The sequence below is a fragment of the Nocardia sp. NPDC005978 genome (assembly GCF_040614455.1).
In the GTDB taxonomy this organism is placed as follows: domain Bacteria; phylum Actinomycetota; class Actinomycetes; order Mycobacteriales; family Mycobacteriaceae; genus Nocardia.
Genome location: NZ_JBEXUS010000027.1, coordinates 1 through 57197, shown reverse-complemented (window position 1 = coordinate 57197; position 57197 = coordinate 1). Strand labels below are relative to the sequence as shown.

The 57197-nt window shown below is 67.4% G+C and carries 54 protein-coding genes and 1 tRNA gene (1 of these 55 running past the window's edge); 31 read left to right on the top strand and 24 right to left on the bottom strand.

The features are described from left to right. The 3 genes from ABZ319_RS15155 to ABZ319_RS15145 all read left to right on the top strand — a co-directional run. Window positions 1–748: the final stretch of a hypothetical protein gene (locus ABZ319_RS15155; protein ID WP_354986989.1), read on the top strand. 779 nt of this gene lie to the left of the window's left edge; only the last 748 of its 1527 coding nucleotides appear in the window; its start codon lies off the left edge, out of view; it ends in the stop codon at window positions 746–748. After that, the gene (locus ABZ319_RS15150; protein ID WP_354986988.1) at window positions 738–2081 is read left to right on the top strand and encodes an AAA domain-containing protein; all 1344 of its coding nucleotides are present in this window, start codon (window positions 738–740) and stop codon (window positions 2079–2081) included. The genes ABZ319_RS15155 and ABZ319_RS15150 overlap by 11 nt, the downstream gene beginning before the upstream one ends. A 152-nt stretch (window positions 2082–2233) precedes the next feature. Beyond that, window positions 2234–2548: a hypothetical protein gene (locus tag ABZ319_RS15145; RefSeq protein WP_354986987.1), complete on the top strand. Its 315-nt coding sequence runs from the start codon at window positions 2234–2236 to the stop codon at window positions 2546–2548. A 192-nt stretch (window positions 2549–2740) separates the two neighbouring features. On the opposite strand, the gene ABZ319_RS15140 is transcribed toward ABZ319_RS15145, so the two are convergent. The 4 genes from ABZ319_RS15140 to ABZ319_RS15125 form a co-directional block, all read right to left on the bottom strand. Then, entirely contained in the window at window positions 2741–3769 is a 1029-nt protein-coding gene (locus tag ABZ319_RS15140; protein WP_354986986.1) for a hypothetical protein, read from the bottom strand. 467 nt (window positions 3770–4236) lie between these two features. Then, window positions 4237–4863 (bottom strand): hypothetical protein, encoded by a 627-nt coding sequence (locus ABZ319_RS15135; RefSeq protein ID WP_354986985.1) that lies wholly within the window; start codon window positions 4861–4863, stop codon window positions 4237–4239. Then, window positions 4860–5690, bottom strand: a complete 831-nt coding sequence (locus ABZ319_RS15130) for an ImmA/IrrE family metallo-endopeptidase (protein ID WP_354986984.1) — start codon at window positions 5688–5690, stop codon at window positions 4860–4862. The genes ABZ319_RS15135 and ABZ319_RS15130 overlap by 4 nt, the downstream gene beginning before the upstream one ends. Further along, complete coding sequence (locus ABZ319_RS15125; RefSeq protein ID WP_354986983.1) at window positions 5687–6025, bottom strand: helix-turn-helix transcriptional regulator; 339 nt, start codon at window positions 6023–6025, stop codon at window positions 5687–5689. The genes ABZ319_RS15130 and ABZ319_RS15125 overlap by 4 nt, the downstream gene beginning before the upstream one ends. A gap of 1609 nt (window positions 6026–7634) precedes the next feature. On the opposite strand from ABZ319_RS15125, the gene ABZ319_RS15120 reads away from it, so the two are divergent. Further along, window positions 7635–8843 (top strand): lipase family protein, encoded by a 1209-nt coding sequence (locus tag ABZ319_RS15120; protein WP_354986982.1) that lies wholly within the window; start codon window positions 7635–7637, stop codon window positions 8841–8843. 15 nt (window positions 8844–8858) lie between these two features. Here the strand turns inward: ABZ319_RS15120 and ABZ319_RS15115 are convergent, their stop codons facing one another. Then, window positions 8859–9128 (bottom strand): hypothetical protein, encoded by a 270-nt coding sequence (locus tag ABZ319_RS15115; protein ID WP_354986981.1) that lies wholly within the window; start codon window positions 9126–9128, stop codon window positions 8859–8861. Window positions 9129–9495: 367 nt separating this feature from the next. Here ABZ319_RS15115 and ABZ319_RS15110 point away from each other — a divergent pair, with 367 nt between their 5' ends. Continuing rightward, on the top strand, window positions 9496–10473 hold the full coding sequence (locus tag ABZ319_RS15110; RefSeq protein WP_354986980.1) for a helix-turn-helix domain-containing protein: 978 nt from the start codon (window positions 9496–9498) through the stop codon (window positions 10471–10473). 112 nt (window positions 10474–10585) lie between these two features. Then, the gene (locus tag ABZ319_RS15105) at window positions 10586–11416 is read left to right on the top strand and encodes a hypothetical protein (protein ID WP_354986979.1); all 831 of its coding nucleotides are present in this window, start codon (window positions 10586–10588) and stop codon (window positions 11414–11416) included. 71 nt (window positions 11417–11487) lie between these two features. Here ABZ319_RS15105 and ABZ319_RS15100 read toward each other — a convergent pair whose 3' ends face one another. Together ABZ319_RS15100 and ABZ319_RS15095 are read right to left on the bottom strand one after the other, a co-directional pair. Next, entirely contained in the window at window positions 11488–11853 is a 366-nt protein-coding gene (locus ABZ319_RS15100) for a hypothetical protein (RefSeq protein WP_354986978.1), read from the bottom strand. A 113-nt stretch (window positions 11854–11966) separates the two neighbouring features. Then, entirely contained in the window at window positions 11967–12443 is a 477-nt protein-coding gene (locus ABZ319_RS15095) for a hypothetical protein (RefSeq protein WP_354986977.1), read from the bottom strand. 323 nt (window positions 12444–12766) lie between these two features. Between ABZ319_RS15095 and ABZ319_RS15090 the strand changes: the two genes are divergently transcribed. The 3 genes from ABZ319_RS15090 to ABZ319_RS15080 all read left to right on the top strand — a co-directional run bounded on the left by ABZ319_RS15090 (window position 12767) and on the right by ABZ319_RS15080 (window position 15522). Then, window positions 12767–13225, top strand: a complete 459-nt coding sequence (locus ABZ319_RS15090) for a helix-turn-helix domain-containing protein (RefSeq protein WP_354986976.1) — start codon at window positions 12767–12769, stop codon at window positions 13223–13225. A 163-nt stretch (window positions 13226–13388) separates the two neighbouring features. Then, window positions 13389–13784, top strand: coding sequence for a hypothetical protein (locus ABZ319_RS15085; protein ID WP_354986975.1), 396 nt, complete (start codon window positions 13389–13391; stop codon window positions 13782–13784). A 124-nt stretch (window positions 13785–13908) separates the two neighbouring features. Further along, on the top strand, window positions 13909–15522 hold the full coding sequence (locus ABZ319_RS15080) for an acyl-CoA synthetase (protein ID WP_354986974.1): 1614 nt from the start codon (window positions 13909–13911) through the stop codon (window positions 15520–15522). Between the two features lie 184 nt (window positions 15523–15706). On the opposite strand, the gene ABZ319_RS15075 is transcribed toward ABZ319_RS15080, so the two are convergent. From ABZ319_RS15075 to ABZ319_RS15045, 7 genes are all read right to left on the bottom strand, one after another. Beyond that, complete coding sequence (locus ABZ319_RS15075) at window positions 15707–16453, bottom strand: hypothetical protein (protein ID WP_354986973.1); 747 nt, start codon at window positions 16451–16453, stop codon at window positions 15707–15709. Between the two features lie 86 nt (window positions 16454–16539). Continuing rightward, on the bottom strand, window positions 16540–17763 hold the full coding sequence (locus ABZ319_RS15070; RefSeq protein ID WP_354986972.1) for a cytochrome P450: 1224 nt from the start codon (window positions 17761–17763) through the stop codon (window positions 16540–16542). Next, window positions 17760–19013, bottom strand: a complete 1254-nt coding sequence (locus ABZ319_RS15065) for a cytochrome P450 (protein ID WP_354986971.1) — start codon at window positions 19011–19013, stop codon at window positions 17760–17762. Before ABZ319_RS15065 ends, ABZ319_RS15070 begins: the two co-directional genes overlap by 4 nt. Then, window positions 19010–19567: an ATP/GTP-binding protein gene (locus ABZ319_RS15060; RefSeq protein ID WP_354987013.1), complete on the bottom strand. Its 558-nt coding sequence runs from the start codon at window positions 19565–19567 to the stop codon at window positions 19010–19012. The genes ABZ319_RS15065 and ABZ319_RS15060 overlap by 4 nt, the downstream gene beginning before the upstream one ends. 28 nt (window positions 19568–19595) lie before the next feature. After that, window positions 19596–19952, bottom strand: a complete 357-nt coding sequence (locus ABZ319_RS15055; protein ID WP_354986970.1) for a DUF742 domain-containing protein — start codon at window positions 19950–19952, stop codon at window positions 19596–19598. Further along, a complete protein-coding gene (locus tag ABZ319_RS15050; protein ID WP_354986969.1) occupies window positions 19949–20362 on the bottom strand; it encodes a roadblock/LC7 domain-containing protein in 414 nt (137 codons plus the stop codon). The genes ABZ319_RS15055 and ABZ319_RS15050 overlap by 4 nt, the downstream gene beginning before the upstream one ends. After that, complete coding sequence (locus tag ABZ319_RS15045; RefSeq protein ID WP_354986968.1) at window positions 20359–22170, bottom strand: ATP-binding protein; 1812 nt, start codon at window positions 22168–22170, stop codon at window positions 20359–20361. The genes ABZ319_RS15050 and ABZ319_RS15045 overlap by 4 nt, the downstream gene beginning before the upstream one ends. Window positions 22171–22987: 817 nt before the next feature. On the opposite strand from ABZ319_RS15045, the gene ABZ319_RS15040 reads away from it, so the two are divergent. The 10 genes from ABZ319_RS15040 (at window position 22988) to ABZ319_RS14995 (ending at window position 33844) form a co-directional block, all read left to right on the top strand. Next, on the top strand, window positions 22988–23749 hold the full coding sequence (locus tag ABZ319_RS15040; protein ID WP_354986967.1) for a hypothetical protein: 762 nt from the start codon (window positions 22988–22990) through the stop codon (window positions 23747–23749). Window positions 23750–23822: 73 nt separating this feature from the next. Further along, window positions 23823–25199 (top strand): MFS transporter, encoded by a 1377-nt coding sequence (locus ABZ319_RS15035; RefSeq protein ID WP_354986966.1) that lies wholly within the window; start codon window positions 23823–23825, stop codon window positions 25197–25199. Continuing rightward, on the top strand, window positions 25189–25605 hold the full coding sequence (locus ABZ319_RS15030; protein ID WP_354986965.1) for a MarR family transcriptional regulator: 417 nt from the start codon (window positions 25189–25191) through the stop codon (window positions 25603–25605). Before ABZ319_RS15035 ends, ABZ319_RS15030 begins: the two co-directional genes overlap by 11 nt. Before the next feature lie 37 nt (window positions 25606–25642). Next, window positions 25643–26434, top strand: a complete 792-nt coding sequence (locus ABZ319_RS15025; RefSeq protein ID WP_354986964.1) for an N-acetylmuramoyl-L-alanine amidase — start codon at window positions 25643–25645, stop codon at window positions 26432–26434. A gap of 497 nt (window positions 26435–26931) precedes the next feature. Then, window positions 26932–28746 carry an amino acid transporter gene (locus ABZ319_RS15020; protein WP_354987012.1) on the top strand — a complete coding sequence of 605 codons (1815 nt, stop codon included), beginning with the start codon at window positions 26932–26934 and terminating at the stop codon, window positions 28744–28746. 231 nt (window positions 28747–28977) lie between these two features. Beyond that, window positions 28978–29883 carry a metal-dependent hydrolase gene (locus ABZ319_RS15015; RefSeq protein ID WP_354986963.1) on the top strand — a complete coding sequence of 302 codons (906 nt, stop codon included), beginning with the start codon at window positions 28978–28980 and terminating at the stop codon, window positions 29881–29883. 2 nt (window positions 29884–29885) lie between these two features. After that, the gene (locus ABZ319_RS15010; protein ID WP_354987011.1) at window positions 29886–30989 is read left to right on the top strand and encodes a PDR/VanB family oxidoreductase; all 1104 of its coding nucleotides are present in this window, start codon (window positions 29886–29888) and stop codon (window positions 30987–30989) included. Window positions 30990–31022: 33 nt separating this feature from the next. Beyond that, window positions 31023–32789 carry an SDR family oxidoreductase gene (locus tag ABZ319_RS15005; RefSeq protein ID WP_354986962.1) on the top strand — a complete coding sequence of 589 codons (1767 nt, stop codon included), beginning with the start codon at window positions 31023–31025 and terminating at the stop codon, window positions 32787–32789. Between the two features lie 179 nt (window positions 32790–32968). Beyond that, window positions 32969–33319 carry a hypothetical protein gene (locus ABZ319_RS15000; protein ID WP_354986961.1) on the top strand — a complete coding sequence of 117 codons (351 nt, stop codon included), beginning with the start codon at window positions 32969–32971 and terminating at the stop codon, window positions 33317–33319. Window positions 33320–33568: 249 nt separating this feature from the next. Beyond that, entirely contained in the window at window positions 33569–33844 is a 276-nt protein-coding gene (locus ABZ319_RS14995) for a hypothetical protein (protein WP_354986960.1), read from the top strand. A 24-nt stretch (window positions 33845–33868) separates the two neighbouring features. Here the strand turns inward: ABZ319_RS14995 and ABZ319_RS14990 are convergent, their stop codons facing one another. From ABZ319_RS14990 to ABZ319_RS14980, 3 genes are all read right to left on the bottom strand, one after another. Then, complete coding sequence (locus tag ABZ319_RS14990) at window positions 33869–34375, bottom strand: hypothetical protein (protein ID WP_354986959.1); 507 nt, start codon at window positions 34373–34375, stop codon at window positions 33869–33871. Between the two features lie 3 nt (window positions 34376–34378). Further along, window positions 34379–35386, bottom strand: a complete 1008-nt coding sequence (locus ABZ319_RS14985) for a TerC/Alx family metal homeostasis membrane protein (protein WP_354986958.1) — start codon at window positions 35384–35386, stop codon at window positions 34379–34381. A gap of 195 nt (window positions 35387–35581) precedes the next feature. After that, window positions 35582–36010, bottom strand: coding sequence for a nitroreductase family deazaflavin-dependent oxidoreductase (locus ABZ319_RS14980; protein ID WP_354986957.1), 429 nt, complete (start codon window positions 36008–36010; stop codon window positions 35582–35584). A gap of 116 nt (window positions 36011–36126) precedes the next feature. Here ABZ319_RS14980 and ABZ319_RS14975 point away from each other — a divergent pair. Further along, window positions 36127–36200: transfer RNA gene (locus ABZ319_RS14975), tRNA-Ile, on the top strand. Between the two features lie 4 nt (window positions 36201–36204). Here ABZ319_RS14975 and cutA read toward each other — a convergent pair. Continuing rightward, the gene (gene cutA, locus ABZ319_RS14970; RefSeq protein ID WP_354986956.1) at window positions 36205–36534 is read right to left on the bottom strand and encodes a divalent-cation tolerance protein CutA; all 330 of its coding nucleotides are present in this window, start codon (window positions 36532–36534) and stop codon (window positions 36205–36207) included. Window positions 36535–36685: 151 nt separating this feature from the next. Here cutA and ABZ319_RS14965 point away from each other — a divergent pair, with 151 nt between their 5' ends. The 4 genes from ABZ319_RS14965 to ABZ319_RS14950 all read left to right on the top strand — a co-directional run bounded on the left by ABZ319_RS14965 (window position 36686) and on the right by ABZ319_RS14950 (window position 41846). Further along, window positions 36686–38956, top strand: a complete 2271-nt coding sequence (locus tag ABZ319_RS14965) for a molybdopterin cofactor-binding domain-containing protein (RefSeq protein WP_354986955.1) — start codon at window positions 36686–36688, stop codon at window positions 38954–38956. Window positions 38957–38971: 15 nt separating this feature from the next. Then, the gene (locus ABZ319_RS14960; protein WP_354986954.1) at window positions 38972–39427 is read left to right on the top strand and encodes a (2Fe-2S)-binding protein; all 456 of its coding nucleotides are present in this window, start codon (window positions 38972–38974) and stop codon (window positions 39425–39427) included. 241 nt (window positions 39428–39668) lie between these two features. After that, window positions 39669–40214 (top strand): RNA polymerase sigma factor, encoded by a 546-nt coding sequence (locus ABZ319_RS14955; RefSeq protein WP_354986953.1) that lies wholly within the window; start codon window positions 39669–39671, stop codon window positions 40212–40214. A 492-nt stretch (window positions 40215–40706) separates the two neighbouring features. Then, window positions 40707–41846, top strand: a complete 1140-nt coding sequence (locus tag ABZ319_RS14950; RefSeq protein WP_354986952.1) for a transcriptional regulator — start codon at window positions 40707–40709, stop codon at window positions 41844–41846. A 76-nt stretch (window positions 41847–41922) separates the two neighbouring features. Here the strand turns inward: ABZ319_RS14950 and ABZ319_RS14945 are convergent, their stop codons facing one another. Both ABZ319_RS14945 and ABZ319_RS14940 read right to left on the bottom strand, forming a co-directional pair. Then, window positions 41923–42882 carry a hypothetical protein gene (locus ABZ319_RS14945; protein ID WP_354986951.1) on the bottom strand — a complete coding sequence of 320 codons (960 nt, stop codon included), beginning with the start codon at window positions 42880–42882 and terminating at the stop codon, window positions 41923–41925. 149 nt (window positions 42883–43031) lie between these two features. Continuing rightward, window positions 43032–44507, bottom strand: a complete 1476-nt coding sequence (locus ABZ319_RS14940; RefSeq protein ID WP_354986950.1) for a DHA2 family efflux MFS transporter permease subunit — start codon at window positions 44505–44507, stop codon at window positions 43032–43034. 395 nt (window positions 44508–44902) lie between these two features. On the opposite strand from ABZ319_RS14940, the gene ABZ319_RS14935 reads away from it, so the two are divergent. From ABZ319_RS14935 to ABZ319_RS14910, 6 genes are read left to right on the top strand one after another with little or no spacing between them, the layout of a single operon-like run. Next, entirely contained in the window at window positions 44903–46591 is a 1689-nt protein-coding gene (locus ABZ319_RS14935; protein ID WP_354986949.1) for an acyl-CoA dehydrogenase, read from the top strand. Between the two features lie 2 nt (window positions 46592–46593). Further along, window positions 46594–47739, top strand: a complete 1146-nt coding sequence (locus tag ABZ319_RS14930; RefSeq protein ID WP_354986948.1) for an FAD-dependent monooxygenase — start codon at window positions 46594–46596, stop codon at window positions 47737–47739. Then, window positions 47736–48578 (top strand): thioesterase family protein, encoded by an 843-nt coding sequence (locus ABZ319_RS14925; RefSeq protein WP_354986947.1) that lies wholly within the window; start codon window positions 47736–47738, stop codon window positions 48576–48578. Before ABZ319_RS14930 ends, ABZ319_RS14925 begins: the two co-directional genes overlap by 4 nt. Window positions 48579–48621: 43 nt before the next feature. Beyond that, on the top strand, window positions 48622–49878 hold the full coding sequence (locus ABZ319_RS14920) for a cytochrome P450 (RefSeq protein WP_354986946.1): 1257 nt from the start codon (window positions 48622–48624) through the stop codon (window positions 49876–49878). Continuing rightward, entirely contained in the window at window positions 49875–51164 is a 1290-nt protein-coding gene (locus ABZ319_RS14915) for a hypothetical protein (RefSeq protein WP_354986945.1), read from the top strand. Before ABZ319_RS14920 ends, ABZ319_RS14915 begins: the two co-directional genes overlap by 4 nt. Then, window positions 51161–52822 carry a GH3 auxin-responsive promoter family protein gene (locus tag ABZ319_RS14910; RefSeq protein WP_354986944.1) on the top strand — a complete coding sequence of 554 codons (1662 nt, stop codon included), beginning with the start codon at window positions 51161–51163 and terminating at the stop codon, window positions 52820–52822. The genes ABZ319_RS14915 and ABZ319_RS14910 overlap by 4 nt, the downstream gene beginning before the upstream one ends. Here the strand turns inward: ABZ319_RS14910 and ABZ319_RS14905 are convergent. The 4 genes from ABZ319_RS14905 to ABZ319_RS14890 all read right to left on the bottom strand — a co-directional run bounded on the left by ABZ319_RS14905 (window position 52806) and on the right by ABZ319_RS14890 (window position 56691). Beyond that, window positions 52806–53216 carry a VOC family protein gene (locus ABZ319_RS14905; protein ID WP_354986943.1) on the bottom strand — a complete coding sequence of 137 codons (411 nt, stop codon included), beginning with the start codon at window positions 53214–53216 and terminating at the stop codon, window positions 52806–52808. The genes ABZ319_RS14910 and ABZ319_RS14905 overlap by 17 nt on opposite strands. A gap of 29 nt (window positions 53217–53245) precedes the next feature. Continuing rightward, window positions 53246–53665 carry a helix-turn-helix transcriptional regulator gene (locus ABZ319_RS14900; RefSeq protein ID WP_354986942.1) on the bottom strand — a complete coding sequence of 140 codons (420 nt, stop codon included), beginning with the start codon at window positions 53663–53665 and terminating at the stop codon, window positions 53246–53248. A gap of 37 nt (window positions 53666–53702) precedes the next feature. Then, window positions 53703–56111, bottom strand: a complete 2409-nt coding sequence (locus ABZ319_RS14895; protein WP_354986941.1) for an excinuclease ABC subunit UvrA — start codon at window positions 56109–56111, stop codon at window positions 53703–53705. 175 nt (window positions 56112–56286) lie between these two features. Then, a complete protein-coding gene (locus tag ABZ319_RS14890) occupies window positions 56287–56691 on the bottom strand; it encodes a PaaI family thioesterase (RefSeq protein ID WP_354986940.1) in 405 nt (134 codons plus the stop codon). Between the two features lie 125 nt (window positions 56692–56816). Here ABZ319_RS14890 and ABZ319_RS14885 point away from each other — a divergent pair. Next, window positions 56817–57197: helix-turn-helix domain-containing protein (locus tag ABZ319_RS14885; RefSeq protein ID WP_354986939.1), on the top strand; the 381-nt coding region annotated here is incomplete at its 3' end.

The window sequence follows — 57197 nt, the reverse complement described above, 5'->3', positions numbered from 1 at the left end:
CCAGGCCGAGCTGCGGGAACTGATCAACGAGCAGATCAAGCCGACCTGGCGGCTGATGTGGACCGCCATCTCGCTCCTCCGCGGTGTGCCCGAGGCACCGCGCGTAGCCAAGCGCTTTGACAGCGACTGCATGTCTTTCACCGGCTATTCCGACTACCAGGACTCCGGGTCCGCCTTGCCTCAACGCACCCGTGACAGCGCGATCGGCGCGGCGAAACGCCTGAACAGGCTCGAACGTGCACTGGAAAATCTCGAAGCCGACATGGCCTTCGACGATCCCTATGTTCTGGCCGATCGGCGCAGTAACGGAGAGGCATTTGCCGGAGTCGTGGTGGACGCCGAATCCGGCCGAGTCGTCACCACCGACAAGAGCAAGCGAGTGCCGCGCCCCCTCATCACCATTCGCACGCTCGACCCCACCCGGCTGGCCGACGACACCCGCCTGATCAGCCCCTCCATGCCCGCAGGGCACAAGGCGATGATCACCCGCACCGAACCTGACGGCGAAGCGAGTCTGGTCACGGTCGAAATCAACGGGGGTATGGGCCGTGCCCTGATCCCGAAGCCCGGAACAGTTCCCGAACTCGGCCAGGTGATTGCGTACTTACCCGACCCGGGCTGGCGTCCCACATCGGAGTTCCCGGAACCGGACCAGATGGTTTGGACACACAGCATCGACGAGAAGCCGGATCCCGACAGTTCGATACCCAACGAGGCCACCGCAGAGGAGTGGGGCGATGAAAACTGAGGATGACAGCGTCGATGCTGCTGTGGCGGCCGAGCAAGCCACCACGGCGATTCTGGCCGACCTCGCGACGCGCAACCACAAAGCCGTGGTCGTGGACTCCCCACCCGGAGCCGGCAAGAGCACGCTGGTGGTCCGCGTTGCCGGGCACCTCGTCGAGGGTGACGAGCGGCCGATCATCGTGGCCCAGACCAACAACCAGGTCGACGACCTCATCGCCCGCCTGGCCGCACAACACCCCGACGTTGCGATCGGCCGACTCAGCGCCACCACCTACGCCGCGCCACAAGCTGTGCGGGCGAATTCGACCGTCGCCACCGCTGTCGCCGACCTGAACGCGTGCCAGATCATCGTCGGCACCGCGGCCAAATGGGCTACTGTCCGCGACGGCAGCTTCGGGTGGGCGATCGTGGACGAGTCTTACCAAATGCGCTCGGACGCACTGCTTCAGATCGCGGAACGATTCGATCGCGGCCTGTTCGTAGGCGATCCGGGACAGTTGGACCCGTTCACCATCGTGGGAACCGAACGCTGGATCGGACTGCCCCACGACCCGACCCAGAACGGCGTCACCGTGATGCTGCAGCACAACCCGGACACCCCCGAGCACAGACTGCCCGTGTCCTGGCGCCTGCCACCCACCGCCGCCCCCACGATCGCCGAGGCGTTCTACCCATTTACCGGCGGTTTCACCGCCGGAATCGACACCGGCACACGTTCCTTGGATTTCTGCACCGCAGCCTTCGGCAACACCGATCTCGACGAAACCCTGGCCATGGCCCTCACTACCGGATGGGCGTTGCACGAACTGCCCCGCCGCCACGTTCCTCGCACCGACGCTCAAACCATCCAGACTGCTGCGAACCTGGCCGGCCGACTGCTGGACCGTGGCGCCGTCGCCACCTGCGAGCGCCACCGCAACGGCCGCTTGCTGGACGCCACCGACATCGCCATCGGCGTCGCACACCGAGACCAGGCCGACCTGGTCCGGGCCGCACTCTCCCGCACAGGCAACCCGAACGCCGCACGGGTAGTGGTCAACACCGCGAATCGGTTGCAGGGCCGCGAGTTCGAGGTCGTGATCGTGGTGCATCCTTTGTCCGGCCGCCGCGATGCCACTTCCTTTCACCTCGAGGCCGGTCGACTGTGCGTGCTCACCTCCCGCCACCGGCAGGCCTGCATCGTCGTTGCCCGCGAAGGAATCACCGACCTCCTCGACAGTCATCCCTCGACCGATCCGGTCCACCTGTCAGTGCCCGCGAAGTTCCCCGACGGCTGGGAGGCCAACCAAGTCGTGATGGCCAAACTCATCTCCGATCACCGCGTCGCCGCATGATCCCAGAAGACCAGGGCCAAGAGCGTTCTCAGAAACCGCGAGGGCAGATGGCGGACATACAAACTCATCGCCGGGCGCCACTGTCGGTGCTCTACGGCATACTCCTCGGTATATGCACGCCGACTTCGCCTCGGAGGCACACCATGTCAGCTGTGGGTGATCCTCAACGCCTGTCCGACAGTGAAATTCAGCAGATCGCCTCGGATTTAGCAAATGGACGACCGCGGGTGGTGTGGTTTACCACTGCGGCCGTCGGTATGGAAACGGGTCGTTCGGGAAAGGTGATCGCGATCGGCGATCCTGCGGAGGACGAGTTCCTTAGGGTACGGCCCACCGGCTCCAAGGACGTATTAGCCTTCTCACCCGCCGAGGTGACGCTGACCAAGCCACGCCAGCTCAGAAGGCGGGCCACAGGCAGACGGCCCATGCCGAGGCTCGACCCTTCCGGCCAGCACACACTGTGGTGAGATGGGCACTATCCCGCTAACTTCAGCGGCGCAGAATCGCTTCGCCGACTGCTTGCCGTAGCGTCAGCCTCCACCCGAGGAGTGCTCGCCGCGATGGTGCGCGGACATGGCATCGCTGTCCCGGCTGGCGCCGCCCGACCCTGGCCTTCGTATTCAGAAGAGGTAGGAGGTCCAGTATCCCGTGACCGACGTTCAAGGGGCGATCTCCATGATGTCGAGGAGATTGCCCGCGTCGGTTGCGGTGGCCGGTTGCAGGTAGTCGAGGTTGGCGGAGATGATCGCTGCCAGGGCGATCGGCCGCACTCCGAACTTGAGGCCTACGTGGATGATGCGGTCGACGCCGGCACCGATCAGCGGTGAGATCGTTTCCGAGATCGGATGCAGACTGTTGTCGTGGGTCTTGCCCGCGTGGACGATGAGATTGCGTTTGCGGTAGAACCGCACGAATTCCTTGTTCAAGATGCCCGCGACCTTGCGAACTTCGGTCTGACGGTCGGACAGGTACGGCTTCATTCGCTTGATGGCCAGGCGGTCGGTGTCGTTCGGCATCGTGATGGGGTCGCCCGAACACAGTTGCCGGGCAAAGCGTTTGGCCCTGGTCAGGTTGTCGGGGCACCCCAGTATCTCGTGGGCGAGGGCATCGGAATTGGCTTTTGCATACCGATTCGAGAGTGTGGTCAGTTCCGCGCGGGGGATACTCGTCGCCACGATCAGCGAGAAGCGTTGCGCGGCAACCACATCACGGTCGTCGTCGGGTCCCACGAGTAGTGATTCGATCGCGGACCAGCCGCTGGTGATGGCCAGGTGCGCACCGCCGGTGCGCACGGGCTGAATCAAGGCCATGGCGGTGGCGATGTAGTCGGGCATGTGCAGATCGGGCAGTTGTCCGAGCCGCTCGAACGACTCTGTTTTCAGCGCGCGGTTGGTCGCTTGGACCGCGAACGCGCTGCCCTTGTCCTTCGACCATATCCGCGGTGCCACCCGTATCGGATTCGCCCTCATGCCCACAACGAATTTCGTCTCCAGGTCCGTGATCCGCGCGCGGGCGCGATCAGCGGCGGACTTGATTTCCCGGGCCTCGACCTCCAGCAGGAACGCGCCCTGATTGCGGATCGATTCGGCATCGGGGGCGTGCTGCTTCTTCCACGCGACGGTGTCGGTCGGAGTGAGCCAGCCCGGTGTGTGTTCTGGACTGATCTGGAACGGTGGTGGGTTGATCACTGGCACAAGAACGTGAACATGCGCTCGGGTCTGGACAGCCGGTCTGCCCCCTCACTCAGGAAATCGCTGACCGAGTGGGTGTCGGAGCTGCGTTGCATGGCCCCCAGCCATCTATGGAGACTGCTCGGGTCGTAGCCGGAATCGACGATGTGCGCCGCGACCCGCCACGCCGCGCCTTCCACATCGATCGGTTTGTTGCGATCGAACTCGTCCGCCCAGTTCAGCAGATACTTCGGATATCTGCCGGGCCGAACACGCCCGCAGGTATCGACTTACTCGCTCTGTCAAAGATGAACTGGAACAATGCGCAGCTCGACGAACGCGACCCGCTCACCTTGCGCACCGCAGCCCGGGTCGGTTCCATCCTTCGGCACGTGCCAACTGACGGTCGAATCGCCACCCGTTACGCCTACTACATGTAGCGGCAGGCACTGCCGTCCCGCATCACGCTGCGGGCTTCCGCACCATCAGGTTCGCGAAATGTTCCAAAGGTCCGCAGAGAGCAACCGGGTGCTACCGATTGGAGATAATCCGTCATCACACCCGCACAGCCTGGCGTAGATCGTCCTCATCGTTGCCCGGTCGGGGATGTGCTCCGTGCCGGCCGCACGTTCGAGGATAGTGACCGTGTTGACGAGAAGGATTCGCCCGACTGGATGTCCTTGCGCGCGAAGCCGATCGAGACGCTGCGCTTCGACGGTTGCCATCCTGGCACCGGATTGGTCATCGATGACGACTGTAACCTGCTGGCCCTGTTCGGCCACAGCGACGGCGTGCGCGACTACCAGCAGTTCGCCCAGGTCTTTCGCTTGCTTCTTTCGCTCGGTCCAAGGCATCTCGTTCTGGCGAACACAGACTGCTTCCAGAGTCTCGGACCACCCGTCGGAGAGCACTTCGATCCATCTCGGTGTCAGCTTGGACCAGACCAGCCCGACTCGTGTGAATCTGCTGTCGGTTCGTGACTTGCGCAGTACCTCATTCTCGACCGTCTCGGGTGTGCTGAGCTGTCCCAGAACAGACAGCAACAACCGTTCTTGGTTGATAGCAAGGAAGTTCAGCGCCGGTCCAGCATCGATGACAGGTTTGGCGCTCATTCAGCCTCGCTGTCGGCCAGATCGGCGTCGAGCTCATCGAGATCGATATCGACCTGTGGCAGGTCGGCAGGATCGCTCCAGATCGGCTGTACCTCGGCGGGAATCAGACCGGCCTCGGTCAGTTCCGCTTTCGCTGTGGCGACGTCGAGTCCGCGAAGGGTCGCGATTGTCTGAACCGATACCGCGTTCTGGAGGTAGCCCTCGATCGCCCGCGCCAGCAATCGTTGCGGGGCCCGGCGACGATTCGATTCATCATGCAATGCCTGGTATTGATCGGCCCATCCAAATCGAGCCGCAAGGCGTGGCGTGGTTTCCGATCCCAGCCGCGCCTTGGCGTCTTTGTCGACGTATCCTGCCTGCTCAAGCGCAATGGCTGCGATCGTCGGCGAAACCAGGTAGCGCTGAACGACTTTCGACAACAAGACCAGCTCGTCGCGTTCCCGCTCGACCGTCATCAACTCGCGAACGCCGTCGAGAGGCAGCAGTAGGTGCCTCGCGAACGCGTTGGCGCGGCTCTCGGCTGGGCTGGCTGAATCGATCTGCGGTTCATCGGCCCAATCCCCGAAGACCACGTGTGCGAGTTCGTGTGCGAGGGTGCTGCGTTGGCGCATCGGATGAGGGGTCCGGGCCACGGCGATATACACCGTGCCCCGGCCCTTGTGTCGCATGGTCATCCCGTGCTGTTCGGGTCCGGTCTCGAGCACCGCCACATCGGCACCGATGGTCTGTTCGATCAAGGCGACCAGATCCCCCAACGGCTGATAGCCGAGGTTGTGATCTTCCCGGAAACGCTCCGCTGCCGCCTTGCCCTCGGTCTCCGCGGTCATCCGATCGCCGCGATTCCCTGATCGGCCAAAAACTCCTCGAGCTCTAGGAATCGCATCATCTGTTCATACATCGAATCCATCGAGGCGCCATTGGCCGACCGCGCGGCGCACTGCACCTGGCCGACCACGCGGGACGTGCCGGTCAGTTCGGTCAACACGACACCGGTAGCTGCCGCGATTGCCACCAGTTCATTCATCTTCGCGGCGCGATCGCCCGAAATCGTGCGCGACAGCGTCGCCTGGGAAATCCCGGTTTCGGTGGCAAGGTCACGCTGACTCATCCCAGCAGCCCCGAGTGCCCTCTCGATCCGCTCGCCTACGGTCGTCGCAGCCATGTCCCCACCTCCTGAATCAGTTTTCCAATTATGATTCAGTATAGGGCTGGATCCGGACAGAAACAACGGAACAACCCCACGGATCACCGAATCGGCAGACGCGCTCCGTGGCGAAACCGCCGCTCACCTGGGGAGTCGCTGCGCACACCTTGGCTATGGCGGCTGAGCGGCCGCGCGGGTGTTGGGGGATCAACAGCAGAGTGCTTCATCGCGATGGGCTGTGCCGGCTGACCCGGCACATGCTGGGTTGGTTGGCGGGTACGTCTCACTGGGTGTAGACGTGCTGTGGTCGCTCCGGGGCCTGCCAGCTGGCCGTTCGTATGTCGCTCGGCTGCTACATCGACAAGGGCGGTAGCAGGATGTTCGGACTCGACTCTTCCCAAGATTTCGCCAAGAATTCGGGTCGCGACAGGGGATCTCCGGGTGTGAACCTGCAGGATGCATCGACAAGTCACCCGCTTCTACTCGACCCCTTAACCACACCTCCCCACCAATGCTTGCGCGTGACCAGTGCCTTGACCGGAGTTCGTTATCGGCAGGTTTCTGGTTCGAGTCCAGATGGGGGAGCCTGAAAACGCCCCTGACCGGGTCTTCCGGTCAGGGGCGTTTTGTTTGTGGAAATGGTGTGGCGCAGCCGATCCCGGGGCCTGGAATCGGGGCCGGAGTTCATGCCGGTGCGGTTCGGCATTCGATGGTCGCCGGGGGAGGGCGCTTATGCGCGGCTGGGCGCCGATCTCCCGCTGGGGGAACGCCCTTCGTGTGTTGCCGGGAGGGTGTTCCGGTCCGGGAACTCAGCAGGGCTTGGGCGGGCAGCCGTTCGTCGAGGAGCCGGACGCCGAGCCGGAAACGAGGCCGAGCAGCGAATCGAACAGACCGCCGGTAATGAATTCCACCATTGTTTTCTCCGATCGAAATGTGCAGATCAGTGCTGTTCACCAACCATTTGCGAGATCGAAGCTACTGGTCGGCCGGTGTCGTGGGCAACAAATTTCTCGGCGGCGGGTCCTATTTTATGATTAAGCGTCGATGGCCTCGTCTGCCTGGGGTTTTGTCCTTAATATCCGGATTTTTGGGCGGATTCGTACCGGGTGGGCTGTTTTATTCGGTCTACGGTTGTGGTCGACCGTGAGTTCGCTGGGCTCGTTCGTGGGTCCGATGAAACCTATGATGCTCGGTTGGTGAATCGGCGACGCGCTATCAATTCGTGATTATTCGGCGATCTGTTCGATATTTGTATCGGGCGTGTTCGTTCGGGTCGGGATTCTCGCCGATGGCAAATGGATTCATCGAGTCGAACTCCGTCCGCACCGAGCATGACAGCGAAACCAGCGATCGCACGAAGCACTTGCGTCCGCCGCGAACTTCGGTCGCAGTGGTTCGATCGTCCGGGGTTGCCGAAAGTGTTGAGTGACAAAGAGTTGATCGTGGTCTACCCGCGCCGCGCGCCGCTCACGTGACCGGTCTCCCGGCGCACCGCCGAGCCTTCGGAAGACATTCGCGCCGTGTCCAATCCGCCGAGACCCGCGCGGGTCGCATACATTGCTCCCGGTCGAATCCAATCCCGGCGCGGCACTGACACCCGCGCCGGGCAGTAGAGAGCGGAGGCGCGATGCGCACGGCGAACACGACGCGGGCGGTACGGCTGGCGGCCGCCGCCACCGCGGCCGCCCTGATGTTCCCGGCCGGGTCCGCGGCCGCCGAACCGGTGGAACCCGGGTTCTACGCTCCGGCAGCGGATCTGGTGGCCGGCGAGCACGGGACGGTGATCCAGGCGCGGCCGATCACCGGGGATCCGGCCGTCGCGGGCGCGCGGAACCACCTCGTGCTCTATCGCTCGGTGAACATGCAGGGGCAGCCGGTGGCGGTATCCGGGACCGTCGCGGTGCCCGAGGGCACGTCCCCGCCCGGCGGCTGGCCGTTGATCTTCTGGGCGCACGGCACCACGGGCGTCGCGGACGTGTGCGCGCCCTCGCGCGACACCGGCCCCGGCTTCCCCGCGCACGCCTACACGGCGCTGGTCCGTGACACCCAGGCTCGATTGATCGCCGCGGGCTACGCGGTCGCGCAAACCGACTACCAGGGCCTGGGCACCGCGGGCGAACACGGCTATCTCATCGGAGACGCCGAAATGCGCGCCGTCGCCGACATGGCCCTCGCGGCGCGCGCGGTGGCGCCCGAGATCGGGACCCGGTGGGCGAGCGTCGGTCACTCCCAGGGCGGTCAGGCGGCCATCTACACCGCCGCCCGCGCCCAGGGGTGGGCGCCGCGGCTGGAGTTGCTCGGCGCGGTCGCCGAGGCGCCGGCCTCACACCAGGGCCTCATCGCCTTCGCGGGCCCGCTCGCCGGGACAACCGGGGCGTCGCCGCTGCCCCAGGTGTCGAATGCCTTCTTGCCTTTGATGATCCGTGGCGCGCAAACGGTCGCCGAGGTGGATCCGGCGCGTTTCCTGGCGCCCGAGGGCCTGGAACTGTTGCCCCAGGCCGACACCCGCTGCATCGACGGACTGCGCGAACCGGACTCGTGGGCGGGCAAGCCGCTGTCCGCGCTGTTCCGCGCGGGCGCGGACACCACCGCCCTGGGCGCGGTCCTGAACGACAACGACGCGAGCAACCTGACCTACGCGGTGCCGGTCCTGGTGGTCCAGGGCACCGGCGACACCGTGGTTCCGCCCGCGGGCACCGATGCCATGGTCGCCCAGCAGCGTCTGACCGGTCAGCCCGTCGAATATCGCGACTATCCCGGCGTCGACCATCGGGGCATCCTGGCCGCCGCCAACGATGACGTCGTGGCCTGGCTCGATTCCCGGTTCGCCCGCTGAACCTCGCGCCCGGCCTCAGCCACAGAGCGCGGCCGAGGGTTCGGGTACGTCCAGTGCGGCGCGGCCGACGGCCGTGTCGACCCAGCGGCGGCCCCGGGCGCTGAGCTGCCACCGCGGTTCCGGCGCGGTGGCCTGCTCGATCAGGCCGGAACGCATCAGGGCGGCAAGCGTTTTCCGGGTGACCCGGATGCTCGCACCGGTCTCGGTCTCGAGATCTCGCAGGCTCAATGGCGCCGCGCACACGTGCAGAGCCGCCATTACGCGTACCTCGTTGATGGTCGTCATCGTCGAATCCCTTCCCTCCCAGCGAGAAGCGTGACCCCGGGCCCGATGATGCGGTCATCGGGCCCGGTTACCGCTCTGCTATTGACCGGCCGGGCGTGGAAACGCCGTCCTGTACGGCGTGACACGCAGCGCGCGTGGCCCGGTGGCCGGGTCGCCCGACAGCACCTGCGGCGAACCGGGTGCGTGCCTCGACGATAGGAAATGGCGGCACCGCGGGTCACGCGTATGCGCAAACTGTCCAGAACTTCGCGCGCACGACAGCGCTTTTCGGACAGATTGCAGGGTGGGCGGCCGAATCCCGCACCGTGCGAAGTGCCCCGGTGAATACTGTTGGCCAATCGCCAGCTTCCGCTCGGAGAGGTTACGCATGCCTGAACACCGGTTGGTCGAGGCACGCCGGGAGGAACTGTCGTCTCGCGACGCGGACGAGGCCGTCGCGTTCGTCACCCAGATGTATTCGGACAACGCGCTGCGGTTCTGGGATGCCCCGCCGACCAGTCGCGTCCGCACCACCGCCACGGTGTGGGGCGAGGTCATCGCCACCGAGATCCGCAGTTCGATCGGCTACAGCTGCCATATCGCGCCCATCAACGATCACGTGTACTTCGAGCGGTCGCTGCGCGGGCGGGCGCGGTTGCGTGGCGGCGGCCACGACTTCCAGCAGCACCGCCGGGATCTGGTGATGTTCCCGTTCGGGGTGCCCATCATCGCCGAGTGCGACAGCCACGACGTGAACCTGCTGCACGTGCCGTACTCGATGATCACGGATCTGGCCGCGCTCTCGGGCGTCGGGCCCGACGAGCTGCGATTCACCTCACTGGAGCCGAGAGACGCACGCAGCGAACGGTTCTGGGGGCGGCTGTTCGACCTCACGCACCACGAGCTGACCGCCCAGGACTCCCCGGTGCTGACCGAACTGGTCGTGCAGAACCTCACCCGCACCCTGGCCGCGGCGGCGCTGGCGGTGTTCCCCAACACCACCATGGATCAGCACCTGCAACCCGGTCCCGGCGCGGTGCAGCCCACGGCGGTGCAGCGCGCGGTGGATTACATCCACGCCCACCCGGCCCGCCCTCTTACCGTCGCCGAGCTCGCGACCCACGCGGGCACCGGTGTCCGCGCGCTGCAGAACGCCTTTCGCGCCAGCCACGACATGACGCCGCTGGAATATCTGCGCCGGGTCCGGCTGAACCGCGCCCGCGAGGATCTGGCCGCCGCCGAACCCAGCGACGGGTTCAGCGTCGCGATCGTGGCCGCGCGATGGGGTTTCTCGCATCCGGGGCGGTTCGCCCAGCTCTACAAGGAGGCGTTCGGGCATTCGCCCAAGCACGACCTGCGGCGGTGAGGGGGTAGTTCGCACGCCGCCGTCCGAGAGCGGCATCGGCCGATCGGCGGGCTTGTGGTCCGGCCCCGAACCCATCCGGCTACGATCGCGACGATCGATCGATAGGGGTGGAATGAACGCGAATGCTGTACCGCTGCGGGCTGTTTGGGCGGCGCTGTCGGTGATCGGGCTGGCCGCGGCGGTGGCCGGGTGCGGTGCGGACGAGCCGCCGGCGGGCACGCCGGTGACGCTGACGGCCCACACGGCCGATGAGAGCCGGCCGTCCCCCGACGTATTGCAGGCTGCCCGAACGGTTATCGAGAAGCGAGCCGAGGACGCGGGCCTGAACGGCACGACCGTCGAGGTCGGCATGGACGGCCTGACCGTCACCGTACCCGGCGACGACGGCACGCGGGCCCGCGCGATCGGCCGCACCGGCCGCCTCCACCTCCGCCCCGTACTGTCGACCGCACCCAGCAACCAGTTCGGCACGGTGCCCGGAAAAGCGCAGCGCCAGAGCACGGATCCCGCCGTGCAGGCGCAGACCCTGGCGAACCTGGAATGCACCGACACCGATCCGCTCGTGGAGGGCGACGACCCGGCCCTGCCGATGATCACGTGCGACACCGACCGGAAAACGGTCTACCTCTTGGGCCCGGCGTTCATCGAGAACGGAATCGCCGACGCCCAACCGCAATTGGACCAGCGGTCGTCCCGGCACACGGTCCTGATCACCTTCGACGCGACAGCCGGTGCGAAATACATGGCGTACACGGCCGCCAACCTCTACACGACGGTCGCCTTCACCGTCGACGGCACGGTCCTGTCGGCTCCCCAGATCCAAGCCGCGATGACCAGCCCGCTGACCCAGCTCTCCGGCTCCCAGCTCACCGAGGAGTCGACCACCGACCTGGCCCGCACGCTCCGGTTCGGTGCGCTGCCGCTGACGTTCACGGCGTCCTGAACCTGAAACCTGCCGATTGGCAGGTGGTTTCGGGCGTCGAGGCCGCTGGCCGGCTCGTTGTTCGCCGACGATCACAGCTGGAGGATCGTGCGGGCCGCCCAGTCCAGCGGTAGGTCGGGGTAGTCGCCGCAGAGTTCGAGGATGGCTGCGGACTCGCCGTCGGTATCGCGCAGGGTGCGGTAGTGGTCCCGGTCGATCATTTCGCGGAAGGTCTCCACCGAGCCGTACTTCAGGGCGCGGCGGCGGCGGAGTTCGGACCGGATCAGCAGGACCGACAACAAGACCAGCGTGACGAGCGAGGCCCATTCCCACCAGGTGGGCCAGGTTCCCCTCGCCGCGTTGTCGATCAGCAGCATCGCCAAGTTGATCAGCACGATCACGAAGAGCGCGCGCTCCAGCCAAGATTCGTTCCTGACCAGCCAGTGTTCCGATTTCATCGGATCTCCCCCTCGGGTTGTCGAGATATGGACCAACCCTAGGAAGATCACCGGCGAATCGACCGGACGTTTCTCCGAAACCGCAGATCAGGGGGGCGAATAGTGTTGTCCGGTCAGGACATTCGAGCCTGCTCGGACTGTGCCGAGGTGGAGTCCGCGAACCACTGTTTCGCGCTCGCCCGCGTGAGCAGAACGACCACGACGACACCGGCGATGGTGGCGAGCGGCCCCGGCGGGAGGATCACCTTGGCGAACACGGCCAGACCGAGCAGCGCCTGGACTGTGGCAACAGAGATGGCGTACAGGCGAATTCGCTCGGCGCCGCGCACGAATCGCAGCGCGAGAGCGCCCAGCAGGATCGTGGGCAGATAGCCGAGCCCGTCGCGCATCGCCATCGACGTCTTCCCGGTCGCGAGCAGCGTGACGACGAGCAGGACACCCAGTCCGGCGAACACCAGCGTGATGATTCGAGCGGCGCGCACCGAGGCCGGCATTCGGAGGACGGGCGCGGGGGCGGCGCCCGCGATTCCGGCTGTGGCGCTGCCCTCAGCGGTATGGGCGGCGGGATCTTCGGTGTGCTGGTCTGTCACTTCGCTAACTCTCCAACGCCGGCTATCGAGGCAAGCTGACGGGCGGCGACCTGTCGCGTCGCGAACGCGCCCCCCGGCTATCGAGGCAACCTAGCATTCATTTGCCTTCGGCGGCCAGCCGCGCCCGACATGGTCGATGGACCAGGGGATTTGGGGGAATTGGGGGTGCGGGCACGCCGAGGAACGGGACGTGCCCGGGATTTTCGTGAACTCGTGGCAACCTTTCGGGTGCTCCAGCGGGAGCGGAAACGACGGGTCGAGGAGGCCTTGTGGCGAAAATGGGCAGGCGGAAGCGGTCGCGGCTGTTGACACAGGGGATCTTGGTGCCGGACGGGGGTGCGCGTAAGCAAGGGGCGGACGGGGGTTCGGCGAACGTCGTGGAGGTCGCGCCGGTCAAGGCCGCGCCCGCGCAGCACGCCAAGGCCGCCGCGCCCGCCGCGAAGGCCGACGCCGCCGCGAAGCCCGCCGCCGCGAAGCCGGAGGCCGCCGCGAAGAAGGTCGCGTCCGAGCCTGCCGCCGCGAAGCCGGCGGCCGGGGCGGGCGGCGAACCGGACCTCAAGGCGCTGTCCGACCGCATCAAGGCGCGGCGCAAGGAGATGGGCTGGACGCAGGCCGATCTGGCTCGTACCAGCGGGCTTTCGGCCAACGCCGTCAGCCAGCTCGAACGGTGCCTGAACGAGGACCCGGCCGCCGATGTGCTGGCCAAGCTCGATACCGGACTCGAATGGCCCTCGGACACCTCGGATTCCATCCTGCGGGGCACCGAGCTCGCTCGCGCGTAATCCGCGCTACCCGATCCAGCCCCTGGCACGCCTCGCGGTGTGCCAGGGGCTTACCGGCGTTGCCTGTCCTTTCCTGCTACGGATTCGCCGGCCGTCTGCACACCTCGACGGAATCGATAAAACTGCTCAATTGATGAGCACTTTGCCCGGAATCATGGCTTTCATGAGCGAGATGACAAGCCCGGAGCCGATGCGATTCGAAGACGCCGCACAGTGGGAGGCGTGGCTGAGCGAGCACCACGGCGACACCGGCGGCGTGTGGCTGCTGATCGCGAAGAAGGGCTCGGGGCTGCCGCTGCTGAGCATCGAGGACGCCGCCTACGCGGGACTCTGCTTCGGCTGGATCGACAGCCATCGGCGCGGCTACGACGAACACAGTTTCCTGCAACGGTTTTCGCGGCGGCGGCGCAGGAGCCCGTGGTCGCGGATCAACGTGGGCCGGGTGGAGTCACTGATCGCGGCGGGACGGATGCGGGCGCCGGGACTGGCCGAGATGGCCGCGGCGCAGCACGACGGGCGCTGGGCGCGGGCACTCGGCCGAGACGTGGCAGCTTCCTGACGGGGGTGGCAGCTTCCTGCCACACGGGGATCTTCCCGGCGCGGGCCGGCGATGCCAGGCTCGTTCGCACTGGATGCGCGGCCGCTGAAGTCCAGGTAGATCCCTGCTCCAGAACGGTATTCCCATGGCCTTCACCATCGCCGACCTCTTCGAACACGCCGTCGACGCGGTGCCCGACCGGACCGCGGTCATCTGCGGCGACCGCCGGGTGACCTATCGCGAACTCGACGAGCGCGCCAACCGGTTCGCCCACCACCTCGCCGCCCGGGGCATCGGACCGGGTGATCACGTCGGCATCTATTCGCGCAACTCCATCGAAGCCCTCGAAGTCATGCTGGCGACCTACAAACTGCGCGCGGTCTCGGTGTGCGTGAACTACCGCTATGTGGCGGACGAGGTGCGCTACATCATCGACAACGCGGATCTGACCGCGCTGGTGCACGAACGGCGCTACGCGACAATCGTTTCGGAGGCCCGCGGCACCGCGTCACGCCTTACCGAGATCGCGGTCATCGACGACGGAACGGATACGGAATACGAAGGCACGCCGTACGAATCGGCGCTGAGCGAGCATTCCCCGGTGCGAGACTTCGCCGCCCGTCGCTCCGACGACCTCTACATCCTCTACACCGGCGGAACCACCGGCATGCCCAAGGGCGTGCTGTGGCGGCACGAAGACGTGTGGCGTGCTCTCGGCGGCGGGATCAATTTCGTGACGGGCGAGTACGTCTCGGATGAATGGGAACTGGCGAACAGCGCCGCCGCGGCACCGGCGGGGATCGTCATGGCGCCGCTCTCGCCGCTCATTCACGGTGCGGCACAGTGGGCCGCGTTCATGACGTTGAACGCCGGCGGCACGCTGGTCTTCCTGCCGCGGTTCGATCCGGCCGAGGTGTGGCGCGCCGTGGCCCGCCACGGAGTCAACGTACTGACCGTGGTCGGCGACGCCATGGCCGAGCCGCTACTCGAGGCATACCGCGAGGGCGAGCACGACATCTCCACGCTCTGGGCACTGAGCAGCCACGCGGCCCTGTTCTCCCAGACGCTCAAAGAGCGCTGGGTGGAACGGTTTCCGAACCTGTTCATCACCGACGTGGTCGGATCCTCCGAGAGCGGCGGCAACGGCCTGGCCGTGGTCACCGGCGACACCGATCACTCCCAGGGCCCCCGGGTGCGGTTCAACGCGCAGACGGTGCTCATCGGCGACGACGGCGCCGTGCTCGAACGGGTGCCCGGCGCGGTCGGCAAGGTGGCGCGATCGGGGCATGTGCCACTCGGCTATTACCGCGATCCGGCGAAGTCCGAGAGCATCTTCCGGGAGATCGACGGGGTTCGCTACGTGATACCCGGTGACTACGCGCGTTACGAGGACGACGGCACCGTCACCCTGCTCGGACGCGGATCCGAATGCATCAACACCGGTGGGGAGAAGGTGTTTCCGGAGGAGGTGGAGGGTGCGCTCACCGCGCACCCGGCGATCGCGGACGCCCTCGTCATCGGCATCGCCGACGACCGCTTCGGGCAGCGGGTGACCGCGCTGGTGCAGCCGCGCGCCGGAGCGGCGCTGGACCTCGCGGAGATCGACTCTCATGTGCGGTCGCATGTCGCCGGGTACAAGGCGCCGCGTGGCTATTGGGTGGTCGAGGCGGTCATGCGCCAGCCCAGTGGGAAGGCGAACTACGCCGCGGCGAAGCGGTACGCCGTCGAATACGCCGGCGCACTGCGAATTCCGGGCTGAGGCGCGCGGATCCGGGTGGCGGCTCGCGGATCCGGGTGGCGGCTCGCGGTCGCACGACTCGGATCGCATCGTGTCCGTCGCCGGCGGGGCGTATCGCACGGCACCGCACACGGGAACGATTCGGCGCGGCAATCCCGGTCGGTGCAGCACTCCCAGAACGGTCGGTGCAGCAACCCCAGCCCGGTCAGTGCAGCAATCCCAGCTCCGCGGCGCGCACGCCGAGCTGGAACCGGCTGGGTGCGTTGAGCCGAATCATCAGATCCGCGACATAGCGCCGATAGGTGCGCAATGACACCGACATTCGCCGCGCCGCCGCCTCGTCCTTGAGCCCGGCGGCGAGGCATTCGAGCGTTGCCCGGGCGGTCGCGTCCGAAAGCTGCGCGCCGGCACGGTGATCGCGGAACACCGGCGCGGCCGACCAGGTACGCACCGCGAATTCGTGGATCGCGCCCAGCAGCATGGGCTCGGTGACCAGGAAGCCGCGCGGTGCGTCCGCCCCGCCGGCCCACAGCACCGCCACCCGGCGGTCGATGACAATGGTGTTGCAGAAGTCCGAGGTCGCGACCCGCACCTGCGATTCGAGCGGGTACGCCGTCGAATACAGCTCGGGCTCGCGGGTTTCGGCGTATCCGGGCGACAGCAGCAGCCGTACCTGTTTGCCCGCGCCGTGTAGCGAACGCAGCAGACCGCCGCCCGTGGCGTAGCTGTCCCGCCGGCGAATCGGGCTGGAGATAGCCAGGGTGGCCTCGCTGCGCACGTCGCCCAGCATCCGCTGCAGCCGGCCCGCCCAGTCCCGATCGGGGTCGATGGGCGTGATGTCCGCCTGCGCGTGCCGGGTTTCGGCCATCGCGAAAAGCGCGGTGTCCAGCAGCTTTCGGGACTGACTAAGCAGGGCGGCGATGTCCGTGCCCGACGTCGTCGAATCGCTCATACCGTCCCCCTCGCGCCGAACCCCAAGCTACCCAGCGGGATTCACCTCGGCAAGACGCCGACATCGGGGTGAATCCCGCCGTGCGCTCAGCTCAGGCGGACCGGCAGGGCCGCCACGTCGTTCTGGGTGAGCACCGGCAGATTGCCGATCTCCTCCAGCGGCGCGGCCAGATTCAGCCCGGGGAAGCGGTCGAACAGCGCCGGGAGGCCGATGGCGGCCTCGAGCCGGGCCAGGGCCGCGCCGGGGCAGATGTGCGGGCCGTAGCCGAAGGAGATGTTGCGCGCCGCGGTGGGCCGGGTGATGTCGAAGTCGTCGGCGTCATCGCCGTGGATCTGCGGGTCGCGGCCCACCGCGCGGTAGGAGATGACCACGCCCTCACCCTTGTCGATCACGGTGTCGCCGACGGTGATGTCCTCGGTGGCGAAGCGCATGAGCAGGTGCGTGACGGGGCCGTCGTACCGCAGCGTCTCCTCGATGGCCTGCTTCCATTCGGTGTCACCGCTACGCAGCAGGGCGAGCTGCTCGGGGCGCGAGAGCAGCGCCCGGGTCGCGTTCACGATCAGGCTCACGGTGGTCTCGTGGCCCGCCGCCACCAGGGCCTTCAGGTTGCCGACGACCTCTTCCTCGGTGAGCGGTTCGCCGCCCTCGTCGGCCAGGATCAGCGCGCTGGTGAGGTCGTCGCCGGGCTCCGCGGTCTTGCGGCGCACCATCTCGGTGAAATACACGTCGAGCTCGTCGATCACCCGCAGCCGCTCGTCCTGCGGGGTGAGCATGGAGAAGAACGCCTTGTACCAGGCCAGCAGCATGGCCTGATCCGAGCGCGGCACACCCATGAGCTCGCTGACCACCTGCATCGGCAGCGGGTAGGCGAAAACCTGCTTGAGGTCGACCACCGCGCCGTCGCGGCCCGCCTCGTCGAGATCGTCCAGCAGCTCCTTGGTGAGCCGTTCGATGGTGGGCCGCAACGCTTCCAGCCGGCGGGGGGTCAGCGCCTGGGTGGTCTTGATGCGCAGGCGGCGGTGCTCGGCCCCGTCGGCGGTGAACATGGAGGTGCCCGCGTCGATCATGCCGATCAGCGGCCACTGCCTGGTCACCACGCCCGAGGTCCACAGGCCCCAGGCGTTGATGTCCTTGACCAGGCGGGGGTCGGTGAGCAGCTGGCGGGCGATCGTGTGATCGGTGACGGTCCAGGCGGGCACGCCGAGCAGTTCGATGCGGCTGATGGCGCCGGCGGCGCGCAGTCGGGCGGTCTCGCCATCGAGGTCGCTCACCATGAAGTCGATGGGCATGGCATGGGGGCATGAAGTCACTGGAAACCTCCGACGGCGCGAACTGGGCTGAAAACAACTGGTAGGGAAGTCATTCCGCGCAAGAAGGGTGACGGCCTGCGCTCCAATTGCGAGGCCGGCACCGCCAGGTCGATATCGGGTAGCCGATCCAGCAGCACCTCGATACCGGTCCGGGCGATCACCTCGGCGATCTCCTGCGCGGCGAAGGGGCAGCGGTATTCACCGTGACTGAACGCGAAATGCGCGCTGTTGCCGCTGTGCACGGCGGAGTCGGTCACGTTCTGGCGGACGTGCGGATCGGCGTTGGCAGCGGCCAGACCCAGCAGCAGCAGGTCGCCGGCGCGAATCGTTCTGTCGCCCAGACGGGTATCGCGGGCGGCCCAGCGACCGGCCAGGATCTGGGTGGGAGTGTCCTCCCACAGCACCTCGTTCATGGCCTGTCCGACACTGCGCCGCCCGCCGCCCAGCGCGGCCGCGAAGCGATCGTCGGTGAGCATGAGCCGCACCGAGTTTCCGATCCAGTCGGAGGTGGGCAGCTGCCCGGCGGCGACCACCGCCATCAGGTCGAGCACGTATTCGGTGTCGGTGAACTGATCGTGGTGCGCGAGCATGCGCGAGACCAGGTCGTTGCCGCGCGCGGCCTTGCGCTCCATCAGCAACTGCTGCATCTCGCCCATGAACGCGGCGTAGGCGGACTGCGCGTCCGCGCCGCCGTCGGCCAGCGCCTTCATGACCCGGGCCAGGTGCGGGCCGCGCTCGTCGGGCAGGCCGAGCAGCCACGACAGCGCCAGCACCGGCAGCGGGACGGCGAAGTCCGCCACCAGGTCGGCGTGCCCGCGCCCGCAGAACTCGTCGATCAGGCGATCGGCCAATTCCTCACAGTGCCTGCGCAGTTCGAACGGGTCGACCGATTCCAGCGCGGGCTCCACCATCGCCACGTGCCTGCGGTGCTCGGCCCCGGCGGTGCTGTAGATGGACGGCATGGGCGGCCCGATCATGGGCAGCAGCGGCCAGTCCTCGGGGATGTTGACCCACTGGTTCCACAGGCTCGCGTCACGCGGGAACAGTTCGGGGCTGTTGGTGACCTGGTGGATCTCGCGGTAGCCGATGACCAGCCACGCCGGGATGCCGCCGGCCAATTCCACGGCCGCCACCGAACCGTGGTCGCGCCGCATGTCGTTGTAGAGCGCGCGGGGATCGGTGTGAAAGCGCGGTCCGCTCAACGGCACGACCCCGGCGGCCGAGGTGATCGGGCAGCCCGAGGCTGTCATGACGGGGTCTCCGAGCTGTAGAGGTATTCGACCAGGCTGATCAGCACGCGCTTGGACGAATCACGCTGACGGGCGTCGCAATCGACGAGCGGGACGCGGGGGTCCAGATCCAGGGCGTCGCGCACGTCCTGCTGGGTGTGCGGTGTCCCGCCGAAGTTGTTGCAGGCCACCACGAACGGCGTGCCCTGATGTTCGAGGCGATCGATGGCGTACCAGGAGTCCGAGATTCGATGCGGGTCCACCAGCACGATCGCGCCGAGCGCGCCGGTGAACAGGCGGTCCCACAGGAACCAGAACCGCTCCTGGCCGGGCGCGCCGAACAGGTACAGCACGTGCTCGTCGTCGATCGTGATCCGCCCGAAGTCGAAAGCCACGGTGGTGGTGGACTTGTCGGGCGCGCCGGTGGGATCGTCGATGCCGTGGCCCACCTGGGTCATGGTGGCCTCGGTGTCGAGCGGGCGGATCTCGCTGACCGAACGCACCATGGTGGTCTTGCCGACGCCGAATCCGCCGACGATGACGATTTTCAAACCCTGACTGGCGGATTCGTGCAGTGGCGCGTCGGCCCGGGCCGGGCGGGGATCAGAGATTGCGGAGTCCAACGAGTACCTTCTCGAGGGTGGTGGAGTCCGGCAGCGAATGCCATTGCGCGGCAGGGCTGTGCCGCGGATGCCGGACAGTGATCTTGCCCGCGAGCAGTAGGTCCGAGAGCAGAATCGTGGTGATGCCGACCGGCAGTCGCAGCTCCGCGGCGATCTCCACGACCGCGGCCGGGGTGCGGCAGATCTGCAGGATCGCGGCGTGCTCGGACTGCATGCCCGGCGCCGGATCACATTCGCTGACAACGAGGGTGACGAGATCGAAGGCGTCCGAGTCCGGCCGGCTCCGTCCGCCGGTGAGCGTGTAGAGCCGGTCCGGATCCTCCTGTGGCCTGGTCACGACACGCTCGCGCCCCGGACCCGCGGTGCGGCGGCCAAGTGCTCGCCGAGCTGCTCGACCAACTCCTTCATGTTGTGGCCGACGAGCCCGGCATCGGCGTCCTCGGCGGCGACCACCGCGATATGGGCGCCCACCCCGGCTTCGACGATGAACAGGATGCCGCCGTAGAACTCGGTCATGGACTGGCGCACCCCACCGCGCCCGTCCCCGAATTCGACCGACGCGCCGTGCGAGAGGCTCTGCATGCCCGCGGCGATCGCGGCCAGCTGATCGGCGCTGTCGTTGCCCAGCTCGGAGGTGTGGCAGATCTTCAGTCCGTCACCGGATAGCAGCAGGGCGTGCCTGGTGCGCGGGGTACGGACGAGCAGCTGCTCCAGCAGCCAGCCCAGCTGCGTTGCCGAGAGGGTCATCGATCGGTCTCCAAGGGTGGGTTTGCGTCACCGGCGTTCTCACGCCCGGCCACCGCGCGCTGGAAGGCGCCCAGCGCGGCCGGTGAGGGGGTTCGGGACGAGAGGGGGAACGCCGGTGCAGCGGGTGCGGACAGTCCCTGCGGATGAGCCGCGGCCAGCGCACTGCCCCGCTGCCGCTTGGGCAGCCGGGCGGTCGTGGAAGCCGGTGAGCTCGGCGGGGTTTCGGTGCCGGCCGAGTCACGTCCGGGCAGCGGGGTGGTGCTGCCGGAGAAACCGGCGGGGGGATTCGAGGGCGGGGTATTCGGTGCGGTGGTGGAATTCGGCACCGGGGACTGCCAATAGTCCTGGGCCGGTGCGCGATCGGCCGCCGGACCGGGCTGTGGTCGCGGCGGTTCGAGGGCGGCGGGGGGAGTGCCGGGGAGTTCGGGAGCCGAACTCGGCAGGGCCGCGGGGGAACCCAGCAGCCCGGTGGTGTTGTCCGAGAGTGTCCGCGCGGCGGCGGTATTGGCGGCGGGCTCGGCGGTCAGGGCGGCGGGCAGGGTGAAGAAGTCGTGCGAGGCGCCGGCGGGCAGGGCTTCCGGTTCGGCGGTCGCCGGCAGGGCGGTGCGCCGGGGCAGGGCGATGGGCAGGCCCGGGGAGGTGACGGTGCCGCCCGCGAGCACGGGAATCGCGGTCGCGACGGGCTCCGCCGCACCGGTCGCGGCGGGCCGGGGGCGCTCCAGCCGGGTGGTCAGTTCACGGGGGACGACCACGACCACCGCGGTGCCGCCGATGGCGGAGGGGCGGAAGGACACCGTGAGATCGTGCTTGCGGGCCAGGTGGCCGACCACGGCGAGGCCGAGCCGGGTGCCCGAGAGCGAGGACAGATCCGAGTGCGCGCCGCGAGCCGACGGGTTCGCGCCGTCGCCGCCGACCGCGAGTTCGGCTCGGCGCAAAGCGGATTCGCTCATGACCAGGCCGCTGTCCTCGATGGTGATGACCACTCCCGCGGGCACCTCCGCCGCGTAGACGTGCACCTCGGTGGTGGGCGGGGAGAAGTTGCAGGCGTTGTCCAGGAGTTCGGCCAGCACGTGCATGACGCCCTCGGCCGCGTGCCCGGCGACGGCGATCTCGGCGACCGCGCGCAGGCGCACCCGCTGATAGCCCGCGACACGGCCCATCGCGCCACGCAGAATCGACTCCATGGCAATGGGTTTGGCCCAGCGCCGGCCCGAGCGCGCGCCGCTGAGCACCGCGATGCTGTCGGCCAGGCGACCGGCCTGCGCGGTGCGGTGATCGAGTTCGAGCAGGTCCTCGAGGACGCGGGGGTCCGCGTGCCGGTGCTCCATCTCGCGCAGTTCGGCGAGCATGCTGGTGCTCATGGCCTGCATGCGACCGGCGGCGCCGGCGAAGGCCGCCATGGCCGCGGAGCGCCGGTTCTCGCTGTCCTTGACCTCGCGCCTGCGCGCGGTCACGGCTTCCTCCAGCGCCTGAGCGTGGTTGTGCACCTCGGTGATTCGCGCGTTCGCGGAGGCCACGTAGGAGGCCAGGCGGGTCTGGGTCTCGGCGTTCGCCGCGGCTTCGCCCGCACGTGCCCGCTGCATTTGCGATCGGAAGTGGACCGCGGTCGTGACCGCGGCGCACAGCAGCACCCCGGCGATCGACCCGCCCACGATGAGGGCGACGCGTGATTCTTCGGGTGCGGACAGGACCGCCGCGACCACTCCGGCTGCGGCAATCGCCGCGCACGCCAACAGCGTTCCGACCAGCAGGCCGATACCCTCAACGGTATTCGGCCGGCCGCCCGGCGGATTCGATGACTCCGACAAGCTTTGCACTTCCGCACTCACGTTCACCGAGGCGAACGCCCCGGCGTGACCGAGTTCGGTGCCGGGGCACACGAAATGCGCCTACCGGCAACCGGATTCGGATCTCGCGGAGGAGCATAGGCGTCTGAGAAGGTTGGCGCTACCCGAGGGCGAACGCCCCGGCAAACCACGGTCCCACTGAGTGAGGAGCAGTTGGGGCGAGATGAAAACTACTGGGCGGTAGGGGTTCACGCCGTGCCTTCGCCACCTCGTCGGAAGGCTCGGAGGGGAGTGGGCGTCGGCGGCCCGGCTGTGGATGCACCGCCGCCCTCGGACCGGGTCGGCGGCCCGCCGGCTGTCGGGCCGTGCGTCGCTGTCGGTCGCCGGCTCCGGCGAGACGGACGCACGCGAGCACCGGGGCGAGCCGCCGGTCGGCATCGTTGGCCGGCGAGGATCGCACAGCTCTCCCCGGCGGGGTCGCGATCCCGAGCCATCGGCTCCGGCGGAACGGCGGTACCCGGCGAATTCGTGCCGGAGCGGCGCGGCTCCACGATCGCCGGGGTGCGGTTGCTTCCTGTCTTCAGCGGTGCGTCGGACGCGGCCGTGTGGGTCGCCGAGTGTCGGGAGTTGTCCCGGGTGTGGTCGAGAGCGCTGGTTCGACGGACACCGCCCGTGCCGCCGAGTCGCGCGCCGTCTCGAGGGTGGTGATCGAGGGGTGGCCGGGGACGAGTCCGCCTCGGCGTGTGCGTGGCTCGGCGTGTCGCGAGGTGTACGAGCTGGTCCCGGGGACGGGCGAGGGATGCTGGAGGTTTGCACGACATCCGACGCGGAGGTGGCGATGGGCTATCGAGCAGGGTTGATCGGGGCATTGGTGGCGGGCGTGTGCCTGGGTGCGGCGGGTGAGGCGGGGGCCGCGCCCGAGCCGCCGCAGGTGGAGGTGCCGCCGCGGACCTCCATTTCGGTGCGGTCGGTGGTGCCGGGGGTGCAGTGGGGGACCGCGAACGAACGGGAGTCGCGGGGCGGGCTGTCGATCGTGAAGCTCTACATGGCCGATTACGCGCTACGGCACGGAGACGGGTCGGAGGAGGATAAAAGGCTGGGGGAGCGAATGATTCGCTACTCCGATGACGGGGCGGCGGATGCCATGGCGGCCAAGTACCCGCAGGCGATCGACGCGGTGGCGGCCGAGTATCAGCTCTCGGCGACCCAGGGCTCGGGCGGCTGGGCGGTCTCCTCGACGAGCACCGCCGACGTCTCGGACTTCCTGGCGGCCAAAATGCGCTCCGATCCGGAGAGCCCGGTGCTGACCTGGATGTCCGAGGCGAGCCCGACCGCGGCCGACGGCACCGTGCAGGACTGGGGCACCTCGCGCCTGCCGCAGGTGCAGGGCAGTAAATGGGGCTGGGCGGATGTGGGCGTGCCCGAGGTCGCCTCCGCCTCGTACGGGCCGGGTTTCACGGTCTCCGCGCACACCTACGGCACGGCGGACGAGCAGACCGAGGATGTGCTCGGGGCGGTGACCGGGCTGGTCACGGACCTGTGGACGGCCAACTCCAGGCCGTGCCTCCTGCCGCAGATCGGCTGGTGCGGCCCGGCGTGAGAACCGCGCCGGGGAATCAGCGTGACCGCCGACACCCTTGTCCGCCAAACACTTGTAGTTTAACAATAGTTGCATGACGGCAACCATTGGCGAGCTGAGCAGGCGTCGCAAGACGATCATTCTGGTGACCTGCTGCCTGAGCCTGCTCATCTCGTCCATGGACGCCACGATCGTCAATGTCGCCATCCCGGCGATTCGGTCGGATCTCGGCGCGTCGATGTCGCGCCTGCAATGGATCGTCGACGTCTACACCCTCACCCTGGCCAGCCTGCTCATGCTCTCGGGCGCGCTCGCGGATCGCTTCGGGCGCAAGCGCGTCTTCCGGATCGGGCTGCTGATCTTCGCGGCCGGCTCCCTGGCGTGCAGTCTCGCGCCCACCATCGAGGTGCTGATCGGCGCGCGGTTCCTGCAGGCCGTCGGCGGGTCCATGCTCAATCCGGTCGCGATGTCGATCATCACCACGGTTTTCACCGGCCGCGTGGAACGTGCTCGCGCCGTGGGGATCTGGGGTGCGGTCGTCGGCATCTCCACGGCCCTGGGCCCGCTCGTGGGCGGCGGGCTCATCGATGCCCTGGGCTGGCAATCGGTGTTCTGGATCAACCTGCCCATCGTGGCGGTGGCCTTCACACTCACCACGCTGTTCGTGCCCGAGTCCAAATCCACCCAGCCGCGCGGAATGGATTGGCTCGGACAGCTTCTGGTCATGACGGTGCTGTTCACCCTGGTGTTCGGTCTCATCGAGGACCGCCCGCGCATGCTGATCATCACCGCGGTGGCGCTGGGAGGCTTCCTCTGGCACGAGGCTCGGCACCGCACGCCCTTCATCGATCTGCGCTTCTTCCGTAGCGTGCCGTTCGCCTCGGCCACCGTGATCGCGGTGTGCGCGTTCGCCGCCCTGGGCGCGTTCCTGTTCGACATGTCGCTGTATCTGCAAGGCACACGCGGCTTTTCGGCGGCATACACCGGGGTGCTGTACCTGCCCATGGCGCTGGGCATGCTCGTGTTCTCGCCGCTGTCGGGCCGGCTGGTCGGGCAGCGCGGCACCCGGCCGTCGCTGCTGGCGGCGGGCACGCTCATGGCGCTGGCCGCGGCCGGGCTGACCCGGCTCACCCCCGAGACCGCGATCTGGCAGCTGGTAATCCTGTTCGCGCTCTTCGGTATCGGCTTCGGCATGGTCAATGCCCCCATCACCACCGCGGCCGTCAGCGGCATGCCCCTGGATCGGGCGGGCGCGGCCGCTGCGGTGGCCTCCACCAGCCGTCAGGTCGGCGTGAGTCTGGGCGTGGCCCTGTGCGGTGCGGTCAGCGGCGCGGGGCTGTGGTGGATCATCACCGCCCTCGCGGTCGCGATCCTCGGCTTGGGGGTCGCCGCGAATACCGAGTGGGCGTACCGTTCCCGGGATCGCGTCGCACCACTGCTCGAACAGAAGGTTTCCGCCCATGCCGGATGATCCCACCCCCGACGAGGTCTGGCAGCTGCTCACCCACGTGGTCATGGACACCCGGGACGGGTGGAAGCGGGCGGTCATCGAGCGAACGGGGTTGCCGTTCAGCAGGATTCGTGTCCTGCGACGATTGCGGCCGGGGCCGCTGACGGTCAAGGCGCTGGCCAATGCCGCCACGATGGACGCCCCGGCCACCACGGTCGCGATCAACGATCTCGAGGAGCGCGGGCTGGTGGTGCGCGAGGTGGACGCGGGCAATCGCCGCCGCAAGCTGGTCTCGCTCACCGAGGCCGGGCGGCAGGTCGTCGCGGTGGCGGTGGCCACCCCCGACCCCGCGCCGCCCGAGGTCGCCGAACTCGGTCCGGACGAACTGCGCGTACTGCGCGATCTGCTGCGCAAGCTCGAGCATTGAGCCGATCCGGGGTCGCGACGGCCGTAGGGTGGGCCGGGTGCGATACCGACATCTCAAAGCTCTGACCGTGCTCTGCGGCGCGCTGCTGATCGGCGGCAGCGGTCAGGTCGCCGCAGCGCCGATCGCCGCCGCCCGGCCCGTGGCCGATCAGCTCGGGACGCGATGGCCCGGTGTTCCGGGAATCGAGCGCGCGGTCGTGCTCGACCCCGGCCACAACGGCGGCGGCGGTGCGCATCCCGAGGTCATCAATGCCCAGGTGCCCGACGGGCGCGGCGGCAGCAAGGCCTGCAACACCACCGGGACCGGTGCGAACGACGGGTACACCGAACACGAATTCAACTGGGACGTGGCGGTCCGGGTGCGCGATCTGCTCACCGCGCGCGGCATCCGCGTGGTCATGTCCCGGGACGGCGACGACGGGGCCGGGCCCTGCGTCGATGAACGCGGCACCCTCGGCAATCGCGTGAACGCCGCCGCGGTGGTCTCCATTCACGCCGACGGCAACACCGGCGCGAACGCCCACGGCTTCCACGTCGCACACTCCTCGCCCCCGCTCAACGACGCCCAGGGCGAACCCTCCGCCCGCCTGGCCACCGTCCTGCGCGACGGTCTGCGCGGCGCGGGCTTCGTCCCCTCCACGTACGTGGGCTCCGACGGTCTCAACCCCCGCCCCGACCTGGCCGGCCTCAACTTCGCCGAACGCCCCGCCGCCCTGGTCGAATGCGGCAACATGCGCCACCCCGACGACGCCGCCCTGCTCGAATCCCCGGACGGCCGAGCCCGATTGGCCGCCGCCCTGTCGACGGCGATCCTGGCGTACCTGGGCTAGCCGGTTGCTGCTCGGCCCGGCCGAACCCCACACGCGCGGCGGGGGCGCCCCGGCGGGGCCGCGAGAACTTCGCGGCGGGCTGGCGCGCGGTGGAGCTTTCACCGGTTCCGCAGCGGTGCGCCGCTGCGGAACCGGGGCCGACGGGCCTTCGGTGTTCGTCTGCCGGCGGTGCCTGCCGGTGCCCGAGGAACATCCCGCGGGTGGGGCGCACCGGAATGCGGTTGCCGGGTAGATCGGCGGAACCCCTCGGATCCGCGGCGACTCGCGAGGTCAGGTGCGGTCGGGTCGAGTGTGGCGTGAGTACATTTGCCTCAACGTTGCCGAGCCCGGAGCTCCGGGCCAGTGGGTGCGGAGGCGCTGTGACCACGACCGATGCCGGGGCGCGCGGCAGGTTCGCCAACTGGCTGCTGGCCGACGTCAACGAGCCGCACGCGCAGCTCCCCGGGCCGCTGGCCAAGCCCGCGCCCAAGGAGCAGCGGCATTCCTGGTGGAAGGTCATGTGCCTCACCGGCGTCGACTACTTCTCCACCCTCGGCTATCAGCCGGGCATCGCCGCGCTCGCCGCCGGGGTGCTCTCACCGCTGGCCACGCTGGTGCTGGTGGCGCTCACCCTGCTCGGCGCGCTGCCGGTGTACCGGCGGGTCGCGGGGGAGAGCCCGCACGGCGGCGGCTCCATCGCCATGCTCGCGAGCTTCCTGCCGAACTGGTGGGGCAAGCTGCTCGTGCTGGTGCTGCTGGGCTTCGCCGCCACCGACTTCACCATCACCATGACCCTCTCGGCGGCCGACGGCGCGGCGCACATCGTGGAGAACCCGCTCGTTCCGGACGCGCTGCACGGGCACAATCTCGCCATCACCCTGATCCTGCTGGCGCTGCTCGCCGCGGTTTTCCTCAGGGGCTTCTCCGAGGCGATCGGCATCGCCGTGGTGCTGGTCGGGGTGTTCCTGTCACTGAACGTCGTGGTCGCGGTGACCGGGATCGTGCAGGTCCTCGAACACCGGCACCTGGTCACCGACTGGACGCACGCGCTCACCGCGCAGCACGGCAATCCCTTCCTGATGGTCGCGGTCGCGCTGCTGGTGTTTCCCAAACTGGCCCTGGGCCTTTCGGGGTTCGAGACCGGCGTGGCGGTCATGCCGCAGATCAGGGGCAGCGCGTCCGACACCGAGGAACATCCGCGCGGGCGCATCGTCGGCGCGCGCAAACTGCTCACCACCGCCGCGCTCATCATGAGCGGATTCCTCATCGTCACCAGCTTCATCACCACGATCCTGATCCCGGAGGCGGCTTTCGAGCCGGGCGGACCGGCCAACGGGCGCGCGCTGGCGTATCTGGCGCACGAACACCTCGGCACCGTCTTCGGCACGATCTACGACATCAGCACCATCGCCATCCTGTGGTTCGCGGGCGCTTCGGCCATGGCGGGCCTGCTCAACCTGGTGCCGCGCTATCTGCCGCGCTTCGGCATGGCCCCGGAGTGGGCGCGCCAGATCCGGCCCCTGACACTGGTTTTCGCGGCCATCGCCTTCCTGATCACCTGGTACTTCGACGCCGACGTGGACTCGCAGGGCGCGGCATACGCGACCGGCGTGCTGGTACTGATCACCTCGGCCGCGGTGGCGGTGACCCTGTCGGCGGCGCGAGCGGGCGAGCGGCACAAGGTCTTCGGGTTCGGCCTGGTGTCGGTGATCTTCGTGTACACCACCATCGACAACATCATCGAGAAGCCCGAGGGCGTCCACCTGGCCGTGCTCTTCGTGCTCGCGATCGTGCTGGTGTCCTTCGTCTCCCGCTTCCGGCGAGCGTTCGAACTGCGCGCTATCGAGGTCCGGTTCGACGACGCGGCCGGACGGTTCATCGACGAGTTGGCCGCGCGGGGCGAAGTCCGCGTCGTCACCCACCAGATCGGTCAGCGCCTGCCGCGGGAATACGCCGAGAAGGAAGCCGACCAGCGCCGCGAGAGCCACCTGCCCGCGGACGAGCCGATCCTGTTCCTGGAGGTGACCGTCAAGGACCCCTCCGAGTTCAGCACCGATCTACTGGTGACCGCGGTCGAGGTGGAGCGGTACCGCATCCTCTCGGTCGAGGCCGCGGCCGTGCCCAACTCCATCGCCGCGATCCTGCTCGCCATCCGTGACCGCACCGGCCCCCCACCGCACGTGTACTTCGAATGGTCCGAGGGCAGCCCGCTGGCTAATCTCGCCCGCTTCTGGTTCGTCGGCGAAGGCGAGGTGGCCCCGGTGACCCGCGAGGTGCTGCGCCGGGCGGTGCCGCGCCGTTCGCAGCGGCCGCACGTGCACGTCGACAGCTGATCCCCCGCGCAGATCACCTGGGCATTACGGGTTCGGCCGCAGACCGGGCAAGATCGTCATTCGGCACGTCACCCGGCGTGTCCGGCCGGTGATTCTCCGGTCGCCGAATCTAGATGTAACTAGCAGTCCCATATACGCGTAGAATTTTGCTACGCTCATGCAGCAATCACGTGGGACCCATCACAACGGACCCAGCACGACGCTGTGCCGACAGAACAACCAGGAGTATCGATGAAGCTACTTCCGAAGCGGGGCCGCCGACCGGTGACCGAACCCGGTGAGGTGGCGCTTCATGCCCGTAACGTGCGATTCGACTGGTCGAATACCAAGCCGGTCTGGATGACCAAGGAGCCCATCGCCTCGCACGTTCTCAATGCCCTGAGCATGCTGCTGCCCGAGGGCGAGCGCATGTTCCTGGTGACCTACGGCGAAGCCTTGGAACTGGTGCGCGACGAGAAGCTGCGCGAAGCCATGATCGGCTTCATCGGCCAGGAGTCCATGCACGCCGAGAGCCACAACGGCGCACTCGAAGAGGTGCTGGCCACGCACGGCATCGACGTCGAACCCTATGTGCGCCAGGCGGAATACCTCTTCCGCAAGACCCTGGGCCCGCGCGAGGGCGGCACCGACGCCAAGCGGCAGCAGGTGCTGGTGGAACGGCTCGGCGTGATCGCCGCGCTCGAGCACTTCTTCGCCTTCCTCGGCGACTGGGTGCTCAACGCCGACCTCGAGCAGTTCGACGCCGACCCGCAGATGCTGGACCTGTTCCGCTGGCACGGTGCCGAAGAGGTCGAGCACCGGATGGTCGCGCACGACGTGGCCGAGTACTTCGGCGTCGGTTACGTCCGCCGCGGGGCTCTGATGCTGATCATCTTCCCGGTGTTCATCGCGCTGCTGCTGCGTGGCACGAAGTACCTCGTGCACCAGGATCCGGCGCTGCCCGATCACAGATATCCCATGCTGGTGGGGCGGATCTTCGCCTCGATGTGGCGTGGTGCGGTGCCGGGCATCCCGTCCCTGCTGATCAGCGCGCTGTCCACCTTCAAGCCGGGCTACACCCCCGAGCCGGTGGGTTCGAGTGCGCAGGCCATCGCCTACCTCGCCCAGTCCCCGGCGGCTCGGATCATGGCCTCGTGACCATGACTCGACCGGTCCCGTTCGATCCGCCGCGTGACCTGTACGGCAAGGCACGACCCGACCGCACCACCCGGGTGCTCGACGCGATCGCGGAAACGCGCCTGCGCTGGACCACACTGGTGAACCGCAAGGAACCGCCCGCCGCGTTCGACGACCGGCGGCTGCCGCTGGTGCTGGTCGAGCGCCGCGTGGAGGCGCACGACAACGACGTGGTCAGCCTCATGCTCATCGCACCGGACGGCCGGGCACTGCCGGCGTGGCGGCCGGGCGCGCACCTGGACGTGGAACTGCCCTCGGGGCGGATCCGCCAGTACTCGCTGTGCGGGGATCCGGCGGATCGGCACAGCTACCGAATCGCGGTGCGGCGCATACCCAACGGTGGCGGCGGCTCCATCGAGATCCACGACGCGCTGGCCGTCGGCTCCCAGGTGACCGTGCGGGGGCCGCGCAACGCCTTCCCGTTCGTGCTGCCCGGCTACGGATCCTCCGCCGCCCGAGTGCATTTCGTGGCGGGCGGCATCGGGATCACGCCCATCCTGCCCATGATCCGCATGGCGGAGTCGCTGGGCGTGCGGTGGACCATGGTGTACGCCGGGCGATCTCGCGACACCATCCCGTTCCTGTCCGAGCTCGAGGCCTTCGGCGAGCGGGTCACCATTCGCACCGACGACGAGCACGGTCTGCCCACCGGGGCGGATCTGCTGCCGGGCGTCGGCGGGGACACCTCGGTGTACTGCTGCGGGCCGGTCGTCATGACCCAGGCCATCGCGGACCGCGTGCGCGAGATGCCCGGCGTGGAAATGTATTCCGAGCGTTTCTCACCGCCGCCGGTGGTCAACGGCACCGCCTTCCAGGTCGAGCTGGCCCGCACCGGCATCACCATCGAGGTGCCCGCGGACAAGTCGGTGCTGGAGGAAGTGCTCAAGATCCGCCCGGACAGCCCGTATTCCTGCCGCCAGGGGTTCTGCCGCACCTGCCGGGTGCGGGTGACCGAAGGCGAAGTCGACCATCGCGACACCGTGCTCACCGCGAAGGAGCGGGCCGCCGGCGACGCGCTCATCTGTGTATCCCGCTGCGCCGGGGAACGTCTGGTGCTGGACCTCTAGTCCGTTCCCCGAACCTTGCCCAGGAGAAGATCGATGACCGATCAACCGACCATCATCCCCGCGAGCGAGCGCCTCGTGCGCAGCGGCGAATTCGAGATCGCCGTATACGAATACGGCGAGCCGTCCGCGGAAACCATTGTGCTGGTGCACGGCTGGCCCGATGACAATCACCTCTGGGATCGCGTGGTGCCGCTGCTGGCCGACCGCTTCCACGTGGTCACCTACGACACCCGCGGGCACGGCCGCTCCACCCGCACCGATCGGACCGAGGACTACCGGCTCGAGCACTTCGCCGCCGACTTCTTCGCCGTCGCCGACGCGGTGAGCCCGGACCGGCCCGTGCACGTGCTCGCGCACGACTGGGGCTCGGTCGAGATGTGGGAGGCGGTGTGCGAGCCGAAGGCGGCCGAGCGCGTGCTGTCCTTCACCTCGGTGTCCGGTCCGAACCTCGATCACCTGGGCAAGTGGGTGCGCGGCGATCTGTCCCGGGGCAAGGTCTGGGGTCCGTTCACCCAGCTGCTGTCCTCGGCGTACACCGGTCTGTTCATGACCCCGGGCCTGCCCAAGGTCGTGCTGCGCCCGCTCGGCACCGAGAAGATGTGGTCGCGTTTCGTCGGCCTCATGAACGACACCGCGCCCGCCAACATCAAGTTCGGGCCCGAGTTCCGGCGCGACTTCTTCGACGGCATGCGCATCTACCGCGCGAACATCCTGCCGCGGCTGAGCGATCCGCGTGAGCGCCGCACCGAGGTGCCGGTGCAGCTGATCATCGCGCGCCGCGACGTGGCGGTGCGGCCCGCGGGCTACGCCGACACCAAGGAATGGGCGCCGAACCTGTACCGCCGCGAGGTCGGCGGCGGGCACTGGCTGCCGTTCTCGCATCCGGAACTGCTGGCCACCGCCACCACCGAACTCATCGACTCGCTGCGCACCGGGGAGAGCACGCGCGCGCTGCGCCGGGCCGAAGTCGGCCGGGAGCTGGGGAGCTTCGAGGATCAGCTGCTGGTCATCACCGGCGGCGGCAGCGGCATCGGCCGCGAGACCGCGCTGGCGTTCGCGCGGCGCGGAGCCGAGGTGGTGCTCTCGGACATCAACCTGGACTCGGCCAAGGAAACCGCGGAACTCATTGCGCGCGAAGGCGGTACGGCGCACGCGTACCAGCTCGACGTGTCCTCCGAGGCCGCGGTGACCGAGCACGCCGCCACCGTGATCGCCGCGCACGGCGTGCCGGACATCCTGATCAACAACGCGGGCATCGGGCAGGCGGGCGACTTCTTCGACACTCCCGCCGCCGAATTCGATCGCGTGCTCAACATCAACCTGTACGGGGTCGTCAACGGCTGCCGGGCGTTCGGAAAGGCCATGGCCGACCGCGGCCTGGGCGGGCACATCGTGAACCTGTCCAGCATGGCGGCCTACACCCCGCAGCGCGGATTCTCCGCGTACTCCACCAGCAAGTCCGCGGTCTTCATGTTCTCGGACTGCCTGCGCGCGGAGCTGGCGGGCAAGAACATCGGCGTGCACACCATCTGCCCCGGCATCGTGCACACCAATATCGTTGCCACCACCCGATTCTCCGGGGTCTCGGCCGCCGAGGAAGCCGCCAAGCAGGAGAAGTTCGACAGGCTCTACGCCGCGCGGCGCTACGGGCCGGAGAAGGTCGCCGAGCAGATCGTGAAGTCGGTGGAGAGCAATCGCGACGTGGTTCCGGTGACGCCGGAGGCGTGGCTGCAGTACCGGTTCAACCGGTTCGCGCCGGCGGTGGCGCGGTTCTTCGCCGCCCGGGTGAAGCTGACCTAGAAGTTCACGCGCTGTTCCGCGCCCGCTGCGAAACGCAGCGGGCGCGGAGTCGTATAACCGGGGAGAGGCGGCGGGACGGCTTCGGAATCGGAGTTGTCCGGGCCCGTCGGTGTCGGTAGTTTTCGGCTACGTGGAGGCCGCCCGGCGTCCACGACGGCGGCGAGAGTGCGAGGGAACGAATGGAAGTCCTCTTCGGCCTGGTGTGCATCGGCCTGACGCTGGCGTTCGTGGTCGCGATCATCGTGGCCATCGCCCGCGCGTCCGGCCGCCGTCGCAACGAGCATCGTGACCAGCGCTGGCGGCGCGGCGGGTACTACGGGGCGTCCGGGTCCGGGGGCGCGTACCACCACGGGCACAGCGGCTGTGGCGGGGGAAGCCATCACGACCACGGTTCGTCCGGTTGCGGCGGGGGTTCGTCCTCCGACAGCGGGGGCAGCGGCTCCTGCGGGGGTGGCAGCAGCAGTTGCGGCGGTGGCAGCAGTTCGTGTGGAGGCGGCGGCAGCAGCTGCGGTGGGGGCAGCAGCAGTTAGTAGCGACGGGTGTCGGGCAGAGCCGAGGCGGAGTCCGCCTCGGCTCTTCGCTTTCTCGTTGCGCCGCTGCGGTTTCGGCATCCCGTCGCGTGCTCGCCGGCCACGGTTTCGTAAAAGCGCGGCGACGAGAACCTAACGGTCGGGCGGCTTCTCGGAATATCGGTTGTCTGGGACCGTCGAGTGCCAGTAGCTTTCGGCTAGGGAGGATGAGCCGCGGTCGCTGACGGCGGCGAGAGTTCGGGGGAACGTATGGAAATCCTATTCGGCTTCGTCTGTATCGGCCTGGTGGTGGCGTTCGTGATCGGCATCATCGTGGCTTTCGTCCGCGCGGGCACGCAACGGCGCAACACCCAGCGGCGCAACAACCAATGGCGGCGCGCCGGGTCCTACGGGGGAGGCGGCGGCAGCAGCAGCGGATGCGGTGGCGGCAGTAGCTGCGGTGGCGGGAGCAGCAGCTGCGGTGGTGGCAGCAGCGGTTGCGGTGGCGGCGGTGGCGGTGGTGGCTGCGGCGGAGGCGGCGGTTAGCCGCGAGCGCCATGGAACTCGTCTTCAGCCTGCTGTGTCGCGGAGCGCCTGTTCGATCTCGGCGACCCTGGTCTCGGGAATGCCCCACGGCCGGTCGACGCCCACGACGGTGTCCATGTTCCAGAGCACGCACTGCTCGCCGGGGCGCGCGACCATCGACCAGGCCACCACGGTCCGGCGCAATTGCTCCGCGACGGGTTCGGGGTCGGCGTTCTTGCCGGCGCCGAACCCGTCGCCGTCCGGGAAATGGTGCAGGAACTGCCCGTAGGCGTCCCGGCAGAAGCGTTCGTACCGTTGCGTGCACAGGATCAGGCCGTGCCACGCCTCATCGACCGAATGCGAGGGCATACCGATCACCTGCGAGTCGCGCAGGGCCGCCCCGCAGCACCGCAACCACTGTCGCAGACCGGTTTCCACCAGGTCGCGGGGCTGCCAGGGGCACGTCTTGAAGACCGCCTCGGAGAGTACGAGCGAATCGACGGCCCGGTTCATCTCGTCGAGGCCGGGCCGTCGAAAACGTTGCAGGAGCATGACTCACGGTACGTCGGCGGTCTTGCCACCGCGAGTGGCGCGCAGACTGGTCAGGGTGACGGTCGCCAGCACCACCACGATCACCACCAGCGAGGCCGCGGTCGGGATGGTCGGCACGCCCGCCCAGACGCCGTGTGCCCAGTGCAGCACCAGCTTCACGCCGATGAAGGCGAGGATGATCGCCAGGCCGTAGGCCAGGTGCACCAGTCGCGAGAGCGCGGCGTTCAGGACGAAATACAGTGCGCGCAAACCGAGTAGGGCGAAGGCGTTGGTGGCGAACACCAGGAACGGGTCACCGGTGACGCCGTACACCGCGGGCACCGAGTCGACGGCGAACACGAGGTCGGTGGCCATGACGGCCGCGACCACCAGCGCCAGCGGGGTCAGGGCGCGGCGACCGGCCTCGCGGACGGTCATGCGGGTGCCCCGGTAGTCGTCGGTGACCGGCATGAACCGGCGCAGCAGCCTGACCGACTTCATCTCCGAGATGTCCACGGCCTGTTCGTGTCCGCTCATGGCGTCGGAGAGCAGCTTGATCGCGGTGATCAGCAGGATCACGCCGAACAGCAGGAAGGCCCAGTCCAGGGTGGCCAGGGCGGCCGCGCCGAGGGCGATGAAGATGCCGCGCAGCACCAGCGCGCCGGCGATGCCATAGAGCAGGACGCGCTGGGCCAGGGCGGCCGGGACCGCGAAGGCGCTCAGCAGCAGCATGAACACGAAGAGGTTGTCGACCGAGAGCGATTTCTCGAGCAGATATCCGGTGAAGAACTCGACGCCGATCGTGGAACCGTTACTCGCCCAGAGGTATACGCCGAAGGCGACCGGGAGGGCGATGTAGAAGACGGTCCAGCCGATGGCCTCGCGCATCGAGACTTCGTGCGGGCGGCGGGTCAGTGCGAAGTCGAGAACCAGTAGCGCCAGCACGACGCCGATGGTGCCCGCCCACAACCAGGGCGTACCGATGGATTCGACGCCGGCGGAACTCGCCAGCAGGGATACGGAGGTGCTCAAAACGGGGTCTCCTCAAGCGCGGTCAAGCGGCTTGAGGTCTCCTTCACCCGTATTTCAGGGCAACCACCCGGGGTTCGCGATGGCGCGATCCGTATTGACCGGAATGATTCGTGGGAAGTACTCCCCTCGCCGGACAGGATAGCCGAGCCTTAGCTCACCTGTCCAGTTCGAGGGGATTGCCCCGGTCGGCGCTCGCTATCGCGGAGTCAGCACCACCACGGCCAGCTGCCGTGTCGTCTTCTTCTGATATTCCGCGTACCGCCCCTGATTGACCTTGTCGACGATCGCGAAGCGACGCGCGTAGTCCGGGTCGTCCGGGTACGTGGCCGTCGCGACGACCGGGATCCGCTTGGTTCCGACCTGGATCTCGACCTCGGGCTTGGCCTTGAGGTTCGCCAACCACCCCGGTGGCCGCGACGATCCTCCGTTGGAGGCGGTGACCAGGTACGAGTCCCCGTCCCGCCCGTAGGTGAGCGCCGAGGTCCGCTCCTGCCCGGTCTTCCTGCCGACGGTCCGCAGCAGCAGCGTCGGGTTCCCGAACAGCAGCCGGTGCCCCACCAGCCCCCGGCTGTTCTCGTACAACCACTGATGCCCCCGCAACACGTTCACGAACAGCGAAGCCACAGCAACCTCCATTCCCTCGATCCGCCTACGACACACCAGGTTCCCCCGCGGCCGAGTAGGCAACGCCACACTCGAAGCGGTACCATCCCATCGCCCGCAGCTTCCCGCCGCGGTCAGGGGCGGTAGCTCAGTCGGTTAGAGCCGTGGACTCATAATCCATTGGTCGTGGGTTCGAGCCCCACCCGCCCCACTCACTATTCGGCCAGGGTCGAGTCCAGGACCCACTGCCGGTACCCGGGATGTGCCTCGGACACCGGGACGGCCAGGACCTGGGGTACGTCGTAGGGGTGGTGTTCGTTCGCCGCCTCGATGATCGCGGGGACCAGGGAACGGCGGGTGTGCAGGAGGGCCAAGGCCTCCTCGGCCTCCTCGATCTCGCCTTCCCAGCGGTAGATCGACCGCACGCCCGGGATGATGTTCCCGCACGCGGCGAGTCGTTTCTCCACCAGCAGCCGGGTGAAGTCCGCGAGCTGGTCCTCGTCGGGGCCCGCGATCGATACGTCTACAAGCTCATCTGCTGCCATGGCGGCAAGTCTCCCTCGAGCCGGGCGGCCCCGGGTGCTGCTCGAGGACCCTCCGTCACAACGACCCGGTGTGTCCGGCAGTTTCGGGCGGTGCGCCGCGCGGGCGTGTTCCTGGGCCGATCCGTGCTGGTGATGGCCTAGTTTTCCAGCTATGGCGGTAGCGAAGAAGCGGTCGGCCGGGTCAGTCGATGCCGCCGTGCACCGTCCGGGGGTCGAGCGCCGGAGGTTTCTGACCTATCTACTGGCGGCGCCGACGGTGACGATCGCGGGGCGGTTCGTCGCCGAGGGGGAGTGGGCGGGGGTGGCGGGGGCCGCGCCGGTGGCGGCGGCCGGTCGCGGCGAGATCATCGACCTGGGGGAGCTGGCGCGGTTGGGGACCATTGCCACCGCACCGCTCATGGTGTTGACCGTCGGGACGGACGGGGGTGCGCGGTTTCTGCTGCCGCGGCTCGAGTGCGGGCAGGGGATCGCCACCGGGGTGGCGATCATGATCGCGGAAGAGCTCGATCTGGAGGTGGATCGGGTCGAGGTGCAGCTGGAGCGGGCTCGGGGGGAGTTGGTGGCCAATCAGTTGACCGGCGGGTCCACATCGACTCGGGCGCTTTACGATCCGGTTCGGGTTCTCGCCGCCACCGCGCGACGGCGGCTCGTGCAGGCCGCTGCGGACCGGTGGGGAGTCGCCGCGGACTCGGTGCGGACCGAAGACGGTGAGGTTCGGGGGTCAGGGGGGCTGCGGTTGGGGTACGGGGAGCTTGCCGGGGCCGCCGCGGACCGGCGATACGTGGGGATCGTGGGTGCGCCGAAGCCGGAGGCCGAGCACGCACGCATCGGAAAGTGGCATCGGCGCAACGACATTCACGACATCGTCACCGGCAGGGTGAAGTACACCATGGACATCGCGGTGGCGGGAGCGCGGCCGACCATGGTGCGCCGGCCGCCCACGGTCAACGGCGGGGTGGCCTCGTTCGACGAGCGGGCCGTGCGGGCCATGCCGGGCGTCATCGACGTCGCGGTGATCAGCACCGGGATCGCTGTCGTGGCGGAGACCTTCGGGCAGGCGTGGGCCGCGAAGGACGCCATGGCCGTCGAATGGACGGCCGGGTCCATCGACGAACGATCGGACGCGGACATCTTCGCCGAACTGCACGCCTCCACACCGGCTTTCGCCGCGCCGCCGGTGCGCAACGCCACGCTCGGAATCGATTACCTGGAAGCGGAATTCGACTGGGCGTACGTGAACCACGCACCCATGGAGACGAACTGCGCCATCGCCGACGTGCGGGCGGACCGCGCCGAGATCTGGTGCGGGCTGAAGCTTCCCACCGTGGCGCGGGCCGCGATCGCGGCCGAACTCGGGTTGCCGGCGGACCGGGTCACGGTGCACGTCGTGCAGGCGGGTGGCTCCTTCGGGCGGCGGATGTATCACGACGCCGCGCTGGAGGCGTGCGAGATCTCGAAAGCCCTGGGCATGCCGGTCAAACTCATGTGGACCAGGTCCGATGACATGCGGCACGGGCGTGCGCGCCCGGCCATGCACCACAAACTGCGAGCCGTGCTGCACCGGGACAAGGTTGTCGGGTACGAGCAGCGGGTCGCGGCCGCCACCTGCGACGAACTGATCGGGTTCGACTCCTTCGTGCACGAGTCGATCGCGAAAGGACTTTATCCGCCGGTCAATTGGCTCGCGTCACAGGCTCTGTTCCAGCTCGAAACCTCCATCCCGTACGACCTCGGACTGGTATCCGAGGTCATGAACGAGGTGCCGATCGACTACCCCACCGGCATGTGGCGGTCGGTGTACTCCGGTCCCGCCCGCGGCGTGGAAGAGATCTTCATGGACGAGATCGCCGACCGGATCGGGGAGGATCCCGTGCGGTACCGGCTGCGAGTTCTGAAGGACCGCTTGGACAAACAGGTGGTCGAGCAGGTGGCGCGGGTGGGCCGGTGGACCGAACCGATGCCGTCCGGGCACGCGCGGGGACTCGGATTTCACGCCGAATACCGCTCTCGCACAGCCTGTCTGGTGGAGATGGATGCGAGCGACCCGACCCGTCCCCGGGTGACCCGCGCCGTGATCGCCGTCGATGCCGGCACCTGCGTGAACCCGAGCGGCGTGGAGAACCAGCTGCTGGGCGGCCTCACCGACGCCATCTCCACGGTGCTGCACGCCGGTCTGCACATCGAGAAGGGACTTGCCCTGGAGGGCAGCTACTCCCAGTTCCACTTTGCCCGGCAGCGCGATTCGCCGCTCGAAGTCGAGTTCATCCACCTGCATTCCGGTGGCCCGCCCGGCGGGGTCGGTGAACTCGGCGTGCCCGCGGCCGTCGGCGCGGTCGCCAACGCCTACGCCCGAGCCACCGGAAAACCTGTGCGCGGCTTCCCGGTTCTTCGCGCAGTCGACTTCACCCCCTTCCCACGCTGAACCGGAGGCTCGCACATGCCCGAGTACACGTTCGTCGTGAACGGAGAATCCGTCACCGTCACCGCACCCGCGGACCTGGCCCTGCTCTGGGTGCTCCGCGACAAGCTCGGCATCACCGGCCCGAAGTTCGGCTGCGGCATCCAGGTCTGCCACGCCTGCACCTCCCACCTGGACGGCAAAGCCATCCAGCCGTGCGTCACCCCCGTCCGCGAGGTCGCGGGCAAGACCGTCACCACCATCGAGGGCCTGGCCGACGGCGACACCCTGCACCCGGTCCAGCGGGCCTGGATCGAGCAGGACGTACCCCAGTGCGGCTACTGCCAGCCCGGCCAGATCATGGCCGTCGCGGCACTTCTGGCCGGCGGCGAACCGCTCACCGACGAGGACATCGACCGGATCGAGAACGTTTGCCGGTGTGGGACGTACTTCCGCATCCGGACGGCGATCAAACGGGCCGCCGCACTGAGCTAGCGGCCGAGGAGTCGGCGTCGAGGGGCTGCGGGCGATGTCCGCCGCCCGGCCTGCCTCGGATCCGAACCACCCCCGATGCGGCCGAATCCTTTTCGCCGCGGATCCCTCTTATGAATGCCCGGACATCGAGGCCCGGGCACGGACGAGAGGGATCTGATGACCGTCATTATTGTTGCCGGGGTGGTCGCGGCGGTTGCGGTGTGCAGCTGCGTCGTGGTGCTGCGGAAGCGGAGGGGGTCTCGTGGGTAGCGCGTGGCCGGCGGCGGAGATCGTTGTTGCCGCGCAGGGTGGGGACGAGGCGGCTGTGGCGGCCTTGGTTTCCGGTGCGCACCCGCATGTCCGGCGGTTCGCGTTCGCGTTGTGCGCCACGAGCCAGGACGCCGAGGACGCGGCGCAGGACGCCATGATCGTGCTGTTTCGCAAGATCGGGACCTTGCGGGCCACTGCCGCTCTGGCCTCCTGGATGTTTCGGATCGTGCGCAACGAATGTCTGCGGCGGGTGCGTGAGATGGCAAGCGGGAGTGAGCAGTTCGTCGACATGCCGACCTCGTCGGCGGAGGATGACGTGCTGGTCCGGCTCGAGGTCGAGCGGGTGGCCGCGGCCATCTCGGCCCTGCCCGCCGATCAGCGGCGGGTGCTGATAATGCGGGACGTGCAGGGGCTGCCGGGGAGTTTCGTGGCCCGGGCCACGGGGCTGAGCACGGCGGCGATGAAATCGCGACTGCACCGGGCGCGGGCGGCGGTGCGCTCGCAACTGCGGGTCCCGGCGGACGGGAATCTGGAGTGAACCGCCCCGGTGAGCGATCGTTCGCCAGCACTTCGGTACCCGCACATCTTGTTCGGGGAATCCTGGGCTTCGGTTCGCTGGCCGCATCTCTGGTATTGCTGCCGGTGACAGGCGTTTTCGCCCTGATGCTACTACCGATCGGTGTGCTGGCCCTGCGCGGTTGCCCCGCGTGCTGGGTGATCGGACTCGTGCAGACGATCTCACGCGGCCGCCTGAGGAGATCCTGTACGCGGGACTCGTGTCAGCTGACCGTGCGACGCGATGCCGGACCGGGAACTACGGACCCGAGATAGCTGTCGACGGTGAGCGTGGGTGGTGCCGGTCGTCACATCGCGTGCGAATTCGGTCGGCACCGCTCATGAAATGCCTTGTCCGATAGTATATTCGCGCCGAATTCATACTCGCTGAGGTGCTCCGCGTACAGGTTGCCGGTGCAGCTACTCGTCAGTAGAGTTGGGTTCGTCGCGGAGCCGGGCTCCGCGAGAGCCCCGGATGGTGAGTGACTCCCGTCCGGATGCAGATGCCCGGTCGGGGCCGACGGCGGGGACCGAAACTCGGCTGCCGCAAGTTCGTTCGCTTCGTCGACCGGGGACGAGTAGCGCTCTGTTCCAGAGGGGCTGGAACGCATTGGGGAGGAAAACCGTGAGTGTCAACGAAATCGGGGATTTGTTGTCCGAGCACACTGATCGAGCGGGTCGGTTCAGTGCGGTGCTCGAGCTGCCGCTGGCCGGTCTTCGGGCCGCCGATTCGCCACGAACCGGTCGGACCAACGATGGATACGTGCGGATGCTGGCCGCCTCGACCGAGCCCTTTCCGCCGATCGTGGTGCATCGCGAATCCATGTGTGTAATCGACGGAAATCAGCGGGTGGAGGCAACTCGGCTGCGTGGTGAGAACTCGATCACCGCGGTGTTGTTCGACGGTGACGAGAAGCTCGCCTTCGTGCTCGCGGTCCGCCTCAATGTCACCCACGGTCTGCCCCTGACGATTGCCGAACGCAAGGCCGCCGCGTTCCGTCTGCTCCGCGAACATCCGGATCACTCGGACCGATCCATTGCGGCCGTCTCCGGCATCTCGGATAAAACCGTCGCCGCGATACGTCGGAGCAGCGGCATCGGGGAGTTGCCCGACGTGGTCCGGATCGGGCGTCAGGGTGCCGCTCATCGGACGCTCAACGCGCCCGGCCGGCAACGCGCCGCCCAATTGCTCACCGAGAATCCGCACGCGCCGCTGAAAGAGGTAGCGACAGCCGCCGGGATTTCTCTTACCACAGCGAAGGATGTGCGCAGCCGACTGCGCCGGGGGGAGGCTCCCGTCCCCGCGGGACGAGTGTCGAAGCGAGGAAGCGCCGGTGATTCGAGCGTTCCGGACACCGTCGATTGCGAAGCGGTGATGCAGCGCCTCAGCCACGACCCCGCCCTGAGGTTCAGTGAATCCGGGCGGAATCTGCTGCGCTGGCTGGCTTTATCGCGGGTGGATCAGGCCACCGTGGACCAGATCGTGGCCGGTCTGCCCGGACACTGCCGCACGACGATCGCCGAACTCGCACGTCAGCGCTCCGATGACTGGCGACGCTTCGCGGTGCTGCTGGCAGAGTCCACCGCGGCGCCGCGCTGTCTCGAACTCGCCTGACCGGCTGAGTGTTCGGCCGCGGTGCTGCGGAGAGCCCTTCGGCTGCGGGGAGCCGGGACATTCGTGTGTCCCGTGCTCACCCCGTCGCCGAAGAACCGGCACCCTCGTGTTGGTGCAGCAGGACGATCGCCACCGGATCACCGTGCCGCGGCCGCGCGGATCGCAAGGGGAAGATCGACGCGGTGAATGGCTGCCCGTCGATTCGGATCGCCTGCTCCGACCCCTCGGGGTCCTCCGGATCGGCCAGGCTCTCCAGATCGATCTGGGCCATGATCTGGGCGGTACGATCCTCGCCGAGCGGGGCCAATCGTCCCACCGAGGTGAGCGGAATGCGAAAGCGAGCTTCCACCAGCAGTAGGGTCGCCCGGCTGTAGTGGATCAGCGCGGCGATGTTCGCTTCGATCTCCCGGGACACCAGCTGGAGCGTCAGTCCGTACAACGTTCGCCGACTGTCCGCCGATACGCGCAGGCGGCAGGTGCTCCACAGGTGAACCCACTGCGTGTCGTGCGGACGCAGACTCCAATCCATTTCGATCAGCAGTCCGTCCTCGCCCGTCAGCGCGTCGTAGTAGAGACCAACCACCGACCAGGTGTCCTCTGGATTGAGCCAGGTCAGCAGCGATTGGATCGATCGCTCTTCGCCCGGCCGCCGGCCGTCCCCGACCAGCGATGGGTCGTCGCCGCTGGTGCGCGAAGTCATGGTGGCGAGATCGAGGACCCACGCGTTGTAGACCGGACGCGGCGTCGGCGGAGTCGCCGAGACCCACATGATCAGGCCGACCCAAGTTCCGTCGGCAGCAGTCAGACGATGCACATCGACGAACAGCCCGTTGGTTGCGGGAATCTCCGTGCCGTGCAACTCGGCCTCGGCAACGGCCCGGAAGATCAGCTCGCCGTTGCGATCGAAGCCGAGCTTGTTCGCGCAGCGGCGCAATGGCCTTGCGACGCGATTGCCGAAGGCCGAATGCACGAACATGTCGCCGGTCAGACGGGTGCCGATGACATCGATTGTAATCCAGCCTGCCGGTAGAGCCATGGGGCTCAGCCTAGTGGAAGTTGCGACTCGACTTGCTGGACAGGGGTCCAATACTGTTGCAGGGCAAGGCATTCGAGTCGAGTTGCTTCAGGACGAAACATTTCCGGCTGGAAAACACTGTGCTGAATCGGCCATGGCATGCGGTCGAATCAAGCTGTGAGCGAATACTTTTCGGTCGGTGGTGTTGGGTGTGCTGACTGACCATGCCCCCGCAGCAGGATGGATGCCGTCAGGCCGATCAGCAAGATTCCGGCCGGCAGGTACATCGATTCCGAAAGCGCCGTGCTGAGCTTGTCCAGCAACGCTTCGGGCACAACCGCATCGCCTCCCGCGCCTTCGCCCCTCACGCGGTCGGTCGGCAGTTGCTGAGCCGCTACTCGAGCTGTCAGCAAGGCGCCCACGGTGGCCGAACCCAATGCGGAGGCCAGCTGGCGAGTCGTATTGAAGACGCCGGAACCGGCACCTGCCGACTGCAGGGGAAGATCTCGGGTTGCGGTGGTCGCCAGCGGACCCCAGATGCAGGCATTGGCTATCCCGGCGATGCCGCCGACCAGTAGGAACGCGGCAATCGAGGTGTCGGGCCGCATGAGCGTCGCGAAGGTGAAGACGCTGCCGGCGAACACCGCGAAACCGACGGTGGGCAGTACCCGAGGAGCCAATCTGTCCGACAGCTTGCCGGTGATCGGAGAAAGAACCCCCGTAAGGATCGCCATGGGAGCCAATACCAGTGCCGAGTGAGTCGGCGACATGCCCTGAACCTGCTGGAGATAGAAGTAGAACGGTACGAAAATCGCTGTGACGGCGGCCATCATGGCTCCGATCGCCAGGTTCGCCATCGCGAAGTTGCGGTTCGCGAACAGGCTCATCGGCACCAGTGGTTCCCCGGAATCGCGGGACTGAACGATGACGAACAGCGCCATCAACACCGCACCCCCGGCGATCAGCGCCCAGATGACACCGTCCCAGTCGCGGGCATTCCCCTCCTGAATTCCGAACACCAGCAGGAACATTCCGCCGGCCGACAGCGCGACGCCGACCGGATCGAACCGGTGCTCATGGGTTTCCAGTGTCGGCACCAGCCACACCGCCAGCGCGAACGCGACCACACCGATCGGCACATTGATGTAGAAGATCCACTCCCATCCCCGAGAGTCGACCAGGAAACCACCCAGAATCGGGCCGACCAGTGTCGCCAGGCCGGCTACGCCGCCCCACAGGCCCATCGCGGCGCCACGCTTGTCGGCGGGAAAGGCGCGGGTGATGACGGTCATGGTCTGGGGCGTCATGAGCGCCGCGCCCAGACCCTGCACCGCGCGCGCCGCGATCAGTATCTCGATGGTGGTGGCCACCGCGCACCACAGTGAGGCGGCGGTGAAGACAGCCAGACCGACCAGATAGATGTTCTTGGGGCCGAAGCGATCTCCCAGTCGGCCGGTGATCAGCAGTGGTACCGCGTAGGTGAGCAGATAGGCACTGGTCACCCAGACCACCTCGTTGATGTCGGCGTCCAGGTCACCCATGATCGCCGGGTTTGCCACTGCGACAACGGTCATGTCCAGCAGGATCATGAAGGATCCGACTACCAGCGCGTACAGCGCGGGCCATGGATTGCGTTGGTTCGACATGGATTACGAGTTCCGTCCTGTGCTCGGCCGACCTGGTGTGGGCCACTCGTGCTCGGAACGCTAATCACTTCGTCCTCGAGTCGGTATCGACCGAGGCGTCCCACGACCCGTCTGCCGCGGCTGGGCATCGGGCAGTGCAGACGGGCCAACTATGTGTTTCGAATAAGTCGCACCAGTGTTTCGAGTCGCGTGCAATACCCGATTTCTATGGTCTGTGCTCCAGTGCCCCGGAGAAGTGGTCGAGTGCGGAATTCCGCGCGCGACCGACGGCCGAATCCGACGATTCGCCACGGCTCGAGCACGGGCCGGTCGGGGATGATTGTCCCCCTGGCTTGCGTGAGTCAGGCTCCGAGTCATAGGTTTTCTTCATCAGCCTCGGTTCAGGAGAATTGATTATGGATACCATCGATCGGGCGCCGGTGTTGACTCATGGCTCGGCGGGCCTGCATACCGGCAAAAATTCCGCCGTTCAAGTGGAGATTTCGAAGTGGTTTGCCGATAAAGGTGCCGAATCCTTGGCGGCTGAAGATGTTTCCCGTGAGTTTCCGAGTGACTATCAGGCATTTCTGCGGAGTCGATCGATCCTGTCCCGGACGCTGTGCCCGGAATGGATCGGCGGATCGGGCGCAGAATGGACTCCTCGGACTATTTTCGGAGCCAGCGAGACTCTCGCGTTCGGAAGCTTTACCCACTGGTTGATGTGGCATGTCACCTCGCTCTCGGTGCTGCCGGTGTGGATGTCCGGCTCATCGGAATTGCAGGCGTTCTATGCGGCAGCGCTGAGAGACGGTCAGCTCGGGTCGTTCGGGATGTCCGAGAAGGGCGCCGGCGCGGACTGGCGGAAGACCGCGACGACACTGACCAGGTCCGAACGCGGGCCGGTCCTCGACGGCGCGAAGCACTACGTGGGAAATGCGCAGGTGTCGCCGATCATCACGACCTTCGCGGCCGACGGCCCGGCTTTTTCCTTCGTGCGTGTCGCGCATACGAGTCCGGGATTCCGGCTCGTCCGGAATGCCGTGCCCGAACAGATGTTTGTCGCCGAGTTCGAGCTCGACAACTGTGCGGTCCGCGAAGCCGATATCATAGTCTCCGGCGGGGACGCCTTCTTCGATGCCGTCAATACGATCAACATCGGCAAGGTGAACCTTGCGACCGCGGCGATCGGGCTGGCCGGACGTGCGTTGCTCGAGACGTACAGGCACACCAATGGTAGATCGATCTTCGGCGTTCGGACGAGCGACTTCGGGCAAAACAAAGAGATACTGAGCGAGGCCACGCTGTGGATCATCGCGATGAGGTCATTTCTGGCGCAGTGTGCGGAGCGCATGGAAAATGCTGCGGCGAGTGATCGCTCTTTCATCGTCTTCAATAGCGTGGCCAAGGTATTCGTAACTGAAATGTCCGAATCGGTGATAAGATCGCTCACCGATGTAGCTTCGGCTTATTCATTCGAAAGTGATTCACCGCTCAACGCGATACGCAAATTCTGCGCTTACCTGCCACGGTTGGAAGGCACGAAATACGTCAATCTGATGCAAATGATCAAGTCCGCGAAGGCCTTCGTGGACTCCCGTGGTCGGTCGGAGGGGATGGACTCGGGGGCGGTCGGAGCGAAGTATTTGCTGTCCCATCGTGGCCTGGGGGGACTCGACGCCATCGATCTCGGTGACTGGCGGTCGGGCCTGGACGCGGTGGCCGGCCTGCCCAACGGCGCGGCATTCCGGGAGTTCTGCCTCGGCTTCGCGGACTGGATCGTGAGCGGTGCCGCACCACGGGGCGAACGGGCAATCGAAGCGATCGGTGAGCTGTACTGCGTCGTCGTCTTCGGCTCCGAGATCGCCAAGGTCGTCAGCGAATCCGAGTCGGCCCCGCTGTGGGATGCGACGTACGGGCTGGTATGTGGTGAAGCACTGCGACTCCTGCTTCGGCACCGCACGGTGCTCGACGAGCTCGGTTTCCCGGCCAGGCAGCTGGCGGCCGCGCTCGGCGAGTCGCGAGTTCGATACCCGTACAACGACATCGAGGACATACTCGCCGCAGCGGTAGCGGACAACGCCCTTGTCGCACGGCGGGCGTGGTAGCCATGCGCATCGGAGTACTGGGGGCCGGAATCGCCGGCCTGGTCTTCGCCAAGGGATTGGAGAGCAGCGGCCACAAGATCTGTCTCTACGACGCCGCCACTCGATTGCGGCCGATCGGGGCGGGGGTGACCCTGGGCCCGAGATCACTCGGCCTGCTGGACGCATTCGGTGTGGAAGGCCGTATCCGGGAGATCGGATGCGCCATCGGATCGGCGATCGTCACCGATCAGCATGACACCGTGCTCTACGAGGGTGAGTGGCCTCAGCCTCGAATGGGGGCGCTGGGTGGCGTCTCGATTCTGCGGGCCGACCTGCAGGACGTGCTGGTCCGATCCATCGAGAACCTCAACCCGCGGCTCGGAAAGAAGGCCCTCGATTGTGAGGTGTTCGATGACTGCGCCGTGGTGGGTTTCGGTGACGGTTCGCGTGAATCGTTCGACCTCGTGGTCTCGGCCGACGGCATCAACTCGATGACAGCCTCGACCATCAACCCGAGCCAGTACGGAATGGATCACGGCACGATGGCCTATCGCGCGTTGATCCCGCTCGCGCGGGTGATCGACGAGCTCGGCGCGGAACCGGTGGTTCGCCTGTGGGTTGGTGAACGGAAGAACTTCCTTTGCTACCCCGTACAGGGCGGAAACACCGTCTACGCCACCGCGTACGTCGAGAAAGCCGAACTCGATGCGACTTCTCCCGCCCAGGTGCGGGCCCGGATTGCCGCGGAGTTCGAAGGATGGGCTCGGCCGGTGGCGGCGATGATCGGGGCAATGGACGAGATATCGTTGCGGCCCATCACTTTTCGATCTCCGCCGGAGCGTTTGTATCGGAAGCGGATTGTCGGGATCGGCGATGCTGTCCACGCGATCTGCTCCCACAGCGCGCAGGGTGCCAACCTCGCGGTGGAAAGCGCCGTCCATCTGGCACGGGCGTTGTCGGGGGTCGATGGGGAAACGGTGGGGACGGCGCTGCGGGAATACGAAGCGACTCATCTCGATCGAGTTCGATACCTCCACGAGTACGCGCTCGGCGTCGCGGACCACTATCACGACCCGTTCGGTTCCGACATCGCTTCGAAGGTCGGCGCGTTGCGGGCGCGGATTAGTTCGAGTCAGCTGACCCGCACGCGCGAGGCGAGCGGTGTATGAACGAGAACTTCTACTACGGTCAGCGTTCGGCCGAGGAATTCGAGTCGAGCACACTGACCTCCGGGCCGTGGTCGCCGGATTTCCAGCACGGCGGGCCGCCTTTCGGCCTGGCCTATCGGGTGGCTCAGGACAACGCACCGGGACTCATCCCTACCGGTGGCCGTTTCGACATACTCGCGCCCATCAAGGTTGGCGATCTGCTCGTTCGGGCGGAGGTGCTCCATGAAACGCGTTCGACCAAGCAATGCTCGGTATCCCTGACGCAGGGCGGCCGGACAGTCGCGACCGCGACGTTCTGGTTCGTTCGACCGGTGCCGGACGCGCTGCTTCCTACACCCACCATGCTCCCGCAGGACCTGATCAGCCTGGACCTGCGCGAGCCGGCGGGACACCCGATCCATCTCGGATTCGACAGCCTGGGTACGCCCTTCTCCTGGCTCAACCACGGGAGCGGCTTCATGTCGTCGTGTCTGTGGAAGTTTCCCGAAGACATCCCGTTTCTGCGCGAAGGCGCGCACGTCGCGGCATGCAAGATGACGACCACGCTGGTCCGCGGATCCGCGCTGTCGGGTTTCGAGCGGATCTACACCCTTGCGGACGCGGTGTGGTCGATCGGACGCGGGTTCTCGCTGGAGGAGATGAGCGCGGTCAATGTGGACGTCACCGTGCACTGCGTGCGCCCGGTCGAATCCGAATGGGCGTACATCCGCGCCGCTACCACGCATGTCGCGGAAGGAGGTCTCTTCGCCTCCGGGGAGATCTTCGATCAGCACGGGCTGTGCGCGAAGGTCCATCAGGTGCTTGTGCCCGCTCCGCCACGGCTGGAGCGGGTGTCCTGACCGGATGCCGGTCGCGAGAAATCAACGAGAGAACAGAGATCGCATGTCGGAAACGCTGCCGGGCGTGATCGGTGAATCGCCCCAAACCATCGCTTTCACACCGGATTTCATCGCCGAGCCGTGGCCGGTGTACGACCGGCTCCGGGGACAGGGGCCGCTGCACCGGATCGTGCTGCCGAGCGGGCTGCCCGCGTGGCTCGTCCTCGACTACGACCTGAGCAGGCAGGTGCTCACCGATTCCCGATTCAGCAAGGACGTGACCGCCCGTGGTGAGATCATCGCTCGCCTCGGCGCGGGACATGTCAACGGCGCTTCGGCGGTTCCGAGCATGCTGCAGCTCGACCCGCCCGACCACACACGGTTACGCAAGCTCGTGAGCAAGGCATTCACCGCCGGTGCGAGCGCGCGGATGCGGCCCGGGATCCAAGCCATCGCCGATGATCTCGTTGCCGAGCTGGCGGACCGAGACGTGGTCGACCTGGTCGAGCATTACGCGTTGCCGTTGCCGCTCTCGGTCATTTCCGAGATGCTGGGCTTTCCCGTCGAGGACCGGGAACAGCTGGGTGCGTGGAGTCGTCAGCTCATGGAGTACTTCACCCCGGACCGAAGCGAAGCGGTGAGCCGCGCTGCGACCGAGTGCTGCGACTACATTCGCGGGCTGATCGCGGCCAAACGTTCGAAACCCGGACCCGGCGATCTGCTCGACGAGCTGATCGCGGTCTCCGCGGACGGAGATCGGCTCACCGAAGATGAACTGGTGCACACCGTATTCATTCTGATGATCGGTGGGCACGAGACGACGGTGAACCTGATCGCTACGGCCGCGGAGATGCTGATCCGAAACGACGAGCTCCGCGAGCGCGTTGTTGGTCACCCGGAACGGACTCCGCAACTGATCGAAGAGGCGCTCCGGTTCGATGGTCCCGCACACACCGCCACCATGCGGCACACCACGGAACCCGTTGTCCTGAACGGTATGGAGATCGGGGCGGGCGAATTCGTCATCGTCGGGCTCGCGGCGGCGAGTCGGGATCCGGCGAAGTTTCCGGATCCCGACCGCTTCGATCCCGATCGAAGCGGTTCGGCCCATCTGGCCTTCGGGCACGGGATCCACTACTGCGTGGGGGCGGCACTAGCACGGCTCGAAGGTGATATCGCCATCAACACGCTGTTCCAGCGGTTTCCGGATATGCGGCTCGCACCCGGCGAGGATCCGCCGTGGCGTTTCAGCTTCATGCGGGGGCGCTGTGCGTTGCCGGTAGTACTGCACGAGAACGAGATTCAAGGAAAGCGGCGATGACCGAGACGCTCTCGAACCACTCCTTCGCACGCCCTTTGTCGGCGTTCGAATCGTATTTCGCGGTGACCTCGGCCACGATCTGGATCACCGATCATGTGTCTGGTCCGCTCGACCTGGACACGCTGCAGCAGGCGTGGGATCTCCTACGCCGTGCGCATCCGGTGCTGACCGCGCGGCTGACCGTCGCCCCCGAAGACGAATCCGTCTCGGGTCTGCGCGGTCTCGCGATAGTCGTACCCGCGGAACCCGAACCCGCACCGATCGGGCAGATAGCGGAAGACGCACTGACGCTCGGCGCGGGCGAGCCGGTCGCGAAGTTGCGGGTCGCCGTTGACTCGGGCCGTGCCCGCGTCGCTCTCGCTTTTCACCACGCCATCACCGATGGACGACTGGTGCAGCACTGGCATCACGAACTGTGGTCCTACTACACCGATCTGGCGGCCGGCCGGAACCCGGAAGTTCAGTCGCATCCGGTCCCGCAGTCACCCGAAGCCCTGCTCGGGGAGCGTGGCATCGTCAAACAGGCACTCGGACAGAGTCGTCTCGCGCAGGCCATCCCCACGAATCTTCCGAGCGGCAGATCGGTGAATCCCATCCTGTGGCGACGAGTTCAGTTGGGGGTCGATGACACCGCCGCGCTACTCGCCTGTGCCAAGCGCCGCGGACAGACCGTCCACAGTCTCGTCGCGGGTGTGGTCGCGCTTCTCACCCGGCGCTTTCTGCCGGTTGATCACGACCGGGCGGTCGACATCAATGTCGTCTCGCCCGTGGACATTCGGACCAGGGTGGAGCCCCCGGTACCCGTCTGGGCGGGTACGAACATTCTCGGAATGGCCAATTCCGTTGTCGCGGTGCAGTCCGACTCGGATCCGATCGAGGTGGGCGCGGCGGTGACCGAACAATTGGTCGAGGACCTGGTGTCGGGTGTCATCCATCAATCCTTCCTGCACATGGCCGATACCGTCGACAAACCGCGCCCGCTGGTGCCGCGTACCCTCACCACGAATCTGGGTGTCATCGGGGACATTCCGCTACCGGCCGGACTCGAAATTCTCGAGGCGCGCAACGCTTTGCGATTCGACTGGGCCCCCGTCATCGCCCTGATGGAGGCCACCGGACAGACGGATCATCCTTTGCTACGGACCTCGGTGCATATCATCCACACCTACCGGGGCAACCTCAGTATCGACTTCTCCACGTATTTGACAGCGGAGCGAGCCGAAAGCTACTCGGGCGCGTTCGAGGCGCTGCTGCTCGGAATGGCGGCTCGGGGTCCGGCGCAATGACGACGGTGATTTCGCAACGCCGAGACGCGATCATCGCGCGAGCGGAGCGTGAGCGGGCGGCGCTGGTGTCGGTGCTGGATCGATCGCAGCAGGTGCAGCAGGCGCTGTTGGACGAAGTATTGCGGCGCAATGCCGACTCCGAATTCGGTCGCGCACATGGGTTTCGAGCGCTGCGGGGAGTGGACGACTACCGGTCCGCGGTTCCGGTGCGCGTTCACGAGGACTTCAAGCCATGGCTCGACCTGGCGATTGCCGGAAAGTCCGGCGTGCTGGCGGACGAGGATCCGTTCGCCTACTTCTCCAGCAGCGGCACAACGGGCGCCGAGAAGCGAATCCCGGTCACGAAGTCGTATCTGCGGGAGAGCTTCATCCCCTTCTACTTCGCTGGTTTGGCAACGGTTCTGCGCAGGTCTCCGGAGGCGCTGAACGATGACAATTCGGTGCTCAACCTGTGGCAGGACCCGTTCTCCCCGGTCGGGCGGACATCGGGCGGACAACCGCATCTCGGGCCGAGTCAGATCGACTATCGCGGCCTCGGCGAGGAGACCGCGACAGGGCTGGGGAACAATGCCGCCTGGAGCGAGTTGCCCGCCGCGTTCATCGACGACGATCCCCTGTACCGGACCTACCTGCGACTCCGTATCGCGGCAGAACACGACATCCGCTGCGTGTTCGCGATAAATCCGGCTATCGCACACGCTCTGCCCGAACAAATCGCGCGGTGGTGGCCGGATTTCGTGCGCGAGATTCGAGACGGAACATTGGGCGGTAAGCCCTACTGTGCACCTGATCCGGAGCGCGCGAACCGGATCGAAGCGATGGCGGCGTGGTTCGGCACCATCGGGCCGGCGCAGCTGTGGCCGAACCTGCGCAGCGTTGTCGTGTGGACCGGATACATCGGTGGTCTGTACCTACCCGGTCTGGCGCAGGACTTCGGACCGGGCGTCGAGATCGTCTCCGCCCCGCTGGGATCCTGCGAAGGTCCGCTCACCACGCCGATCGATCGCCATCCCTCGGCCGCGCCGCTGGTGACACCCTCGGCCTTCTACGAGTTCATTCCCGCGGATGCGCCACTGTCGGGGGACAGTGCGACGCTGCTCGCCCACGAGTTGGAAGTCGGCTGCGACTATCACGTCGTCCTCACCCGGCTGGGCGGGATGTATCGCTGCGCCACCCGCGACATCCTGCGCGTGAACGAGTTCGTGGGGAATACGCCGCGGCTCGAATACGGTGGGCGACAGGGTGAATCGGTGATCGACTCGGCACGGCTCCGCGAAGATCAGGTGATGCGCGCGGTCGGCAGGACGGCGTCGGCGACCGGCATGCGGATTCGGAACTTCTGCGTACGACCGGCAGTCGACGGCACCGCCGCCCGCTACGAAGTCGCGATGGCTTTCGGGTCCCGAGTCGACCACCACGACGTCGAGCGGTTCGAGCGGCTACTGGACCGCCATCTCGGTGCCGAATCCCCGTCCTACGAACAGGCTCGGCGGTCGGCAGGTATCGACACCGTGGAGGTTCATCCCGTGCAGGCCTCCGCCTTCCTCGATGATTGGCTGGATCGGGTGCGAGCGGGTCAGCGCCCGCCTCGCGTGAAGGACCGAATCTTCGACGCGACCTCACCGGTCTGGTCGATGGGGCTCAGGGCACCTCGCTGATCCGGATGTGATTCCCCGCCGGATCGCGGAACGCGCAGTCGCGGATACCGTACGGCTGGTCCGTCGGCTCCTGGATCACCTCGGCGTCGGCCGCCACCAGGCGCTCGAACAGGGCGTCCACGTCCTTGGTGGCCAGGACCACGGTCGCGTAGGTGCCTTTGGCCATCATCTCCGCGATCGTCCGGCGCTCGTCGTCGGTGATGCCCGGATCCGCGGCCGGGGGATGCAGGACGATCGCGGTCGAGGGCTGGCCGGGCGGGCCGACGGTCAGCCAGCGCAGGTCGCCGTATTTCACGTCATTGCGGACTTCGAAGCCGAGGGCGTCGCGGTAGAAACCGAGGGACGCTTCGGGATCCGTGTGGGGCAGGAAGCTCGAATGAATCGTGATATCCATGGCAATCACCGTATGTCCGGGAGCTGGGGTTACTTGTTTCTGATCGGGCGAGTCACCTTTTTCGTGACACACGACGGCATTTCCGGAGCCGCCGGGGCGTGCTGATCGCGATAGGCGCTGGGCGGGACGCCGACCAGCTCGGTGAAACGGGTGCTGAAGGTGCCCAGCGACGAACAGCCCACGGCGAAGCAGACTTCCGTCACGCTCTGCTCGCCGCGGCGCAGCAGGGCCATGGCGCGCTCGATGCGGCGCGTCATCAGGTAGCTGTAGACCGATTCGCCGTAGGCGGCCTTGAACTCACGGCTCAGGTGACCGGCGGAGATGTGCGCGTCGCGCGCCAGGGCCTCGACGTTGAGCGGCTGCGCGTACTCGCGGTCGATCCGGTCGCGAACCCGCCGCAGGCGGGTCAGCTCGCGCAGGCGCTGCTCCTCGGAGGATGTGCCGGTCACCTGCGCGAGCTTACCGTTCGTGCTGTGCCCGCCCGGGTCAGCGTTTGCGCGCGGCCTTCTTGGCGGGCGCCCCGACGTAGGCCGCGAGGTGCTCACCGGTCAGCGTCGACCGGGCCGCGACCAGGTCGGCGGGCGTGCCCTCGAAGACGACCTTGCCGCCGTCGTGGCCCGCGCCCGGGCCGAGGTCGATGATCCAGTCCGCGTGCGCCATCACCGCCTGGTGATGCTCGATCACGATCACCGATTTGCCGGCGTCGACCAGGCGGTCGAGCAGGCCGAGCAGGTTCTCCACATCGGCCAGGTGCAGGCCGGTGGTCGGCTCGTCGAGCACGTAGACCCCGCCCTTGTCACCCATGTGCGTGGCCAGCTTCAGGCGCTGACGCTCACCGCCGGACAGCGTCGTGAGCGGCTGCCCGATGGTCAGATAGCCCAGGCCGACGTCGGCGAGCCGGTCGAGGATGGCGTGCGCGGCCGGGAGCTTGGCCGGCCCGTCGCCGAAGAACTCCAGCGCCTCGCTCACCGGCATGGCGAGCACCTCGCTGATGTCGCGGCCGCCGAGCTTGTAGTCCAGCACCTCCGCCATGAAGCGCCTACCCTCGCACACCTCGCACGGTGTCTCCACACCCGCCATGATCGCCAGATCGGAGTAGATCACCCCCGCGCCGTTGCAATTGGGGCACGCGCCTTCGGAATTGGAGCTGAACAGCGCGGGCTTGACGTCGTTGGCCTTGGCGAACGCCTTGCGAATCGGTTCCAGCAGGCCGGTGTACGTCGCCGGATTGCTGCGTCGCGAACCCTTGATCGCGGTCTGGTCGACCGACACCACGTTCTCGCCCGCCGGAATGGAACCGTGTACCAGCGAGCTCTTGCCCGAACCGGCGACACCGGTGATCACCACCAGCACGCCCAGCGGGATGTCGACGTCGACGTTCTGCAGATTGTTGGCGTTGGCCTTGCGGATCTCCAACGCGCCCTTGGGTTTACGCTCGGACTCCTTCACCGCCGCCCGGTCGTCGAAATGCCGCCCGGTGATCGTGTCACTGCTGCGCAGCCCGTCCACGGTGCCCTCGAAACACACCGTGCCGCCGCCCTTGCCCGCGCCGGGGCCCAGATCCACGACGTGGTCCGCGATGACGATCGTCTCCGGCTTGTGCTCGACGACGAGCACCGTGTTTCCCTTGTCCCGCAGGCGGATCAGCAGCTCGTTCATGCGCTGGATGTCATGCGGGTGCAGGCCGACGGTGGGCTCGTCGAAGATGTAGGTGACATCGGTGAGCGCGGAGCCCAGATGCCGAATCATCTTGACGCGCTGGGCTTCACCGCCGGACAGCGTCCCCGAGGGCCGGTCCAGGGACAAATAGCCCAGGCCGATCTCCACGAACGAGTCCAGCGTCTTGGACAGCGCCTCCAGCAGCGGCGCGACGGACGGTTCCCGCAGTGCGCGAACCCATTCCGCCAGATCGCTGATCTGCATGGCGCAGGCGTCGGCGATGCTGATCTTCTTGATCTTCGACGAGCGCGCGCCCTCGGTGAGCCGGGTGCCGTGGCAGTCGGGGCACACGCTGAAGGCGACCGCGCGCTCCACGAACGCCCGGATGTGCGGCTGCAGCGCCTCTTTGTCCTTGGACAGGAACGACTTCTGAATCTTCGGGATCAGGCCCTCGTAGGTCAGATTGACCCCGTCGACCTTGACCTTGACCGGCTCCTTGTACAGGAAGTCGTTCATCTCGCGCTTGGTGAACTTGCGGATCGGCTTGTTCGGATCCACGAAGCCGGACTCGGCGTACACCCGCACGGTCCAGAAGCTGTCGGACTTCCAGCCGGGAATCGTGAACGCGCCCTCGGCAAGGGATTTGGTGTCGTCGTAGAGCTGGGTCAGATCGATGTCGGAGACCTTGCCGCGGCCCTCGCAGCGCGGGCACATGCCGCCGACGATGCTGAAGCTGCGGCGCTCACGCGTGGTGCGCCCGCCCTTCTCGATCGCGACCGCGCCCGCGCCGCTGATGGAGGCGACGTTGAACGAGAACGCCTGCGGGGAGCCGATATGCGGCTTGCCGAGGCGGCTGAACAGAATGCGCAGCATGGCGTTGGCGTCGGTGGCGGTGCCGACGGTGGAGCGCGGGTCCGCGCCCAGGCGCTGCTGGTCCACGATGATCGCGGTGGTGATGCCGTCCAGGACGTCGACCTCGGGACGGGCCAGGGTGGGCATGAAGCCCTGGACGAAGGTGCTGTAGGTCTCGTTGATCAGGCGCTGCGACTCCGCGGCGATGGTGCTGAACACCAGCGAGCTCTTACCCGAGCCGGACACGCCCGTGAACACTGTCAGGCGGCGCTTGGGGATCTCGATGCTGATGTCTTTCAGGTTGTTCACCCGCGCGCCGTGGACGCGAATCATGTCGTGGCTGTCGGCCAGGGGCAGCGCAGCCGTCTTCGTGGACCTGCTCATCGTCTCTCCATCCCTCTCGCGGGCCGCCTGCGCGGTCTCGTCGGAGTCGCCCGGCTCGATTCAACCACTCCGGAACCGGGCGCTTCGTCATCGACAACGGTAGGGGCGATGTACGGCGGATGCTTCTCGATTCCTGACCGGCTGAACGGGGCGGATCGGGAGAGACGATCGCGGGCTAGAGCACGGCCTGGGTCTGGGTGACCTTGGCGAGGAGCTTGCCCGCGTCGTCGTGGATCTCGGTCTCCACCACGATGAAACTGCGGCCCGCGTGCAGCGGCCGCGCGGAGGCCGTCGCATGGCCGGAGCGCAGGCCGCGCAGGAAATTGGTCTTGGATTCGACGGTGGTGGTGCCCTGCGCGCCCTCGGGCAGGTTCAAGAACGCGCACACCGCGGCGGTGGCATCGCCCAGGGACATGAGCGCGCCGCCGTGCAGTGCGCCGCCGAGCGTGCACAGGGAGGCGTCCCAGGCCAGGCGGGCGCGCACGAGTTTCGCGCCGTGTTCGAGGACCTCTATGCCCAGGCGCTCGCTGAAGGGCATGGTCGCGAAGAACTGGGCGCCGACGGGATCGATTTCACTCATGGCACCGAGCGTGCCGCACGCCGGGCCGCCGGTCGATTACTTCCGGGGTAATGGGCCGCGCTTCGGGCGCGGCCGCGCGGGGCCGGGGATAACACCGCAACGTCCGGTTCTGCGAGACTCGCCGGGTGCGGGTTGGTGTGCTGGGTCCGGTTCAGGTGTGGACCGATGAGGGATCGACGGTCGAGATCGGCGGGGCGCGGGTGCGCATGCTGCTGGCCAGGCTCGCGCTCGAAGCCGGGGGGACGGTGCCGGTGAGCGCGCTGATCGATGGACTGTGGGGGGAGGATCCGCCCGCCGAGGCGGCCGGTGCGCTACAGGCGCTGGTGTCGCGGTTGCGTAAGGCGCTGCGCGGGACGGGCGAGGTCGAGTTGGCGGCCGGCGGGTATCGGCTGCCCGGGGTGCGGGTCGACACGGTGGGGTTCGAGGAGCTGGTGCCTGCCCGGCGGGATTCCGGGCGCCCAGCGCACGACGAAAGAACTCGACCTGTTCGCCCCGGCGGCGCCGGA

Coding starts and splice junctions, on each gene's coding strand:
- ABZ319_RS15150 (WP_354986988.1), top strand. CDS start 738: ATGAAAACTGAGGATGACAGCGTCGATGCTGCTGTGGCGGCCGAGCAA.
- ABZ319_RS15135 (WP_354986985.1), bottom strand. CDS start 4,863: ATGAGCGCCAAACCTGTCATCGATGCTGGACCGGCGCTGAACTTCCTT.
- ABZ319_RS15130 (WP_354986984.1), bottom strand. CDS start 5,690: ATGACCGCGGAGACCGAGGGCAAGGCGGCAGCGGAGCGTTTCCGGGAA.
- ABZ319_RS15125 (WP_354986983.1), bottom strand. CDS start 6,025: ATGGCTGCGACGACCGTAGGCGAGCGGATCGAGAGGGCACTCGGGGCT.
- ABZ319_RS15120 (WP_354986982.1), top strand. CDS start 7,635: ATGCGCACGGCGAACACGACGCGGGCGGTACGGCTGGCGGCCGCCGCC.
- ABZ319_RS15115 (WP_354986981.1), bottom strand. CDS start 9,128: ATGACGACCATCAACGAGGTACGCGTAATGGCGGCTCTGCACGTGTGC.
- ABZ319_RS15110 (WP_354986980.1), top strand. CDS start 9,496: ATGCCTGAACACCGGTTGGTCGAGGCACGCCGGGAGGAACTGTCGTCT.
- ABZ319_RS15105 (WP_354986979.1), top strand. CDS start 10,586: ATGAACGCGAATGCTGTACCGCTGCGGGCTGTTTGGGCGGCGCTGTCG.
- ABZ319_RS15100 (WP_354986978.1), bottom strand. CDS start 11,853: ATGAAATCGGAACACTGGCTGGTCAGGAACGAATCTTGGCTGGAGCGC.
- ABZ319_RS15085 (WP_354986975.1), top strand. CDS start 13,389: ATGAGCGAGATGACAAGCCCGGAGCCGATGCGATTCGAAGACGCCGCA.
- ABZ319_RS15080 (WP_354986974.1), top strand. CDS start 13,909: ATGGCCTTCACCATCGCCGACCTCTTCGAACACGCCGTCGACGCGGTG.
- ABZ319_RS15075 (WP_354986973.1), bottom strand. CDS start 16,453: ATGAGCGATTCGACGACGTCGGGCACGGACATCGCCGCCCTGCTTAGT.
- ABZ319_RS15065 (WP_354986971.1), bottom strand. CDS start 19,013: ATGACAGCCTCGGGCTGCCCGATCACCTCGGCCGCCGGGGTCGTGCCG.
- ABZ319_RS15050 (WP_354986969.1), bottom strand. CDS start 20,362: ATGACCCTCTCGGCAACGCAGCTGGGCTGGCTGCTGGAGCAGCTGCTC.
- ABZ319_RS15040 (WP_354986967.1), top strand. CDS start 22,988: ATGGGCTATCGAGCAGGGTTGATCGGGGCATTGGTGGCGGGCGTGTGC.
- ABZ319_RS15035 (WP_354986966.1), top strand. CDS start 23,823: ATGACGGCAACCATTGGCGAGCTGAGCAGGCGTCGCAAGACGATCATT.
- ABZ319_RS15030 (WP_354986965.1), top strand. CDS start 25,189: ATGCCGGATGATCCCACCCCCGACGAGGTCTGGCAGCTGCTCACCCAC.
- ABZ319_RS15020 (WP_354987012.1), top strand. CDS start 26,932: ATGTGCCTCACCGGCGTCGACTACTTCTCCACCCTCGGCTATCAGCCG.
- ABZ319_RS15015 (WP_354986963.1), top strand. CDS start 28,978: ATGAAGCTACTTCCGAAGCGGGGCCGCCGACCGGTGACCGAACCCGGT.
- ABZ319_RS15010 (WP_354987011.1), top strand. CDS start 29,886: ATGACTCGACCGGTCCCGTTCGATCCGCCGCGTGACCTGTACGGCAAG.
- ABZ319_RS15005 (WP_354986962.1), top strand. CDS start 31,023: ATGACCGATCAACCGACCATCATCCCCGCGAGCGAGCGCCTCGTGCGC.
- ABZ319_RS15000 (WP_354986961.1), top strand. CDS start 32,969: ATGGAAGTCCTCTTCGGCCTGGTGTGCATCGGCCTGACGCTGGCGTTC.
- ABZ319_RS14995 (WP_354986960.1), top strand. CDS start 33,569: ATGGAAATCCTATTCGGCTTCGTCTGTATCGGCCTGGTGGTGGCGTTC.
- ABZ319_RS14990 (WP_354986959.1), bottom strand. CDS start 34,375: ATGCTCCTGCAACGTTTTCGACGGCCCGGCCTCGACGAGATGAACCGG.
- cutA (WP_354986956.1), bottom strand. CDS start 36,534: ATGGCAGCAGATGAGCTTGTAGACGTATCGATCGCGGGCCCCGACGAG.
- ABZ319_RS14965 (WP_354986955.1), top strand. CDS start 36,686: ATGGCGGTAGCGAAGAAGCGGTCGGCCGGGTCAGTCGATGCCGCCGTG.
- ABZ319_RS14960 (WP_354986954.1), top strand. CDS start 38,972: ATGCCCGAGTACACGTTCGTCGTGAACGGAGAATCCGTCACCGTCACC.
- ABZ319_RS14950 (WP_354986952.1), top strand. CDS start 40,707: ATGGTGAGTGACTCCCGTCCGGATGCAGATGCCCGGTCGGGGCCGACG.
- ABZ319_RS14945 (WP_354986951.1), bottom strand. CDS start 42,882: ATGGCTCTACCGGCAGGCTGGATTACAATCGATGTCATCGGCACCCGT.
- ABZ319_RS14940 (WP_354986950.1), bottom strand. CDS start 44,507: ATGTCGAACCAACGCAATCCATGGCCCGCGCTGTACGCGCTGGTAGTC.
- ABZ319_RS14935 (WP_354986949.1), top strand. CDS start 44,903: ATGGATACCATCGATCGGGCGCCGGTGTTGACTCATGGCTCGGCGGGC.
- ABZ319_RS14930 (WP_354986948.1), top strand. CDS start 46,594: ATGCGCATCGGAGTACTGGGGGCCGGAATCGCCGGCCTGGTCTTCGCC.
- ABZ319_RS14925 (WP_354986947.1), top strand. CDS start 47,736: ATGAACGAGAACTTCTACTACGGTCAGCGTTCGGCCGAGGAATTCGAG.
- ABZ319_RS14920 (WP_354986946.1), top strand. CDS start 48,622: ATGTCGGAAACGCTGCCGGGCGTGATCGGTGAATCGCCCCAAACCATC.
- ABZ319_RS14915 (WP_354986945.1), top strand. CDS start 49,875: ATGACCGAGACGCTCTCGAACCACTCCTTCGCACGCCCTTTGTCGGCG.
- ABZ319_RS14910 (WP_354986944.1), top strand. CDS start 51,161: ATGACGACGGTGATTTCGCAACGCCGAGACGCGATCATCGCGCGAGCG.
- ABZ319_RS14905 (WP_354986943.1), bottom strand. CDS start 53,216: ATGGATATCACGATTCATTCGAGCTTCCTGCCCCACACGGATCCCGAA.
- ABZ319_RS14895 (WP_354986941.1), bottom strand. CDS start 56,111: ATGAGCAGGTCCACGAAGACGGCTGCGCTGCCCCTGGCCGACAGCCAC.
- ABZ319_RS14890 (WP_354986940.1), bottom strand. CDS start 56,691: ATGAGTGAAATCGATCCCGTCGGCGCCCAGTTCTTCGCGACCATGCCC.